Raw genomic sequence first — 57,671 nt, 5'->3', positions numbered from 1 at the left:
GCCTGGGGCAGCCTCGACCTGCGCTGGATCAACGACACCGGCCACGCCGTGTACGTCCGGGCGCAGTCCACCGAGACCTCGCTGACCATCACCCTCCTCGGCACGAAGAAGTACGACGAGGTCCGCGCCACCAAGGGGCCCCGCACGAACGTCACCCCGCCCGCGAAGATCGAGGGCAGCGGCCCCGCCTGCGAGGTGCAGACCCCCCTGGAGGGCTTCGACGTCTCCGTCGGCCGCGTCTTCGTCCAGGGCGGCAAGGAGGTCAGGCGCGAGGAGACCAAGACCCACTACACCCCGCGCGACGAGGTCACCTGCACCCCGCCCGCCTCGCAGACCCCCCAGCCCCCGCAGGCTCCCTCCGCCCCGGCGACCTCACCCGCGACCTCCCCGGCGACCGTGACCGCGGCGGCCGGCCCGAACGCAGGGTGACCTCCGCGGCGCGGAACGCGCCGTTCGGGCGCCACGGGCGGCCGGAAGTGCTACAACTGGGTTCGTGACCATTCTTCGCCGCCACCCGTGCCGGGCACGTCGGTGCGGTCACTGCTAGGCAACCGGTTCAGGAGCGTCGCCGGACAGGTATTCATCCTCCAGGTGGCGATCGTCGTTTTGCTCGCTGCCGGAGCGCTGCTGGCGCTCGTGCTGCAGTCGCGGCACGACATCGACCGGGAAGCGCGCAACCGGTCCGTCTCCGTCGCGCAGACCTTCGCGCACTCCCTCGGCCTCGAAGCGGCGCTGGGTACCTCCAACCCCAGCACCGTCCTGCAACCCCTCGCGGAGAGCACCCGCAAGGCCGCCGGGGTCGATTTCATCGTGGTGATGGACACCAACGGCATCCGGTACACCCACCCCCAGCCCGACCGCATCGGGAAACGGTTCGTCGGCACGATCGAGCCCTCCCTCGCCGGTCAGGTCCACACCGAGAGCGTGCAGGGCCCCCTCGGCAAGGAGATCCAGGCCGTCGTGCCGGTCACCGGCCCCGACGGCAAGGTCGTCGGCCTGGTGTCGGCGGGCCTGACCGTCAAGAACGTCAGCGGCGTAGTCGACCGCCAGCTCCCCGTCATCCTCCTCGCCATCGCGACCGGCCTGGCCCTGGCCACCGGCGGCACGGCCCTGATCAGCCGGCGCCTGCGCCGCCAGACCCACGGGCTCGGCACGCAGGAGATGACCCGCATGTACGAGCACCACGACGCGGTGCTCCACGCCGTCCGCGAGGGCGTCGTCATCACCGACGGCGACGGGCGGCTGCTGCTGGCCAACGACGAGGCCAAACGCCTCCTCGGGCTGCCGGAGGACGCCGAGGGCCGCCACATCGGCGAGGTGCCCGGACTGGACCGGCGGATGGCGGACCTGCTCCTGTCCGCCCGGGTGGCCACCGACGAGGTGATCGAGAGCGGCGACCGGCTGCTCGTCGTCAACCAGCGGCTCACCCACCCCCGGGGCAGGCCCGAGGGCACCGCCGTCACCATCCGGGACTCCACCGAGATGCAGGTCCTGACCAGCCGCGCGGAAACGGCCCGCCGACGCCTCAAGCTGCTCTACGACGCGGGCGGCGACATCGGCACCAGCCTGGACGTCGTACGGACGGCCGAGGAACTCGCCGCCGTCGCCGTGCCCCGCTTCGCGGACTACGTCACCGTCGACCTGGCCGACCCCGTCCTCGTCGGCGACGAGCCCGGCCCGGGCGCCGACATGCGGCGCACCGCCGTCAGCGGCATCCGCTCCGACCACCCCCTGTACCCCCGCGGCCGGCTGATCGACTTCCTGCCGTCCACCCCGCAGGCCCGCGGCTACGGCACCGGCCGGGCCGAGCTGGTCCCCGACCTGGCCGAGGCCCCGGGCTGGCACGCCCAGGACCCGCCGCGCGCCCAGGCCATCGTCGAGTACGGCATCCACTCCCTCATCGCCGCCCCGCTCCGGGCCCGCGGCGTCGTCCTCGGGGTGGTCAACTTCTGGCGCTCGCAGAAGCCCGAGCCCTTCGACGAGGACGAGGTGTCCCTCGCGGAGGAACTCGTCGCGCGGGCGGCCGTCAGCATGGACAACGCCCGCCGCTACACCCGCGAGCACGCCCTCGCCGAAACGCTCCAGCGCAGCCTGCTGCCGCGCGCCCTGCCCGAGCAGAGCGCCGTGGACGTGGCCCACTTCTACCTGCCCGCCCAGTCCGGGGTCGGCGGCGACTGGTTCGACGTGATCCCGCTGCCCGGCAGCCGCGTCGCCCTCGTCGTCGGGGACGTCGTCGGACACGGCCTGCACGCCGCCGCCACCATGGGACGGCTGCGCACGGCGGTGCACAACTTCTCCTCGCTCGACCTGCCGCCCGACGAGATCCTCGCCCGCCTCGACGACCTCGTCCAGCGCATCGACCACGACGGCGACGGCGACGGCGGGGAGGGCGGCGTCCTGGGCGCGACCTGCCTCTACGCCATCTACGACCCGATCTCCCAGCTGTGCACCATGGCCCGCGCCGGGCACCTGCCGCCCCTGCTCGTCGCCCCGGACGGGGCGACGGAGATCCTGGAACTTCCGGCCGGGCCCCCGCTGGGCCTGGGCGGCATGCCGTTCGAGACCGCCGAGGTACGCCTCAAGGAGGGCAGCCAGCTCGTCCTGTACACGGACGGACTCGTCGAGGAACGCACCCGGGACATCGCCGAAGGCCTGGAACTGCTGCGCGGCGCCCTGAGCCACCCCGACCGGGACCCCCACGAGAGCTGCCGGGCGGTGCTCGACCGGCTGCTGCCCGACCGGCCGACCGACGACGTGGCCCTGCTCATCGCCCGGACCCGGATCCTCGGCCCGGACCGGGTCGTGGAGTGGGAGGTGCCCTTCGAGCCGAGCGCGGTCGGCGCCCTGCGCGGAGCGGCGGCCCGCAAGCTCGACGAGTGGGGCCTGGAGGAGCTCGCCTTCGCCACCGAACTGATCCTCAGCGAACTGATCACCAACGCCCTGCGGCACGGCGCCGCCCCCGTGCGGGTGCGGCTGCTGCACGACCAGACCCTGACCTGCGAGGTCTGGGACAGCAGCAACACCGCCCCCCACCTGCGGTACGCGGCCACCACGGACGAGGGCGGACGCGGACTGTTCCTGGTGGCGCAGCTCAGCGAGCACTGGGGCACCCGCTACACCCCCGAGGGCAAGGTCATCTGGGCGGAACAGACCCTCCCCGGCACTCCCGGCACCCCGGGCGCCCCGGAACCGGCCCTGGCCGCGTTCCTGGACGTCGACCCCCTCTGAGTTCCCGGACGTCGACCGCCTCCGACCGGGGGACCGGCCACCGGCCGGCGGGCCGGCGCACACCGTCCGTTCCCGGACACGCCCCCCAGGGTTCAACGGGAAAATCCTTGATGTCGCACTACACTGGCAGGTTGTTCGGCGCCGGACCGGAACAACCCGGGCAGACCCGGGCTCCGCCGGCGACCCGGAACCGTCCGGGGACGAAGACACGAGGGCCGATGGCAGCCACACCTGAGCGCGGTGACATCACTCTGCTCGACGGCGGGGACACCCGGGAAAACCCCGGCGAACCCGGCGAACACGGCAAGTCCGCCCGGTTCACGGCCGGACCCGCCGCCCCGGCGCGCACCCTCGTCGACGTCTTCGAAGCCTCCGTACGGGCCTACCCCGACGAGCTCGCCCTGGACGACGGCACCTCGCGCCTCACCTACCGGGCGCTGGCCGCCGAGGTCGAGCGCCGCAGGCGCGCCCTCGCGGCCGCCGGGGTGGGGCTCGGAGACCGCGTCGGCGTCCGCGTACCGTCCGGCACCAACGAGCTGTACGCGTCCGTCCTCGCCGTCCTCGCCGCCGGCGCCGCCTACGTACCCGTCGACGCCGAGGACCCCGACGAGCGGGCCGAGCTGGTCTTCGGTGAAGCCGCGGTACGGGCCGTCCTGGGCGCCGGACAGCGCGTCGACGTCACCGGGAGCGCCGGGGACCGGGCCCCCGCCGCCCGGCCCGGCCCCGAGCACGACGCGTGGATCATCTTCACCTCCGGCTCCACCGGCAAGCCCAAGGGCGTGGCCGTCAGCCACCGCAGCGCCGCCGCCTTCGTCGACGCCGAGGCCGCCCTGTTCCTCACCGAGGAGCCGATCGGACCCGGCGACCGGGTCATGGCCGGACTGTCCGTCGCCTTCGACGCCTCCTGCGAGGAGATGTGGCTGGCCTGGCGCTACGGCGCCTGCCTCGTGCCCGTCCCGCGCTCCCAGGTCCGCAGCGGCGCCGACCTCGGCCCCTGGCTGATGGAACAGGAGATCACCGTGGTCTCCACCGTGCCGACCCTGGCCGCGCTCTGGGAGCCCGAAACCCTCAACGAGGTCCGGCTGCTGATCTTCGGCGGCGAGGCCTGCCCGCCCGAGCTGACCCAGCGCCTGGTCACCGAGGGCCGCGAGGTCTGGAACACGTACGGGCCCACCGAGGCCACCGTCGTCGCCTGCGCCTCGCTCCTGACCGGCGAGGAACCGATCCGGATCGGCCTGCCGCTGAACGGCTGGGAACTGGCCGTCGTCGACGAGTCCGGCGAGCCGGTGCCCATGGGCGGCAGCGGCCAGCTCGTGATCGGCGGCGTCGGCCTCGCCCGCTACCTCGACCCGGCCAAGGACGCCGAGAAGTACGCCCCGCTGGAATCCCTCGGCTGGGAGCGCGCCTACCGCAGCGGCGACCTCGTCCGCGCCGAACCGGAGGGGCTGGTCTTCCTCGGCCGCGGCGACGAGCAGATCAAGCTCGGCGGCCGCCGCATCGAACTCGGCGAGGTGGACGCCGCGCTCCAGGCCCTGCCCGGCGTCGCCGGAGCGGCCGCCGCCGTCCGCACCGCGCGCGGCGGCAACCAGCTCCTCGTCGGCTACCTCGTCACCCAGGAGGGCTGGGACCACGCCGGGGCCGTGACGCGGCTGCGCGCCGAACTGCCCGCGGCCCTCGTACCGCTCCTCGCGCCCGTCGAGGCGCTGCCGACCCGCACCTCCGGCAAGGTGGACCGCGACGCCCTGCCCTGGCCGCTGCCCGACGCGGAACCGACCGGCCCCGCCGAGCAGCTGTACGGCACCGAGGCCTGGCTCGCCGAGCAGTGGAGCGAAACCCTCGGCGTGGCCGTCACCGGAGCCGCCGACGACTTCTTCGCGATCGGCGGCAACAGCCTCGCCGCCGCCCAGCTCACCACCCGGCTGCGCACCCGCTACCCGAGCGCGGCCGTCCTCGACATCTACCAGCAGCCCACCCTGCGCAAGCTGGCCCGGCGCCTGGAGAAGTCCGTACAGGACGACGGGGCCGCCCGTACCGTCGTCCCGGTCCCGCTCCGCTCCCAGGTGGTCCAGACGCTGCTGCTGCTCCCGCTGTTCACCCTGGTGGGCCTGCGCTGGACCGTGGCGCTGCTGGCCCTGGGCAACGTCCTGCACTGGTTCGGGGCCTACCCGTGGGCACCCACCGCCTCGTGGTGGTCCGTCGCCGCCGGCGCGGCCCTGCTCTACAGCCCGCCGGGCCGGCTCGCCATCGCCGCCGGCGGTGCCCGGCTCCTGCTGCGCGGGGTGAAGCCCGGGCGCCACCCGCGCGGCGGCAGCGTGCACCTGAGGCTGTGGACGGCCGAGCGGCTGGCCGAGTGCGCGGGCGCGACCTCGCTCAGCGGATCCTGGCTGGAACGCTACGCGCGGGCCCTCGGCGCCAAGGTCGGCCCCGACGTGGACCTGCACTCGCTGCCCCCGGTCACCGGCATGCTCAAACTCGGCCGCGGCTGCGCCGTCGAGTCCGAGGTGGACCTCTCCGGCTATTGGCTGGACGGCGACCGGCTGGAGATCGGCCCGGTCAAGGTCGGTGCGGGGGCGGTCGTCGGGACCCGCAGCATGCTCTTCCCCGGCGCACGGGTCGGCAAGCGGGCCGAGGTGGCCCCCGGCTCCGCCGTCGTCGGACAGGTGCCGACCGGCCAGCGCTGGGCCGGGGCCCCCGCCGCCAAGCTCGGCAAGGCCAAGCGGAACTGGCCCGGGCACCGCCCGCCGCGCGGGCTCCACTGGCGTGCCATGTACGGGGCGAGCGGGCTGTGCCTCACCGCCCTGCCCGTGGCCGCCGCCCTGCCGGCCCTGCTGGTGGTGAGCCGGTTCGTGCCCGCCGACGCCGGGCTCGGGCAGGCGCTGAGGGCCGCGCTCATCGCCGTGGTGCCCGGGGCGCTCGCCTTCGGGCTCGCCTACGCGCTGCTCCTGCTGGTCTCCGTACGCCTGCTCAGCCTCGGCCTGCGGACCGGCAACCATCCGACGCACAGCCGGACCGGCTGGCAGGCCTGGACCGTCACCCAGCTCATGGACCTGTCCCGGGAGACCCTCTTCCCGCTGTACGCCGGACTGATCACCCCGGTCTGGCTGCGCCTCCTCGGCATGAAGATCGGCCGGGGCGCGGAGGTGTCCACCGTGCTCGCCCTGCCCAGCCTCACCACCGTCGGCGAGGGCGCGTTCCTCGCCGACGACACGCTGACCGCGCCCTACGAGCTGGGCGGCGGCTGGATGCGGATCGGCCACTCCGAGATCGGCCGCCGGGCGTTCCTCGGCAACTCCGGGATGACCGCGCCGGGCCGCACGGTCCCGGACGACGGGCTGGTCGGCGTGCTGTCCGCCACGCCGAAGAAGGCCAAGAAGGGCAGCTCCTACCTGGGCCTGCCCCCGGTCCGGCTGCCCCGGTCCGCCGCGGCCGCCGACCAGAGCCGGACCTACGACCCGCCCGCCCGCCTGCTCTGGGCGCGCGGCCTGGTGGAGCTGTGCCGCCTCGTCCCGGTGTTCTGCTCGGCCGCGCTGGCGGTCCTGACCGCCGCCGGGCTGTGCGCGCTGATCACCGCCGGACCGGGCCCCTGGGCGGCCGCCCTGCTGTCCGGAGCGGTCCTGCTCGCCGCCGGTGCGGCCGCCTGCCTGACGGCCGTGGCCGCCAAATGGCTGCTCGTGGGACGGCACCGGACGGGGGAGCACCCGCTGTGGAGCGGTTTCGTGTGGCGCAACGAACTCGCCGACACCTTCGTCGAGGTACTGGCCGTGCCGTGGCTGGCCGGATCCGTACCCGGCACGCCCCTGATGACCCTGTGGCTGCGCGGCCTCGGGGCCCGGATCGGCCGGGGCGTATGGTGCGAGAGCTACTGGCTGCCTGAGACGGACCTGGTGACCCTGGGCGACGCGGTCAGCGTGAACCGCGGCTGTGTGTTGCAGACGCACCTCTTCCACGACCGGATCTTGAGGACGGATACTGTGGTCCTCCGCGAGGGCGCCACCCTGGGCCCGGGCGGAATCGTCCTGCCCGGGAGCACGGTCGGAGCCCGCAGCACCCTGGGTCCCGCCTCCCTCGTGATGGCCGGGGAATCCGTCCCCGCCGACTCCCGCTGGCTGGGCAACCCGATCGAGGCGTGGCGGTCCTGACGCCCGTACGGCGGCCCGTGCGCCGGCCGGGTCCGGCGGGCGCCGCCACGGCACACCAGCACGTCGTACGAGCACAGCGCAGGGAGCGGAAGCGGCAGTGAACGGCCAGAAGACAGCGGCAACCGACCCGTACTTTCCGGCCAACGGCGATCCCCGTTACCGCGTGCACCGGTACGAACTCGCTCTGGAGTACCGGCCCGGCCCCAACCGGCTGGCCGGCACCGCCCGGATCAGCGCGATCGCCGGGCGAGCGCCGCTCACCGAGTTCGCCCTGGACCTCGCCGAGTTCAAGGTCGGCCGGGTCCTGGTGAACGGCCGGGCCCCGCAGTACACCCACCGCGGCGGGAAACTCCGCCTGCGGCCCGCCAAGCCGCTGCCCGCCGGCGCCGCGTTCACCGTGGACGTGCACTGGGCGGGCAACCCCAAGCCCGTGCGCAGCCCCTGGGGCGGCCTCGGCTGGGAGGAACTGACCGATGGCGCGCTCGTCGCCAGCCAGCCCGTCGGCGCGCCCTCCTGGTACCCGTGCAACGACCGGCCCGCCGACAAGGCCTCCTACCACATCTCCGTCAACACGCCCTCCGCCTACACGGTCGTGGCCGGCGGCCGGCTGCTGACCCGCACGACCAGGGCCAGCACCACCACCTGGGTGTACGAGCAGTCCGCGCCCACCTCCAGCTACCTCGTCGGCCTGTCCATCGGCCTCTACCAGACGGTGCTCCTCGGCGACCCCGGCCTCGACGGCGTTCCCCAGAGCGCCCACGTGCCGGCGCACCTGCTGCCCCGGTTCTCCCGCGACTTCGCCCGCCAGCCCGCCATGATGCGGCTCTTCGAGGAACTGTTCGGGCCCTATCCCTTCGGGGAGTACGCGGTGGTCGTCGCCGACGAGGAACTGGACGTTCCCGTCGAGGCGCAGGGGCTGTCCCTGTTCGGTGCCAACCACGTGGACGGCGTGCGCGGCTCGGAGCGCCTCATCGCCCACGAACTCGCCCACCAGTGGTTCGGCAACAGCGTGACCGTCGCCGACTGGCGGCACATCTGGCTGAACGAGGGCCTCGCCAAGTACGCCGAATGGCTCTGGTCGGAACGTTCCGGCGGCCACACCGCGCACGAACGGGCGGCCGTCGCCCACCGCGTGCTGGCCTCGCGGGCCCAGGACCTGAAGCTCGCCGACCCGGGCCGCAAGCTGATGTTCGACGACCGGCTCTACGAGCGCGGCGGCCTCACCGTCCACGCGATCCGCTGCGCCCTGGGCGACGGCATGTTCTTCCGCATGCTCCGTGACTGGACCGCGGCGCACCGCCACGGCGTGGTGACCACCGCGGCCTTCACCGCCCACGTCGCCCGCTACGCGGAGGCGCCGGTGGACGAGCTGTTCGCGGCCTGGCTGTACGAGCCGTCGCTGCCGCCGCTGCCCGCCCCGCCCGCCGCCGCGGCGATACCGGCGCGGCCCGTCCACCCGCCGACGAACGGCGGCCCCCCGGCCTGACGGCTCCGCCGCCCGGCCGACATGGGTGCCGGCACGGATGGACAGGCGCCGCCCCGGAGGCCAGGCTGGCCGCAAGGGCGGCTCCCGCCGCAGGTCACAGCCGCTGTGGTGGGGCGCCGGCGGGGACGGCCCGGGTAGCGTCGACGCAGAACGACGGCCGGACCCGGCGCGCGGAACGAGGGGAGAACGCGGTCATGTCGCTGTACTGGCGGATCTTCCTGCTCAACGCCGCCGTCTTCGCGGTGGCCCTCCTGCTGCTCCTCGGCCCGGTCACCGTCTCCACCCCGGTCCTGATGGGCGAGGCGATCGTCCTGGGCGTCGGGCTCGCGGCCATGCTCGTCGCCAACGCCGTCCTGCTGCGCGTCGCCCTCGCCCCGCTGGCCCGGCTGGCCCGCGCCATGGCGGCGGTCGACCTGCTGCGCCCGGGAAGCCGCGCCCCCGTCGAGGGACCCGGCGAGATGGCCGAGCTCACCACCTCGTTCAACGCGATGCTGGCCCGTCTGGAGTCGGAGCGCGCCACCAGCAGCGCCCGTGCGCTCTCCGCGCAGGAGGCCGAGCGCCACCGCATCGCCCAGGAGCTCCACGACGAGGTCGGCCAGACCCTCACCGCGGTCCTCCTCCAGCTCAAGCACACCGCGGACCGGGCACCCGCGGCCCTGCGCGAGGACCTCCGCCAGGTCCAGGAGACCACCCGGACGAGCCTGGACGAGATCCGGCGCATCGCCCGCCGCCTGCGGCCCGGGGTCCTGGAGGAGCTCGGCCTGCACAGCGCCCTGCGGGCCCTCGCCGCCGAGTTCACCACGCCGTCGCTGACCGTCCGGCACCACATCGCGCCGGGCCTGCCCGCCCTGGACGAGGCCCGCGAACTGGTCGTCTACCGGGTCGCCCAGGAAGCGCTGACCAACGCCGCCCGGCACGCGGGCGCGAGCGAGGTCGAGGTACGGCTCTCCCACCGGCCGGCCGGGGCCGTCCGGCTCCTGGTGCGCGACGACGGCACCGGGATCCGCCTCGCCGCCGAAGGGGCCGGGATCCAGGGCATGCGCGAACGGGCCCTGCTCATCGGGGCCGGCCTCGCCCTCGGCCCCGGCCCGCACGGCGGCACCGACGTACGACTGGACGTACCCGCGACCGGCGGGGCGGAGGAGAGCCACCGATGACCGCACCGCGACCGGCCCCGACCCGGGTCCTGCTGGCCGACGACCACGCCCTCGTACGGCGCGGCGTCCGCCTCATCCTCGACTCCGAACCCGACCTGACGGTCGTCGCCGAGGCCGGGGACGGAGCCGAGGCCGTCGCCCTGGCCCGGACGCACGAGGTGGACCTGGCCGTACTGGACGTCGCCATGCCCCGCATGACCGGACTCCAGGCCGCCCGCGAGCTGTCCCGGCTGCGGCCGGGCCTGCGGATCCTCATCCTGACCATGTACGACAACGAGCAGTACTTCTTCGAGGCCCTCAAGGCCGGAGCGGCCGGCTACGTCCCCAAGTCCGTCGCCGACCGCGACCTCGTCGAGGCCTGCCGGGCGGCGATCCGCGACGAGCCGTTCATCTATCCCGGCGCGGAGACGACCCTGATCCGCAACTACCTCGACCGCGCCCGCCAGGGGGACCCGCTGCCCGCCCGGGCGATCACCGAACGGGAAGAGGAGATCCTCAAGCTGGTCGCCGAAGGGCACTCCTCGAAGGAGATCGGCGACCTGCTCGTCATCAGCGCCAAGACGGTGGAACGGCACCGGGCCAACCTGCTCCAGAAGCTCGGCATGCGCGACCGCCTGGAGCTGACCCGGTACGCGATCCGCGTCGGCCTGATCGAGCCCTGATCGAGCCCTGAACGGGCCGCCGCGCCGTCAGGACGCTTCGCCGACGAGTTCCTCCAGTACGTCCTCCATGGTGACGAAGCCGATGACCGCCCCGTCGTCGCCGGTGACGGCGGCGAGGTGGGTTCCGGCGGCGCGCATGGCGTTCATGGTGTCGTCCAGCGGGGTGCCGCTGCCGACCCGGGTGACGGTGTGCAGGGCGGAGCGCGGGAACGGCGCCGTCCGGTCGGCGACGCCGAGGGCGTCCTTGATGTGCAGGAAGCCCATGATCTCGCCGTGGGCGCCGGTGACAACCAGCCGGGAGAAGCCGTGGTCGGCCGCGGTGCGCTCCAGGCCGCGGGGGGTGGTCCCGAACGGGACGGTCACGAACTCCGCGCGGGGGATGGTGATCTCGCCGACGGGCCGCTTGCCGAGCGCGAGGGCGTCGCGCAGCCGTTCGCCGTCCTCGGCGCCGAGGAGTCCGGCGGCGCTGGAGTCCTTGACCAGGCGGGCGAGTTCCTCGTCGGTGAAGACCGCGCCGACCTCGTCCTTCGGTTCGACCTTCAGCAGCCGCAGCAGCGCGTTCGCGAACGCGTTGATGCCGAACACGAACGGCCGCAGCGCCCTGGTGAGGGCGACCAGCGGGGGACCCAGCAGCAGCGCGGTCGGCGCGGGGGCCGCGAGCGCGATGTTCTTCGGGACCATCTCGCCGATCAGCATGTGCAGGTACGTCGCCGCGGTGAGCGCGATGACGAACGCGATCGGGTGGATCAGCGCCTCGGGCACGCCGATGGCCTCGAAGGGGGGTTCGAGCAGGTGGGCGATGGCCGGTTCGGCGACCGCGCCGAGGACCAGGGAGGAGACGGTGATGCCGAGCTGGGCGGTGGCCATCATCGCGGAGATGTGCTCCAGCGCCCACAGGGTCGTCTTCGCGCGCCGGCTGCCCTTGAGGGCGGCCGGTTCGATCTGGCTGCGGCGGACCGAGATCAGGGCGAACTCGGCGCCGACGAAGAAGGCGTTGGTGAGCAGCGTCAGTGCGCCGATCAGCAGCTGGACGGCGGTCATCGGCGCTCCTCCTGGGAGCCGGCGGCCTCGGCGGCGGCGGGCGCGGTGACCGTGACCCGGTCGGCGCGGTGGTGGTCTATGTCGAGGACGGTCAGTTCCCAGCCGTCGACGGCGACGGTGTCGCCCTCGACGGGGATGCGGGCCAGGCGGGTGGCGACCAGGCCGGCCAGCGTCTCGTAGGGGCCTTCGGGAACGGCGAAGCCGATCGCCTCCAGCTCGTCGACGCGGACGCTCCCGTCGGCCTCCCACACCTTGCGGCCGCCGTGCTCGGGGCCCTCGATGAGGTCGGGGACCTCCACCGGGTCGTGCTCGTCGCGGACCTCGCCCACGACCTCCTCCACGATGTCCTCGACCGTGACCACTCCGGCGGTGCCGCCGTACTCGTCGATCACCACGGCCATGGTGCGGGCCTTGCGCAGCCGCCCGAGCAGGACGTCCACGGGCAGCGAGTGCGGCACCAGCAGCGGCGAGGTCATCAGCTCGGACACCGGCGTCAGGGCCCGCTCGTCCTCGTCGAGGTCGAGGACGTCACGGATGTGGACGGTGCCCACGACCTCGTCGAGGCTGTCGCGGTAGACGGGGAACCGGGACAGGCCGGTGGCCAGCGTCAGGTTCGCGGCGTCGGCCGCGGTGGCGCGGAGCTCCAGCGCCTGGACGTCGATGCGCGGGGTCATGACGTTCTCCGAGGTCAGCTCGGCCAGGTGCAGGGTGCGCACGAACAGTTCGGCCGAGTCCGCCTCGATCGCGCCCTCGCGGGCGGAGTGCCGGGCCAGCGCCACCAGCTCCTCCGGCGTCCGCGCGGAGGCGAGCTCCTCGGCGGGCTCCAGCCCGAAGCGGCGTACGAGCCGGTTCGCGGTGTCGTTCAGGTGCCGGATCAGCGGGGCGAAGGCGGCGGTGAACCCGCGCTGCGGGCCCGCGACGACCTTCGCGACGGCCAGCGGGCGGGAGATCGCCCAGTTCTTCGGGACCAGCTCGCCGACGACCATCAGCACCACGGTCGACAGGGCCACGCCCAGCAGGGTCGCGGTGGTCGACACCGCGCCGGCGGGCAGCCCGGCGGCTTCCAGCGGGCCGCGCAGCAGGGCGGAGACGGACGGCTCGGCGAGCATGCCGATCACCAGTGAGGTCACGGTGATGCCCAGCTGGGCGCCGGACAGCTGGAACGTGAGCCGCTTGGCGGCCTTCAGGGCGCTCTCGGCGCCGCGCTCACCGGCCGCGACGGCGCGTTCGAGCTCGCTGCGTTCGACGGTGGTGAGGGAGAACTCGGCGGCGACGAACACCGCGCACGCCAGGGTCAGCGCCAGGGAAAGGAGGAGCAGCAGCACTTCGGTCACCGTGCCACCCCCGCTTCCCGGCTCTGATGCTGCGGGCAGGACGTGGCACGGCGTGGACTGGGAGGTTCACCCATTGCGGGTCTTGCGCTCCGTTCGCTGCTCGGCGGGCCGTGGGCGGCCCGGGCTGGTGGTTACGGACAGTATCCGCGACCCGATGGTAAAGGGCAAGTAAATTGCCGCGGCGCGGGGGCGCGGGGGTGCCGGGGTGTCCCGGGCGCGGAGCCGGCCGCGAGCCCGGGCCCCCGGGGCCCTCCCTAGGCGAGGGCCTTGCGCAGGGTGTCGGCGGCCAGGCCGATGGCGAGTTCGGCGCCCCGGGTCTCGCGGAGGGCGTTCAGCATGACGAAGTCGTGGATGACGCCCTGGACGCGCAGGGCGGTGACCGGGACACCGGCGGCGCGGAGCGCGGCGGCGTACGCCTCGCCCTCGTCGCGCAGGACGTCGGCCTCGGCGGTGATGACGAGGGCCGGGGGCAGTCCGGTGAGCTCCTCGGTGGTGGCGCGCAGCGGGGAGGCGGTGATCCGGGCGCGCTCGGCCCCGTCGGTCGTGTACTGGTCCCAGAACCACTGCATGGCCTCGCGGCGCAGGAAGTAGCCCTCGGCGAACTGGTGGTAGGAGTCGGTGTCGAAGGCGGCGTCGGTGACCGGGTAGAAGAGGACCTGGTGGGCGAAGCGCACGTCGCCGCGCTCCTTGGCCATGAGGGTGAGGGCGGCGCTCATGTTGCCGCCGACCGAGTCGCCGGCGACGGCGAGGCGGGTGCCGTCGAGGTCCGCGTGGTGCCCTTCGCCGACCCACCGGGCGACGGCGTAGTTCTGCTCGACGGCGACGGGGTAGCGCGCCTCGGGCGAGAGGTCGTACTCGGGGAAGACCACGGCCGCGCCGGCGCCGACGGCCAGTTCGCGGACGAGCCGGTCGTGGGTGTGGGCGTTGCCGAAGACCCAGCCGGCGCCGTGGACGTAGAGGACGACGGGCAGGGGGCCCGTCGCGCCGCGCGGGCGGACGATCCGGGCCCGGACCCCGCCGGTGGGCCCGCCCGGGACGGTGACCCATTCCTCGTCGACGTCGGGCAGGGCGACGCCCTCGCCGCCCTGGACCTCGTCGACGGCCTTGCGGCCGTCCGCGACGGGCATCTGGTAGAGGAAGGGGGGCCGGCCGGTGGCGTCGGCGAAGGCCTGGGCGGCGGGTTCGAGTGCGGGCGGCTTCGGCACGGGTGCTCCTTCACGGTCGTACGGGCCGGGTGGCGGCCCGCGTTCAGGATCACACCGGTGGCGGCCCGGATCGGGGAGCCCGGCGCGTCGTGCGACGTGTCCGGCGGCGGGTACCGGCCGGCCCCGGCCTGGGCGGCCGTCGGCGGCGGCCCGCACCGGGGGCGCCCGTGGCCGTCGTCCTGCCCCGCGCCCGGGAGTTGGCGGGCCCGGACATGACGGCGCCGCCGCACGGAACGGGGGTGTCCGTGCGACGGCGGCGACGGCCGGTCTGCCCGGGGCCATGGGCGGGTGACCGGCACGACGAGACGCCGGCGGAGTGCCTCCGCCGGCTTCGGGACGGGGTCAGGGGCGGCTGGTGAGGTACCCGCCCATGGAGGTGAAGTACTCGGTGGCGGGCAGCTCCCGGCCGTCCTCGGTGCGTACGCGCGTGATGGCGAGGCCGTGGTTGCGGCCGGTGCGGGCGTCGGCGCCGGCGACGATCGCCACGCCCTCGCCCTCGCGGTAGAAGATGCGGCCGGGGGTGCCGCCGTAGAGCCCCTCGGAGACGACCGCGGACACGATCTCCAGGCGCTTGCCCTTGTGGAAGGTGAAGGCGCTCGGGTACGGGGCGGACTGGGCGCGCACCAGGCGCTCCAGGACCTCGGCGGGCCAGCTCCAGTCGATCCGGATGTCCTCTTCGGCGCGCTTGTGGAAGAAGCTCGCCTGCGACCGGTCCTGCTTGGTGAACTCGGTCTCCCCGGCGGCGATGCGGTCCAGCGCGCCGACGGTGACCGGGGCGATGAGGTCGACGGTCTTGTGGAAGAGGTCGGTGGCCGTGTCGGTCGGGCCGACGGCGACGGCCTGCTGGAGGACGATGTCGCCGGCGTCGAGCACGTCGTCCATCATGTGCGCGGTGACGCCCACTTCGGTCTCGCCGTTGATCAGGGCCCAGATCAGCGGGGAGAAGCCGGCGTACTTCGGCAGCAGCGAGTCGTGGACGTTGAGCGTGCCGTGGCGGGGCAGGTTGTAGATGCGCGAAGGTATGTACGTACGCCAGTTGTTGGCGACGATGATGTCCGCGTCGGCCTCCTTGAGCCGCGCGAAGAGCTCCTCGTCGTCGGGGCGGTTGCGGATGACCACGGGGACGCCGTGCTCCTCGGCGAGGTCCGCGACCGAGTCGCTCCAGATCTTCTCGTAGGCGTGCTCGCTCTTGGGGTGGGTGACGACCATCACCACATCGTGCTCGGAGTCCAGGAGCGCTTGCAGGGTGCGATGGCCCCAGGTCTGATAACCGAACATGACGACCCGCATGAGGTTCCTCCTCAGAAGAGCGATTGATCCCGAAGGAGTAAAGCAAGCCTTACCTAAGGATGCAACGTGCCTGATTTTAGGCGTCGTTTGGGGCTGCAATCCACTATTTGTCCGCTTTGTCTGGTCGACAGGGTGCCGAGATCAGGTTAGCTTTACCTAAGTTCGCTGGGTTGCCGCTCGTCGGCGTGCCCTGCTCCACCTTCTTTCTTCAACGCCTCACAGGCGGCTGTCCCGCACGATCGGAGTGACATGTCACAGGCTCTTCCTGCTGACGCACCGGTGATCCACGACCTCATAGGCATCGGCTTCGGCCCGTCCAATGTGGCCATGGCGATTGCTCTCACCGAGCACAACGCACGCGTCGGACGGCAGGAGGCGGTCACTGCTCACTTCTTCGAGCAGCAGCCGCGCTTCGGCTGGCACCGCGGCATGCTGTTCGAAGACGCGACCATGCAGGTGTCCTTCATGAAGGACCTGGTGACGCTGCGGAACCCGGCGAGCGAGTACAGCTTCCTCTGCTACCTGCAGAGCCGGGGCCGCCTGATCGACTTCGTCAACCACAAGAACCTGTTCCCGCTGCGCGTCGAGTTCCACGACTACTTCGAGTGGGCCGCCGCCAAGGTCGACGACATGGTGTCCTACGGGCACGAAGTGGTCTCCGTGCGACCGGTCGTGCGCGACGGCGTCATCGAGTACGTGGACGTCACGGCCCGCTCCGGCGACGAGACGGTCACCCACCGGGCCCGCAACCTCGTGATCGGCACCGGCCTGCGGCCGTACATGCCCGAGGGCATCGACCGCACCGACCGCGTCTGGCACAACTCCGACCTGCTGCGCCGCGTCGACGAGCTGGAGGGCACCGACCCGACCCGCTTCGTCGTCGTCGGCGCCGGCCAGAGCGCCGCCGAGAACGTGGCCTTCCTGCACCGGCGCTTCCCCGAGGCCGAGGTCTGCGCCGTCTTCGCCCGCTACGGCTACAGCCCCGCGGACGACAGCAAGTTCGCCAACCGCATCTTCGACCCGGCCGCCGTGGACGAGTACTTCACGGCCCCCGGCGAGGTCAAGAGCAAGCTGATGGACTACCACGGCAACACCAACTACTCCGTGGTGGACATCGACCTCATCGACGACCTGTACCGCCAGTCGTACCAGGAGAAGGTCCTCGGCGAGGAGCGCCTGCGCTTCCTCAACGTCTCCCGCCTCTCGGACGTCGTCGAGACCCCCGACAAGGTCCTCACCACCGTCGAGTCGCTCGTCACCGGCGAGAAGACCCCGCTGGACGCCGACGTCGTGGTCTACGCGACCGGCTACCGGCCCGCGGACGCCTTCGGCCTCCTCGGCGAGGTCGAGGGGTACTGCCACCGCGACGGCGAGGGCCGGGTCAGCGTCGAGCGCGACTACCGCATCACGACCGACCCCGAACTGCGCTGCGGCATCTACCTCCAGGGCGGTACCGAGCACACGCACGGCATCACCTCGTCCCTGCTGTCGAACACCGCGATCCGGGTCGGCGAGATCCTGGACTCGGTGATCGAGCGCACCCCGAAGCCGGCCGTCGGCGAAGCCGAGCGCGTCGTCGACGGGATCGGAACGTCCCGCTAGGGCCACCGCCCGTCCCGTCCCCACCCCTCCTGCCCGGCAACGCCGTCCTGCCGGGCAGGCCTGGGCATGCACCGTGAAAACCCCGTGAAAGGAAAGCCCGTGTCCGTTGGGACCCGCCCCGCGCTGACGAGGATCGTCAGAAACTTCCCCCGCGTGGCCGTTGCAGCCGCCGCCGCCCTCGTCCTGAGCGCCTGCGGCGGTGGCACCGAGAAGACCGAGTCGAAGCCCTCCGGAGAGGCCACCGCGAAGTCCGCGGGATCCTTCCCGGTCACGGTCGACCACAAGTACGGCAGCACGACCATCACGGCCGAGCCGAAGAAGGTCGTCACCCTCGGTCTCTCGGACCAGGACGCCGTGCTCGCGCTCGGCGTGAAGCCGGTCGGCGCCGTCGCCTGGTTCAAGGAAGAGCCGTTCGGCAAGTGGCCGTGGGTGAAGGACCTGTGGGGCTCCACCCCGCCGCAGATCGTCGGCGAGCGCGACGAGTACAACATGGAGAAGATCGCGGCCCTCAAGCCGGACCTGATCATCGCCCAGTACTCGGGCATGAAGAAGGAGCAGTACGACACCCTGTCGAAGATCGCCAAGGTCGTCGCGCAGCCCAAGGGCGCCGAGGACTACCAGGCGTCGTGGCAGGTCATGACGAAGCAGATCGGCAAGGCGCTGGGCAAGGACGCCGAGACCGACAAGCTCATCTCCGGCATCGACGCCCGCTTCAAGGCCGTCCGTGACAAGCACCCGGAGTGGAAGGACAAGACGGTCGCGGTCGGCGAGCCCTACGAGCCCGGCAAGTTCTCCGCGTTCGCCCCGAAGGACCCGAAGGTCGCCTTCCTGACCGAGATGGGCTTCACCACCTCCGAGGCCTACCGCACCGCGCTGGGCAAGGACGTCATCGCCGACCTCAGCTTCGAGCGCTTCGACGTGATGGAGGCCGACCGCACCGTGTGGCTCGGCACCGCCGAGACCGAGGCGTCCCTGAAGTCCGACCCGCTGTACCAGAAGACCAAGGTCAACCAGGAGAAGCGGGACGTCTTCCTGCCCTACGAGGGTCCGGACGTCGGCGCCGCGCTCTCCTTCAACACCGTGCTGAGCATCCCGTACGCCGTCGACCAGGTCGTGCAGAAGCTCGAAGCCATCAAGTAACACCCCAGCACTGACGCACGACCAGGGAAAGGCCTTCTGAACGATGTTTGACGCCGAGTCGGACCGGATTCCTGCCACCGGGACACCCGTCACCGGTGGGCAGTCCGGAATTTGGCTTGCTCAGCAGATCGAGCCGGACAGCTCGGCCTTCAACGTCTCGTTCACCCTGGAACTGCGCGGTGACGTCGACCTCGACCACCTGACCGCCGCCGTGCGGCAGGTGGTCGAGGAAGCGGACTGCCTCCACGTCGTCTTCGAGACGGCCGAGGACGGCAGCCCCCGCCAGCTTCCCCGCCGCCACCCCGCCGACATCACCGTCGTCGACCTGCGCGCCGAAGCCGACCCCGAGGACGCCGCCTGGGAGTGGATGGGCGCCCGCCGCGCCCGCCCCCTGGCCCTCGCGGACGGCCCCCTGTTCTCCCACAGCCTGCTCCGCCTCGCCGACGACCGCGTGCTGTGGCACCAGTGCTACCACCACCTCGTCATCGACGGCCTGAGCATCGGCCTGCTCTCCCGCCGCGCGGGCGAGATCTACACCGGCGCCCGCCCCGTCGCCCCCGTCGCATGGGACGTGACCCGCCTCGCCGCCTCCGAGCAGGCCTACCGCGCCTCCGAGGCGTACGACGCGGACCGCGCGTACTGGCTGGAGCGCTTCGCGGACCGGCCGCAGCCGGTCCGCCTCGTCGAGCCGGGCCAGAAGATCATCACGCACCGCTTCCGGCGCACGACCGAACTCACCGTGGCCGACACCGACCGCCTGAAGGCCGCCGCCCAGGTTTCCGGCGTACGGGTGTCGCGCCTGCTGGTCGCCGCCGTGGCCGCCTACCTGCACCGCACCACCGGCGAACAGGACCTCGTCCTCGGCCTGCCCGTCACCAGCCGGCAGGACCGCTCCCTCCTGGGAGTCCCCGGCATGGTCTCCAACATCGTGCCGCTGCGGCTGTCCGTACGCCCCGGCATGACCGTCGGCGAGCTGCTGACCCAGACCGACGAGCGCATCGCCGAGGCCGTCGCCCACGGCCGCTACCGCTCCGAGGACCTCGCCAAGGAGCTCGGCCTCGTCGAGGGCGTGCCCGAACTCGTCGGCCCCACCGTCAACATCCTGCCCGGCACCGACTGGCTGCGCTTCCGCGACCACTACTCCGACCTGCGCCCCCAGTGGCTCGGCGCGGTCAGCGACCTCGCCGTCACCGTCGGCGAGTCCGTCCGCGGCGCCGTCCGCATCCTCTTCGACGCCGACGCCGACCAGTGCACGGAAGACGGCCTCGTCGCCCACCAGGAGCGCTTCGGCACCCTCCTGGAAGGCTTCGCCGGTGACCCCGCCCGGCCCATCGGCCACCTCGAACTCACCACCGCCTCGGAACGCGCCCTGCTGCTGGTGGACTTCGGGGTCTCCCCGAGCGAGTCCCCCGAACTGTCCTGGCCGGCCGCCTTCGAGGCGCAGGTCCGACGCAGCCCGCAGGCCGTCGCCCTGGTCTGCGAGGACACCGAGCTGACCTACGCGCAGCTCGACGCCGACGCCAACCGGCTCGCCCGCCTGCTCGCCGCCCGCGGCGTCGGCGCCGAGGACGTCGTCGGCGTGGCCCTGCCCCGCTCGCCCGAGCTCGTCACCGCCCTCCTCGCCGTGATGAAGGCGGGTGCCGCCTACCTGCCGCTCGACTCCGACCACCCGCAGGACCGCCTCGCCTACATGCTCGACGACGCGGGCGCCCGTACGGTCGTCACCGCGCGCGAACAGGCCGAGGGCCTGCCGGAGCTCCCGGACCTGACCCTCGTCCGGCTCGACGACGCCGGGACCGCCGCCGCCCTCGCCGCCCAGGACCCGGCCCCCCTCGGCCTGGACATCCCGCTCGACCGGGCCGCGTACGTCATTTACACCTCCGGCTCCACCGGCCGCCCCAAGGGCGTCGTGGTGCCCCACGACGGCGTCGGCAGCCTCATCGCCACCGCCACCGAGCGCATCGGCATCACCGCCGACAGCCGGGTCGTCCAGTTCGCGTCCGTCGGCTTCGACGTGACCGTCTGGGACCTGATCATGTCCCTGTGCGTCGGCGGCCGGATCATCGTCGTCCCCACCGAACGCCGCGTCGCCGGACCCGCCCTCACCGACTACATAGCCGCGCACCGGGCGACCCACATGATCCTGCCGCCCTCCCTGGTGTCGGCGCTGCCGCAGGACTGCGAACTCCCCGAGGGCGCGGTCCTCGTCGTCGGCACCGAGGCCGTGCCGAGCGAACTCATCGCCCGGTGGTCCCACCGCCTCCAGATCGTCGTCGCCTACGGCCTGACCGAGGCGAGCGTCAACTCCACCCTGTGGTCGGCCCGCCCGGACTGGCAGGGGCCCGTCCCGATCGGCGAGCCCGACCCCAACACCCGCGCCTACGTGCTGGACTCCGCGCTGCGGCCCGTCCCCGTCGGAGTCGAGGGCGAGCTGTACGTCGCCGGCCGCGGCCTGGCCCGCGGGTACCTCGGCCGCTTCGGCCTGACCTCCGAGCGGTTCGTCGCCGACCCGTTCGGTGAGCCCGGCACCCGCATGTACCGCACCGGCGACCGCGTCCGCTGGACCATCGAGGGCAACCTCGACTTCCTCGGCCGCGCCGACGGCCAGATCAAGATCCGCGGCCACCGCATCGAGCCCGGCGAGATCGAGAGCGCCTTCATGGCCTGCTCCGGCATCGCCCAGGCGGCCGTCCTCGTCCGCGAGGACCAGCGCGCCGCCAAGCGGCTCGTCGCCTACCTCGTCGCCGACGCCTCCCTGGACGCCGCCGCCGCCGAGGCGGCCGTCACCGCCGCCCGCGCCGAGGCCGCGCAGGGCCTGCCCGACTACATGGTGCCCTCGGCCGTCGTCCGGATGGACGGCCCGCTGCCCCTGACGCCCAACGGCAAGCTCGACGCCCGCGCCCTGCCCGACCCGCAGTGGACCGCCATGACCGGCGACGCGGCCCCCACCACCGAGGCCGAGGCCGCCCTCGCCGCCCTCGTCGCCGACGTCCTCGGACTGCCCTCGGTCGGCGTCCACGACAGCTTCTTCGAGCTCGGCGGCGACAGCATCGTCGCGATCCAGCTCGTCACCCGCGCCCGCGCCGCCGGTCTCGCGATCAGCCCCCGCGAGGTGTTCCGCCTCCGCACCGTCGCCGCCCTCGCCCGCGCCGCCGGGGACGCCCCCGCGGCACCGCAGGCCACCGCCGCGCTGCCCGAGCCGTTCTCCCTGGTCCCGCTCACCCCCGGGGACCGCGCCGAGTTCGCCGACGGGCTCGGCGAACTCCTCGACGTGGTCCCGGCCACCCCGCTCCAGGAAGGATTCTTCTTCCACGCGGCCATGGACCGGGGCGGCGCCGACGGGTACGCCGTCCAGGACACCGTCGAACTCGGCGGCGACGTCGACCCCGAAGCACTCAAGGCCGCCGTCCAGCGCCTCCTGGACCGCCACCCGCTGCTGCGCGCCGCCTTCCGCCAGCACCCCGACGGCCCCGTCGTCCAGGTCATCGGCGCCGACGTGGCCGTGCCCTGGCAGTTCACCGACCTGACCGGCCGGGACGCGGCGCGGCAGGCCGCCGCCGTCGAGGAGATCGCCGCCGCCGAACGCGGCCGCGGCTTCGACCTCGGCGCCCCGCCGCTGATGCGCGCCGCCCTCGTCCGGCTCGACGCGCGGCGCTCCCGGCTGATCCTGACGATGCACCACATCATCGTCGACGGCTGGTCCGTCTCCCTGGTCATGCGGGAACTCCTCGACGGCTACCGCCCCGGCGCCCCCGCCGCGGCGACCGCACCCGACCCCGCCTACCGCGCCTACACCGGCTGGCTGGCCGGCCGCGACCGCGAGCTGGCCCGCGCCGCCTGGCGGGAGGCCCTCGCCGGACTCGACGCGACCGACGGACTCCCGTTCCGGGCCGGCGAGAGCGCCGGAACCGGAACCGGCCGGATCACCCTGGAGCTGAGCGCCGCGGCGACCGAGGCGCTCACCGCCCGGACCCGCCGCCTCGGACTCACCCTCGCCGCCGTCGTGCAGGGCGCGTTCGGCCTCGTCCTCGGTGACGTCGTCGGCGCCCAGGACCTGGTCCTCGGCACCACCGTCTCCGGCCGCCAGGCCCCCGTGGAGAACATCGAGTCCCTCGTCGGGCTGCTCATCAACACCGTGCCCGCCCGCCTGAGCTGGCGCCCCGAGCAGCCCCTCGCCGAGGTCCTGGCCGCCTTCCAGGACGGCCAGGCCGAACTCCTCGACCACCAGCACCTCGGACTCTCCGAGATCCAGCGGGCCGTCGGCCGCGGCGACCTGTTCGACGCGCTCGTCGTGGTGGAGAACCTGCCCGAGGCCGGCGAGGTGTCCGACCCGCAGGGCCTGATCCGGATCCTCGGATCCGAGATCCACGACTCGGTGCACTACCCGCTCGCCCTCACCGTGCTGCCCGGAGAAACGCTCCGGCTCCAGCTCGACCACGACCCCGCCCGCCTGGACGCCCGCGCCGCCGCCCGCTTCGCCGGCCGCCTGCGCGCCCTGCTGGAGCAGGTCACCGCCGACCCGGAGCTCCCCGTCGGCCGGCTCGCCGCACAGTCCGAAGACGAGCGGCGGGCCACCCTCGCCGCCCTCGCCGGAGCCGACCGGCAGCTGCCCGCCGGCACCGTGCACGGCGCGTTCGAGGAACAGGCGCGCCGCACCCCCGACGCCGTCGCCCTGATCGACGAGGACGGCCACACCTCCTACGCCGAACTCGACGCCCGCGCCGGGGCGCTGGCGCTGCGGCTGGCCGCCCTCGGGGTGGCCGCCGAATCGGTCGTGGCCGTCGCCGTGCCCCGATCCGCCGCCTCCCTGACCGCCCTCCTGGCCGTCATGAAGGCCGGCGCCGCCTACCTGCCCGTCGACGTGGACTACCCCGCCGACCGGGTCCGCCACATGCTGTCCGACTCCGGTGCCCGCACCGTCGTCGCCACCGAGCGGTCCCTGGCGAAGCTGCCCGCCCTCGACGGCGTCACCCCGGTCCTGATCGACGGCGCCGACGCCGCCGGGACCGCCCCGGCCGCACTCGCCCCCGTCGACCCGGACGGCGCCGCGTACGTCATCTACACGTCCGGATCCACCGGCCTGCCCAAGGGCGTGGTGGTCCCGCACCAGGCCGTCGTCGGCCAGCTGGCCTGGACCGCCGCCGAGTTCGGCTTCGGGCCCGGCGAGCGGGTGCTGCACCAGTACTCGACCAGCTTCGACCCCTCCGTCCAGGAGATCTTCGTACCGCTGATCACCGGCGGCACCGTCGTCATCGCCAAGCCCGACGGCCACCGCGACCCGGCCTACCTCGCCGAGCTGATCCGCGCCGAACGGGTCACCAACGTCGACCTGGTGCCCTCGCTCTACACCGCCCTCCTCGCCGAAGAAGCCGACGGAGCCCCCTGGTGGGCGAGCCTGCGCCGCGCCTTCAGCGGCGGCGAGGCCCTGCCCGTCCCGCTCGCGCGGCGCTGGCGGGAACGCACCGGCGTGCCCCTGCACAACGTGTACGGGCCCACCGAGGCCGTCATCCAGGTCACCAGCTGGCAGGCCGGCACCGAGTCCGCCGACGCGGCCACCGTGCCCATCGGCCGGCCCGTCTGGAACACCCGGCTGCACGTCCTCGACCGGTACCTGCGCCCGGTCGCCCCGGGCGAACCGGGCGAGCTCTACCTCGCGGGCGCCCAACTCGCCCGCGGCTACCACGGACGCACCGCGCTCACCGCGGAGCGATTCGTCGCCGATCCGTTCGGCACTCCGGGTGCGCGCATGTACCGCACCGGAGACATGGTCCAGTTCAGCGCGGACGGCGTGCTCACCTACCTCGGGCGCACCGACCACCAGGTCAAGATCAGGGGAAACCGAGTGGAACTCGGGGAAATCGAAGCCCGCCTGCGGGACGAGCCGGCCGTCGGGGACGCGGTGGTCGTCGCCCGCGACGACGAGCGCGGAGTCAAGCAGCTGGTGGCCTACCTGGTCCCGGAGCAGGGCGGCCGTGCCGACGCCCTCGACACCGAGGCCGTGCGCGCCGCACTGACCGCGAAGCTGCCCGCGCCGATGGTGCCCAGCCACTTCGTCGCCCTCGACGCGCTGCCGCTCACCCCGGGCGGGAAGACCGACCTGAAGGCCCTGCCGGCCCCCACGGTCCGCCGCAAGGCCGCCGGCCGCACCTCCCGCGAAGGACGCGAGCAGCAGCTCTGCACGATCTTCGCCGAGGTCCTCGGCCTCGACGCGGTCGACGCCGACGAGGACTTCTTCATGCTCGGCGGCGACAGCATCCTGTCCATGTCGGTCGCCAGCCGGGCCCGCAAGGCCGGCCTGTCGGTCAGCCCCCGCGAGGTCTTCGAGCACCGCACCCCGGCCGCCCTCGCGGCCGCCACCGGCGCCGCCGACACCGCGGCCGCCCCGGCCGCCGACACCGACGGCGTCGGCGACATCACCCTGCTGCCGATCGTCCACCAGCTCCGCGAAGACGGCGGGCCCATCGGCCGGTTCAACCTGTCGATGCTGCTCCAGTCGCCCGCGGCCGCCGACGCCGACACCCTGGCCCGCGTCCTCCAGGCCGTACTCGACCACCACGACGGCCTGCGCACCCGCCTCACCCGGATGGACCTCGGCCCGGCCATCCCGGCCCTGTGGTCCGCCGTCACCACCCCCGCCGGCAGCGTGGACGCCGCCGGCCTGCTGCACCGCGTCGACGCCGCCGGCCTCGACGAGGGCGCCCTGCGCGCCCTGATCACCACCGAGTCCGACGCGGCCGCCGGCCGCCTCGACCCCGACACCGGCGCGATGGTCCAGGCCGTCTGGTTCGACGCCGGCCCCGGCGTGCCCGGCCGCCTGCTGCTCGTCGTCCACCACCTGGTGGTCGACGGCGTGTCCTGGCGCGTCCTGCTCGGCGACCTCGCCGCCGCCTGGGAGGCCGCCGCCCGGGGACAGCGGCCCGAGCTGGAACCCGTACCCTCCTCGCTGCGCCGCTTCGCCCGGGAGATCGCCGAACAGGCCACCTCCCCGCAGCGTCAGGCCGAACTCCCGTACTGGGCCAAGACCCTGGCTCCCGGCGCCGAGCTGGTCCCGGGCGCCGACCGCAGCGGCACCGCCGGCTCCGCGCAGGACCACACCGTCACCCTCTCCACCGAGGAGACCCGCGCCCTGCTGACGGCCGTCCCCGCCACCGCGGGCGCCGACGTCACCGAGGTGCTCCTCGCCGCCCTGCGCCTGGCGGTCTCCCGCTGGCACGCCGACCGCGGCGCCGTCGCCTCCGGGGACCTCCTCGTCGACCTGGAACGCCACGGCCGCGACGGCACCGGCCTGGACCTGTCCCGCACCGTCGGCTGGTTCACCGGACTCCACCCGGTGCGCCTGCCCGCCGCCGACGGCGCCCTGGACACCCTCAAGGCCGTCAAGGAGTCGGTCCGCTCGGCCCCCGACTCCGGCGCCGGATACGGCATGCTGCGCTACCTCAACCCGCAGCTCGCCCCCGTGTTCGCCCAGCTGGCCACCGCCCAGGTCCTGTTCAACTACTTCGGCCGGCTCCCCGCCGACCAGGCCGTCGACTGGGCCCCCGCCGCCGAGTCCGACGCCCTGTCCGTGGAACCGGACGCGGGCCTGGCCATGCCGTACCCGCTCCAGATCAACGCGGTCTGCGCCGAAACCCCGCACGGCCCCGAACTGCGCGCCACCTGGACCTGGCCGGCCGGCCGCGCCCTCGGCGAGGACGACGTCCGGGCCCTCGGCCTGGCCTGGGCCGAAGCCCTGCGCGAACTCATCGCCCAGGCCGCCGGCTCCGGCCCCGCCACCGGCACCCTGACCCCCTCCGACCTGCCGCTCGTCCAGCTCACCCAGACCGAGATCGACCGGGTCGCGCAGGTCAGCCCGGTCCCCGTCGCCGACATCTGGCCGCTCTCCCCCCTCCAGGAGGGCATCCACTTCCACGCCAGCTACGACACCGACGGCCTGGACGTCTACACCGCCCAGGACTGCTTCGACTTCGGCCACCGCCTGGACCTGGACCGGCTGCGCGCCGCCTGCGCCACCCTGCTCGCCCGCCACCCCAGCCTGTGCGCCGGCATCACCTCCGACGGGCTGCCCGCCCCGGTGCAGTTCGTCGGCCCGGCCGCCGAGGTCCCCGTACCGCTCACCGAGACCGACCTGACCCACCTCACCGAGGAGCAGCGCCAGGCCCGCCTCACCGAGATCGCCGACGCCGACCGCCTGCGCCGCTTCGACCTGGCCGCGCCCCCGCTGTTCCGCCTCCAGCTGATCCGGCTCACGGAGAACGCCGACCGGCTGATGCTCAGCCACCACCTGGTGGCCTGGGACGGCTGGTCCCAGTCCCTGTTCCTCGACGAACTGCTCGCCCTCTACGCGGCCGCCGGCGACGACACCGGCCTGCGCACCCCCGGCAGCTACCGCGACTACCTGACCTGGCTCGCGGAGCAGGACTTCGACGCCGCCCGCGCCACCTGGCGCACCGCGCTCGCCGGACTCGACGAGCCGACCCTGGTGGCCCGCGGCCGCGGCGGCGACCCGACCATCCCGCGCCGCCACGCCCTCGACCTCGGCGCCGACCTCAGCGACCGGCTGCGCGGCTCCGCCCGCGAACACGGCCTCACCATCAACGCGGTCCTCTCCGCGGCCTGGGCCCTGGTGCTGTCCGCCGCCGTGGGCAGCGACGACGTGGTGTTCGGCGCCACCGTCGCCGGCCGCCCGGCCGAAGTGCCCGGCGCCGACACCACCATCGGCATGTTCCTCAACACCGTCCCGCTGCGGATCTCCCTGCGCCCCGAGGAGACCGTCGCACAGCTGCTGCGCCGGGTGCAGTCCGAGCGCATGGCGCTCATGGACCACGAGTACCTGGGCCTGGCCGAACTCCAGCGGGCCGGCGGCCACCCCGTCCTCTTCGACACCCTGTACGTGCTCCAGAACTTCGCCGACGAGGGCGCCTTCCGCGAACTCACCGACCGGCACGGCATCACCGGGGTGGGCAGCGTCGACGCCACCCACTACCCGATGACCCTCATCGTCAACCCGGCCGAGCGGGTCCAGGTCAAGCTGGAGTACCGCCCCGACCTGATCGACGACGAGCAGGCCGCCGCCACCCTCAACCGCTACCGGACCCTGGTCGAGCGTCTCCTCGGCGACCTCGCCGCCCCCGTCGGCACCCTGGACCTGCTGCTCCCCGACGAGCACGCCGCCCTCACCGGCGCCTGGGCGGCCAGCAACGAGCCCGTCCCGAACGAGACCGTCGCCGACATGCTCGCCACCCAGGTGGCCCGCACCCCGGACGCCGTCGCCCTCGTCTTCGGCGACACCGCCCTCACCTACGCCGAACTCGACGCCCGGATCAACCGCACGGCCCGGCTGCTGCTGGCCCGCGGAGCCGGCCCGGAGCGGACCGTCGCCCTGGCACTGCCCCGCTCCATCGAGATGGTCGTCGCCCTGTTCGCGGTCCTGCGCACCGGCGCCGCCTACCTGCCGCTCGACCTGGACCACCCGGCCGACCGGCTCCGCCTGATGGTCGAGGACACCGGCCCGCTGTGCCTGCTCACCACCCTCGCCGTCGCGCCGACCCTGCGCGGCGAGTCCGGCCCGCTCGCCCCCGAGGTCGCCCTGGACGACCCGGCCGTCACCGCCGAACTGAGCGCCCTCCCGGGCGACGAGGTCACCGACGCCGAACGCCCCGCGTTCGCGCACTCGGTCGAGGGCCGCCTGGAGCACCCGGCCTACGTCATCTACACCTCCGGCTCCACCGGCAAGCCCAAGGGCGTCGTCACCCCCTACCGGGGTCTGACGAACATGCAGCTCAACCACCAGGTCGAGGTGTTCGACCCGGCGATCGCCTCGGCCGGCGGACGCCGCCTGCGCATCGCGCACACCGTCTCCTTCGCCTTCGACATGTCGTGGGAGGAGCTGCTCTGGCTCGTCGAGGGCCACGAGGTCCACGTCTGTGACGAGGAACTGCGCCGCGACGCCGAGGCCCTGGTCGCCTACTGCGACGGCAACCGCATCGACGTCGTCAACGTCACTCCCACCTACGCCCAGCTGCTGATCGAGGAAGGCCTCCTCGACCAGGACGAGAGCACCGGCAAGCACCGGCCCGCGCTGGTCCTGCTCGGCGGCGAGGCCGTCTCCGACACCGTGTGGACCCGCCTCGCCGACACCGAGAACACCTACGGCTACAACCTGTACGGCCCCACCGAGTACACGATCAACACCCTCGGCGGGTCCACCGCGGACAGCCCGACCCCCACCGTCGGCCGGCCCATCCGCAACACCCGCGGCTACGTCCTCGACGCCATGCTGCGCCCCGTCCCGCCCGGCTGCCCCGGCGAGCTGTACATCGCCGGCACCGGCCTGGCCCGCGGCTACCACGACCGGCCCGGCCTCACCGCCGAGCGGTTCGTCGCCGACCCGTTCGGCGCGCCCGGCGAGCGCATGTACCGTACGGGCGACCTCGTACGGCAGCGCCCCGACGGCCTGATCGACTTCCTCGGCCGCACCGACGACCAGGTCAAGATCCGCGGCTACCGCATCGAGCTCGGCGAGATCTCCACCGCCCTGTCCGCGCACCCCGAGGTGGCCCACGCCGCCGTCGTCGTGAACGAGCAGGCGGCGGGCAAGCGCCTGGTCGGCTACGTGGTCCCCGAGGAGGGCGCCGAACGCGGCGAGGCCCTCGTCCAGAGCCTGCGGGAGCACCTCAAGGCCTCCCTGCCCGACTACATGGTCCCGGCCGCCCTGGTGGCCGTGGACACCCTGCCGCTGACCGTCAACGGCAAGCTCGACACCAAGGCCCTGCCCGCCCCCGAGTTCGCGGGCGCCGGCACCGGCCGCTCCGCGCGGACCCCGCAGGAGGAGACCCTCTGCGCGCTGTTCGCGGAGGTCCTCGGCCTCGCCGAGGGCAGCGTCGGCATCGACAGCAACTTCTTCGAGCTCGGCGGGCACTCGCTGCTCGCCACCCGCCTGGTCGCCCGGGCCCGTACCGCGCTCTCCGCGGAGCTGGCCATCCGGGACCTCTTCGAGGCCCCGACCGTCGCCGAACTCGTGGAGCGCGCGGCCGGCTCGCAGGGCGACGCACGCCCCGCCCTGGTGGCCGGCGAACGCCCCGACGAGCTGCCGCTGTCCCACGCCCAGCAGCGCCTGTGGGTCATCCAGCAGATGGAGGAGACCTCCGCCGCGTACAACTTCCCGCTGGTCATGCGGCTGCGCGGAGACCTCGACCTCGACGCCTGGCGGGCCGCCCTCGCCGACGTCACCGACCGCCACGAGGCCCTGCGCACCCTGTTCGCCGAGCGCGACGGCCGGGCCTACCAGAGCGTCCTGCCCGCCGGCCAGGCCCAGCCGCCCGTCGAGCACCTGCGCGCCACCGAGGACGAGGCCCGCGCCCTGGTCGACGCGGCCATCAACCGGCCCTTCGACCTCGCGACCGAGCTGCCGCTGCGCGCCACGGTCATCGAGGTGGCGCCCGGCGAACACGTCGTCGTGATCCTCCTGCACCACATCACCACCGACGAGTGGTCGGACCGGCCCTTCCTCGGCGACCTGGCCGCCGCCTACGCCGCCCGCCGCTCCGGCGCCGCACCCGCCTGGGAGCCGCTGCCCGTCCAGTACGCCGACTACGCGCTGTGGCAGCAGAAGCTGCTCGGCGACCCGGCCGACGCGCAGAGCCTGGCCGCCCGCCAGCTCGACCACTGGCACCGCACCCTGGACGGCGCCCCCGAGGAACTGGACCTGCCCACCGACCGGCCGCGCCCGGCCCGCCCCGCCTTCACCGGCGCCGAACTCGACGTCGAGTTCGACGGCCCGGCCTACCAGGGCCTGAAGCGGCTGGCCAAGGACAACGGCGTCAGCATGTTCATGGTGGTCCACGCGGCCGTCGCGACCCTGCTGCACCGGCTCGGCGCCGGTACCGACATCCCGCTCGGCTCGCCCATCGCCGGCCGCGGCGACGAAGCCCTCGACGACCTCGTCGGGTTCTTCGTCAACACCCTGGTCCTGCGCACCGACCTCGGCGGCGACCCGACCTTCACCGAGCTGCTCGCCCGGGTCCGCGACACCGACCTGGCCGCGTTCTCGCACGCCGACGTGCCCTTCGAATCCGTCGTGGAGAAGCTCAACCCGACCCGCTCGCTGGCCCGCAACCCGCTGTTCCAGGTGATGGTCGGCTACCACGCCCGCACCGAGGGCGAACTGGACCTGGCCGGCCTGGGCGTGGAGTACGTGCCCTTCCGGATCCGCTCCGCCAAGTTCGACCTGGTGTTCAGCTTCACCGAGCAGACCGCCGCCGACGGCGAGACGGGTTCCCTCGTCTGCCGTCTGGAGTTCGCCACCGAGCTCTTCGACCAGGAGACCGCCGAGCGGATCGGCGAACGGCTGGCCGTCCTCACCGGCGCCCTCGCCGCCGCCCCCGACCTTCCCGTGTCCGCCGCCCCGCTCCTCGTGGGCGACGAGCGGAGCCTCGTCCTGGAAGGCTTCAACGGCGGCCCCCGCGAGGTCGACGAGCTGTCCCTGCCCGAGCTGTTCGCCCGGCACGTCGCCGAGCGGCCGGACGCGGTCGCCGTCGTCGACCGCGGCACCCGCCTCGACTACGCCGCGCTGGACGCCCGGTCCAACCGGATCGCCCACCTGCTGGCGGCCCAGGGCGTCGGCACCGAGAGCGTCGTCGGCGTGGCCGTGCCCCGCTCGGCCGACATGATCGCCACCGTGCTGGCGGCCCTGAAGCTGGGCGCCGCCTTCCTGCCGCTCGACCTGGTCCACCCCGCGGACCGGCTCGGCTACATGATCGAGGACTCCCGGACGACCCTGGTCGTCGGCACCGAGCCCGTGGCCGGGAAGATCCCCGCCACGGACGTCCCGGTCCTGCTGCTCGACGAGCCCGGCACCGCCGCCGCACTGGAACTGCAGCCCGAGACCGCCGTCCCCGCCCCGCGGGTGGCCCTCGACCAGGCCGCGTACGTCATCTACACCTCCGGCTCCACCGGCCGCCCCAAGGGCGTCGTCGTCCCCCACGAGGGCATCGCCAGCCTGGTCGCCACCGCGGTCGACCGGATGGGCCTCGAAGCCGACAGCAGCGTCCTGCAGTTCGCCTCCATCGGCTTCGACGTGTTCGTCTTCGAACTCGCCATGGCGCTGTGCCACGGCGGACGGCTCGTGCTCATCACCGACGAGGCACGGGTCGCCGGACCGGCGCTCACCGACTTCCTCGCCGAGCACCGCATCAGCCACATGATCCTGCCGCCGTCGCTGGTGTCCGCCCTGCCCGCCGGCTGCGCACTCCCCGAAGGATCGACCGTCCTGGTCGGCACCGAGACCGTGCCGCCGGACCTCTTCGAGCGGTTCGGCGCCACCGCGAACCTGATCTGCGCCTACGGCCTCACCGAAGCCACCGTCAACTCCACCCTGTGGGAGTCCCGCGACGCCCACCTGAGGCCCGGAGCCCGCGTGCCGATCGGCATCCCGGACCCCAACACTCTCGCCTACGTCCTGGACGACCGGCTCCAGCCCGTCCCGCCCGGCGTGGTCGGCGAGCTGTACGTGTCCGGACGCGGCCTCGCCCGCGGCTACCTCGGCCGGTTCGGGCTGACCGCCGAGCGGTTCGTCGCCGACCCGTTCGGCGCCCCCGGCAGCCGCATGTACCGCACCGGCGACCGCGCCCGCTGGCGCCGCGACGGGAACCTCGACTTCCTCGGCCGCGTCGACACCCAGGTCAAGATCCGCGGCTTCCGCATCGAACTCGGCGAGATCGAGGCCGCGCTCGCCGGACACCCGGCCGTCAGCCAGGCCACCGTCGTCCCCGACCGGGCCGGAGACATCGTCCGCCTCGTCGGCTACGTCGTCCCCGAGAACGGGGCCCTCGACCCGCTGGACGTACGGGCGCACGTCGCCGGCCGGCTGCCCGAGTACATGGTGCCCGCGCTCGTCGTCGCCCTCGACGGGCCGCTGCCGCTGACCCCCAACGGCAAGCTCGACCACAAGGCGCTGCCCGCGCCCGACTGGTCCGGCATGACCGGCGGGGCCCGCCCGGTGGGCGCCACCCAGGCGAGGCTGGCCGGACTGTTCGGCGAGATCCTCCAGCTGGAGGAAGTCGGCGTCCACGACAACTTCTTCGCCCTGGGCGGCCACTCCATGGCCTCCATGCGCCTGCTCGGCCGCATCCGCGCCGAGTTCGGCGTCGAGCTCAGCATCCGTGACGTCTTCGACGCCCTGACCGTCGCCGGCCTCGCCGCCAAGCTCGACGGCGCGGCCGCCGCCCGCCCGGCCCTGCGCCCGGCCGGCACCCGCCCCGCCGGCGAAGCGGCCGCCCCGGCGCCCGTACAGCGCTGGCAGTGGAACGCGTACCGGCGCTGGGACGGTTTCGACCACGGCCTGGTGCTCCGCTCTCCCGGCGTCCTGGACCCGGCCGCCCTGGCCGCCGCCCTCGACGACGTGGTCACCCGCCACGAGCCGCTGCGCACCCGCTTCACCGAGCAGGACGGCGCCGTGCGCCGCGAACCCGCCGGGCACCCGGTGCTGGAGGCGGAGCACTGCGCCGACCTCGACACCCGCCTCGCCGAACTCGCCGCGCAGCACCCCGACCTGACCCGCGAGGCACCGCTGCGGGCCCGGCTGCTCACCGCCGCCTCGGGCGAACAGGCCCTGCTGATCACCGCGCACTACCTCGCCGTCGACGAATGGTCCGTGGTCCCGCTGTTCCGCGACCTCACCGCCGCCTACGAGGCGCGCGAGCAGGGCCGGACCCCGGCCTGGGAGCCGCTGCCCGTCAGCTACTCCGACTACGCGGCCTGGGCCGAGGAGGTGCTCGGCGACCTCGCCGAACCCACCAGCCCCGGCGGCCGCCAGCTCGCCTGGTGGCGGCAGAACCTGGACGGCATCCCCGGGCAGCTCGCGCTGCCCGCGGACCGGCCGCGCCCGCAGGCCCCGGACGTCCGCGGACCGGGCGGCGACTACGTCTCCTTCGTCCTGGACGAGCAGCTCCACGCCGACGTGGACACCCTCGCCCAGTCCACCGGCACCAGCATGTTCATGGTGCTGCACTCGGCCCTGTCGGCCCTGCTCACCGCCCACGGTGCGGGCACCGACCTGCCGATCGGTACGATGGTCGCCGGCCGGGGCGAAGAGCAGCTCGCCGACCTCGTCGGCTGCTTCTTCAACACCGTGGTGCTGCGCACCGACACGGCGGGGGACCCCACCTTCGCCGAACTGCTGGGCCGGGTGCGGGAGACCACGCTCAGCGCCCTGGACCGGCAGGACGTCCCGTTCGACGCGGTCGTCCGTGCCACCGCGCTGCCCGCCGAGGGCCCGCAGGTCATGGTGATCCACCACGAGCAGGCGGACCTCGGGCAGCTGGAGGGCGGCGTGGGCTCCTTCCACGCCGTGCCGACGGGCTCGGCGAAGGCGGAGCTGACGCTCAGCTTCTACGAGCCGCGCGGCGACGGACCGGTGCACTGCGAACTGATCCACGCCACCGACCTGCTCGGCCGGGCCAAGGCCCGCCAGCTCGCCGAAGAACTTCACCGGCTGCTGCGCCATGTGGTCGCCGAACCCGGACAGCCGCTCTCGGAGCTGTTCACCGTTATGTCCATGAGGAGTGAGAACGCATGACCACCAACCCGTTCGAGGACCCGCAGGGCCGCTTCCTGGTCCTCGTCAACGACGAGAACCAGCACTCGGTGTGGCCGTCCTTCGCCCAGGTGCCGGCGGGCTGGCGGACCGTGTTCGGCGAGGACACCCGGGACGCGTGCCTGACGTACGTCGAGACCAACTGGACCGACCTGCGCCCCGCGAGCCTGGTCGCCCAGCAGGCCTGACCCGCCGGCGCCACGAAGCCGCCCGCGATGAGGAACCCCTCACCGCGGGCGGCTTCCGCGTGTTCCGGGCCGGGACCGGTACCCCCGTACGCCCGTACGCCCCGCTCGGGGGCGGGCCGTTCACGGCGCGCGGTGCCCGGGGGAGCGGGGCGGGGCAGCGGTGCCCGGGGCCGTGCGCACCTCGCGGTGCACCGCGGCGCGGTGAACCCGCCGCCGGGGCGGCGCGGCCGGCCCCCGGAGCCCGCCGCCCGCCGCCCGCCGCCCGCCGGGGAAGGGGACGGGGTGCCGTGCCCGGTCGGGGCACGCGAAAACGCCGTGTGGCCCTCCCCCGAGGGGGAGGGCCACACGGCGTTCGGGCGGTGCTCAGGCGGCCCGTGGGCCCCGGTGCCTCAACGGGCCTGCGCGGAGGGCGGTACGGGCTTCCTCGGAGCGGGCAGCGCGGCGGCGTCCCCCGGCTCCCGGCGGCTCGCCGACCAGGCGGCCCACAGGCCCGCGTAGCGCCCGCCCGCCGCCACCAGCTCGTCGTGCGTGCCGGTCTCGACGACCTGCCCCTGGTCGAGGACCACGATCCGGTCGGCGGTCGCGGCCTGCGGCAGCCGGTGGGCCACCATCAGCCCCGTACGTCCCTCCAGGGCCTGGAGCGCGGCCGTCTCCAGGACGCGGGCGCCGGCGCTGCCCGCGTCGGCGGTGGCCTCGTCCAGGATCGCGATCGGCGGATCCGCGAGGACGAGCCGGGCCAGGGCCAGGTGCTGGGCCTGGGTCACCGTCAGCCGGTGCCCGCCCTCACCGACGACCGTGGCGAGCCCCTCGGGCAGCGCCTGCGCCCACTCCAGTGCCCCCACCCGGGCGAGGGCCGCGTGCAGCTCCTCGTCGGTGGCCTCCGGCCGGGCCAGCCGCATGTCCTCGGCGAGCGGACCGGCGAACACGTGGACTTCCTGGCTGATCAGCGTCACCGCCTGCCGGACCCCGACGGGACCCAGTTCCCGCACGTCGACGCCACCGAGGGCGATCGTGCCGCCCGACGGCTCGTGGACACCGGCGATCAGCTTCGCCAGCGTCGTCTTCCCGGCCCCGCTCGCACCGACGAGGGCCACCCGCTCGCCGCTGCTCACCTCCAGCTCGACCTCGCGCAGGACGGGGTGTCCCGACACGTACGCGTGGCTCAGCCCGTGGACCTTGACCGACCCGTCCGCGGCCACGGCCCGCTCCTCGGGCTCCCGTTCGGCCGGCAGGGTCGACACGCCCACCAGGCGGGCCAGGCTCGCGCCCGCGGACTGCGCCTCGTCGATGAGGAAGAGCGCGGCGTTGACCGGGTTGAAGAGGCTGTGGAAGTAGAGCGCGGCCGCGGTCGCCGTGCCGATGCTCACCGACCCGTTGTCGACCAGGAAGAAGCCGGTGAACAGGACGGCCGCCAGGCCGATGAACTCGGCGAGGTTCAGCCGCGAGAAGAACCCGGACACGAGGCGGATGCCGCGCAGCGCGAGGTCGACGGCCTCCCGGGAGCGCTGCTCCAACAGCTCGGCGTGCCGTCCGCCGAGGCGGAACGCCCGTACGGTGCGGACGCCGCCGATGCTGTCGAGGAGCTGGTGCTGGAGCGCGCCCGTCGCCACGCGGTGCCCGGCGTACACGGACGAGGCGCGGGGGATGTACCAGCGCACGGACAGGACGTGGACCGGTACGGCGATCAGGACGGCGACCAGGAACCGCCAGTCCAGTACGGCCAGTCCGGCCAGGGTCAGCACGATGGTGAGCAGGGCGCCGGCGAACTCGGGGAGGGCCTGGCGCACCGCCCGGGCGATGACGGTGACGTCCCCGGTCACCCGGGAGGTGAGGTCGCCGGAACCGGCCCGCTCGACGCGTTCGAGGGGCAGGCGCAGCGCCCGCGCGATGAACTTCTCGCGCAGGTCCGCGAGGATCGTTTCGCCGAGCCGGGCGACGAGGGAGCTGCCGATGGCGGTGGCGACGCCGCGGGCGACCGCCACGACGAGGAGGAGGACCATCGGCACGGTCAGCGATCCGGAGCCGCGCTGTTCGACGACGAGGTCGACGATGCGTCCCAGGAGCGGGGCGGTCAGCAGGCCGATGCCCGTCCCCAGGACGAGTACGGTCAGCGCGCCGACCGCCAGCAGGCGGTGACCGCGCATCAGGGTCCCGAGGACACCGAGGGTCTGGGCGCCGGTGGCCGTGGGCAGCAGCTCGCGATCCCGTGTGCTGGATCCGCTCATCGTCCGTCCTTCGTTGTCCGCGTCGTGGTGGTGCGCGCCCGCGTGGTCCGCGCCGCCCGGTCCGTCGGCGGGCGTGTCCTTCAGGTCCGTCATGCCAGCACCGTCGTGCGGTAGGCCGTGTCGGCGGAGACCAGTTCCTGGTGGCGGCCGTCGGCGGAGACCGCGCCCCCGTCGAGGACGACCACCCGGTCGGTCTCGGCGAGCAGGGCGGGGCTGGTGGTGACCAGGACGGTGGTGCGGCCGGGCCGGAGCTGCCTCAGGCGGGCCGCGATGTGCGATTCGGTGACCGTGTCGACGGCCGTCGTCGGGTCGTGGACGACCAGCACCGGCGGGTCGGCGGCCAGCGCCCGGGCGAGGGCGACGCGCTGGCGCTGTCCGCCGGACAGGGAGCGTCCGCGTTCGGTGAGCGGCGTGTCCCCGCCCTGGGGCAGGTCCCGTGCGACGTCGTCGGCCGTGGCGGCGGCCAGGGCCGCTCCGGCGTCCCGTCCGTCGTCGGGCATGGCGGCCCGTACGTTGTCCAGCAGGCTGCCTTCGAACAGGTCGGCGTCGTGGTGGGCGACCAGGACGGCCCGGCGGGCGTCGTCCGGGTCCAGGTCGGTCAGCGCCACCCCGTCGAGTTCGATCACGCCCGCGTCGGGGTCCGACTCGCGGCCCAGGCACAGCAGCAGGTCGTTGGCGGCGGCCGGGTCCTTGGCGACGACGCCGATCAGGCTGCCGGGGGCGACGTCGAGGTCCAGACCGCGCAGCGCCCCGTACGTGACGCCGCTCAGCCGGACCCGCCCGGCGACGGGCCGGGGGAGCACGGCCGTTCCGGCGGTGACGGCGGGCGGCGCGGCGAGCACTTCGGCGATGCGGTCCGCGGAGGCGCGGCCCTGGGCGAACTCGCCGTTGACGTAGGTGAGGAGCTGGAACGGTCCCAGCAGGTACTGGGCGAGTCCGACGGCCGCGACGAGCTCGCCGACGCTGATCGAGCCGTTCATCGCCAGGTGCGCGCCGACCAGTCCGATGACGGCGATGAAGACGCCGGTCAGGGCGAGGATCGCGCCGTCGTGCCAGGCGCGGCTGCGCGCGGCGCGCAGGGCCGCGGCCAGCGAGTCCTGGCTGGTGCGCCGGTACCGGGACACGGCGGCGGCCTCGGCGCCGATGCCCTTGAGCACCCGCAGTCCCGCGACGAGGTCGGCGGCGACGCCCGAGGCGTGCGCGGCGCGGTCCTGCTCGACCTCGCTGCGCTGTTCCAGCGGCCGGCTGATGAGGTGGCCCAGCCACAGCAGCGGCGGGACGCCGAGCAGGATCAGCAGGCCCAGCGGCACCGAGATGCGCAGCAGCGCGACCGCGCTGATGGTGAGGCCGGCGGCCGCGGAGACCGCGTACGTGACCGCGGCGGCGGTCGCGCCCACGCGGGTCGCGTCGCCGGTCGCGATGGCGGTCAGCGCGCCGGGCAGCCGGCCCCGGTCGGCGCCGCCGCGGGGGTCGAGCACCTTGGCGGCCAGGGTGAGGCGCAGGCCGTGGGAGGCGTGTTCGGAGGACCCGTCGGTGATCCGCGCGGAGATCCGGTAGCAGGTCGACAGGACGAAGAAGAGGGCGGCGAGGACGAGCAGCCAGCGCAGCAGGGCCCCGGAGGATCCCGTCGCGACGGCCTGGTCGATGATGACACCGATGACGACGGGCACCAGCGCCTCGCAGCCCTGGTGCGCCATGCCGAGGGCCGAGGCCGTGACGATGCGGCGCCGTTGCCCCCCGATCGCCTTCCGGAGGACATGGCTCCCCGTGGGTCCTCCGTCGAGCATGCGTGCCTCCGAGAGATAGCTGGATGATCTAATAGTTAGGTAAGGCTACTCTAAATAAGCCACCCCTCGGGGTGGCGGGTGCGGCTGCCCCGTATGTCCCGCTTGCGGCGCGCGTCCGCGCGTTGACCTTGTGCGGAACCTTCGCTTAGGCTCACCTAAGTATCATTCTGTTGTCGGTGCATCACATTTCATACATCGCCGGCGAACTGCCGCCAGGGGGAGCGTTGTTGCAGATCGAAGCCCGGGCGGTGTCCGGAAGCACGGCCGAAGGCCCGGTCGCCCCCTCGAAATCCCGATCCGTGGCCGCGGTGCGGGGAGCGGGCCTCCTCGTCGGGCTCGCCGCGCTGGTCCTCATCTCGCTCCTCAGCGTGTGGGTCGGCACCAAGGGCATCCCGTTCTCCGCCACGTGGAACGCGCTGTGGCACCCCGACGGGTCGCAGACCTCCGTCATCATCCACGAGTACCGCATCCCCCGCACCCTCCTCGGCCTCGTCGTCGGCGTGGCCCTGGGGCTGTCCGGCGCGCTCATGCAGGCACTGACCCGCAACCCGCTCGCCGACCCCGGTCTGCTCGGCGTCAGCCTCGGCGCGTCGAGCGGCGTGGTCATCGCGATCGGGTTCTTCGGCGTGGGCACGGCCCTCGGCTACGTGTGGTTCGCCTTCATCGGCGCCGCGCTCGCCTCGGTGCTGGTGTACGCGCTCGGCTCGTCCGGCCGGTCCCTGGCCACCCCCGACCGGCTCGTGGTCGCGGGAGCGGCCGTCACGGCGGTGCTGACCGCCTTCAACACGGCCGTCCTGCTCCTCGACCCCCAGGCCTTCAACCAGTTCAGGTTCTGGACGGTCGGCGCCCTCGCGGGCCGCGGCCTCGACCTCGTGTACGTGGTCCTGCCGTTCGTCGTCGTCGGCCTCGTCCTCGCCCTCGGGATCGCCCCGTCGCTCAACGCCCTCGGCATGGGCGAGGACGTCGGACGCGCCCTCGGCGTGAACGTCGGCCGGACCCGCGCGCTGGGCGCCGTCGCGGTGATGCTCCTGTGCGGAGCCGCGACCGCCGCCGCCGGACCGATCGGCTTCGTCGGCCTGGCCGTTCCGCACCTCGCCCGGTTCGTCGTGGGCGCCGACCAGCGCTGGGTCCTCGCGTACTCGATGCTGATCGCGCCCGTCCTGCTGATCGGATCGGACGTACTGGGCCGGGTGCTCGGAGCACCCGGTGAGATCCAGGTCGGCATCGTCACCGCGTTCCTCGGCGCACCGCTGTTCATCGCGCTGTGCCGCCGCCGAAAGTTGGTCATGCTGTGAGCGCCGCACCCGAGGGCGGAACCTCCGTCACCCACGCGTCCCCGCCCGCGGGCGGGGCACCCGCCGCCCGGCCGCCCCGCATCGTCAGCGGCAGGGTCCTGCGCAGCCCGCGCGGACACCTCTCCCTGCGCGTCCAGGGCCGCACGATGGCCGTCACCACGATCCTGCTGGCCCTCCTCCTGACGGTCATGACGATCAGTCTGACGACGGGAGACTTCGAACTGTCCGTCGGCGACGTCGTCAAGGCGCTCCTCGGCACCGGGGACGGCGCGTCCGACTTCATCGTCAACACCCTGCGCATGCCCCGCCTGCTGACCGCCCTGTGCGTCGGCGCCGCCCTGGCCGTCAGCGGCGCCATCCTGCAGAGCCTCACCGCCAACCCGCTGGGCAGCCCCGACATCATCGGCTTCACCAACGGGTCGGCGACCGGTGCCCTCGTCGTCATCGTCACGCTGCACGGCAGCATGACCGAGATCGCCATCGGAGCGCTGATCGGCGGGCTCGGCACGGCCGCCGTCATGTACCTGCTCCTCCTCGGCAGCGGCATGCAGGGCTTCCGGCTCGTCGTCATCGGCATCGGCGTCAGCTCCCTGCTGCTCGCCCTCAACTCGTACCTGATCACCCGGGCGAGCTGGCAGGAGGCCCTGGAGGCCCAGGCGTGGCTCATCGGCAGCCTGGGCAACCGGGGCTGGGAACACGCCACCGCGGTCGGCCTCGCCGTCGTCGTACTCCTCCCGCTCGCCCTGCTGTTCGCCCGCCGGCTGTCCATGGTGGAGATGGGCGACGACACGGCCACCGCGCTGGGCGTCAACGTCGGCGCGAGCCGGACGGCCCTGCTCGTCATCAGCGTCGCCCTGGCGGCGTTCGCCACCGCGGTGACCGGGCCCATCTGGTTCGTCGCGCTCGCGGCCCCCCAGCTCGCCCGCAAGCTCACCCGGTCATCCGGCCCCGCGCTGGTGCCTTCCGCCGCCATGGGCGCCGTCCTGCTGACCGCGAGCGACCTCGCGATGCAGCGCATCTTCTCCCCCGCCCTCCTGCCGGTGGGCACGGCGACCGGCACCATCGGCGGGCTGTACCTCATCTGGCTGCTGGTCACGGAGTCACGAAAGAGCCGCGCATGACTGCAACGATCCCCCCGACCGCCCGCCTGAGGGCGGAGGGCCTGACGCTCTCCTACGACCAGCGGACGGTGGCCACCTCCCTGGACGTGGTCATCCCCGACCACTCCTTCACGGTGATCATCGGCCCCAACGCCTGCGGGAAGTCCACGCTCCTCAAGGCGCTGGCGCGGATGATCAAGCCCCGGGCGGGCGAGGTCTACCTCGACGGAGCCGCGATCGCGTCCTACCGCTCCCGCGAGGTCGCGCGCCGGCTCGGCCTGCTCCCGCAGACCTCGACCGCGCCCGGCGGCATCACCGTCGGCGACCTGGTCGCCCGCGGCCGCTACCCGCACCAGAAGATGCTCAAGCAGTGGTCCGCCGAGGACGAGGCCGCGGTCGCCGAGGCCATGCGCCAGACCGGTGTCCTCGAACTCGCCGAGCGGCCCGTCGACGACCTCTCCGGCGGCCAGCGCCAGCGCGTGTGGCTGTCCATGGTGCTGGCCCAGCAGACGTCGATCCTGCTGCTCGACGAGCCGACCACCTACCTCGACATCTCCCACCAGGTCGAGGTGCTCGACCTCTGCGCCGACCTGCACGAGCAGCGGGGACAGACGATCGTCGCGGTCCTCCACGACCTCAACCAGGCGTGCCGCTACGCCACCCACCTCATCGTGATGAAGCCGGGCGGCATCGTCGCCGCGGAGGGCGACCCCGCGACGATCATGACGGCCGAGCTCATCCAGGACGTGTTCGGCCTGCCCTGCCGGATCATCGAGGACCCGGAAACCGGTACTCCGCTGATGGTGCCCGCGGCGCGCAAGCGACCGGGCGCGGAGACCGTGGGGGCCGTCGCGGCCGTGGCGGAAAAGACCCACTAGTGCCGGGCCCTTTCCGGTCACGGCACTAGGCACTAGGCACTCAGGGACGGGGACTCCATGCTCTGCACGAGGCTGACCAACGCGAACGTCGTCACGATGGACCCGGACCACCCCGTCGCCCACGACGTGGGCATCTGGCAGGGCCGGATCGTGGGCCTGGACGAGGCGGTGACCTCGCTCCCCGCCCGCGAGGTGATCGACCTCCACGGGGCCACCGTGCTCCCCGGCTTCATCGACAGCCACGTGCACCTCGCCTGGACCGGGCTGAAGGCGGCCACCCCGAGCGTCGCCGGCCGCGGCCGGATCGAGGACGTCCTCGCCGTCGTCGAGGAGGCCGCCTCCCGGCAGGCCGCGCCCGGCTCCTGGGTGGACATCGCCGGGTACGACCAGCGGGTGCTGGGACGGCACCTCACCGCCGCCGAACTGGACCGCGTCAGCCACGGGCACCAGGTGTTCCTGATGCACGACTCCGGACACGCCTGCGTGGTCAACTCCGCCGTGCTGGACCGGCTCCCCGCCGGCGTTCCGCACGAGGACGGCTTCCTCGCGGAGGGCGCCATGAGCGCCGCCCGGGCCCTGCGGCCGCCCTACTCCCAGCAGGAACTCGCCGACGCCATCGAGCGCGCCGCCCGTACCTGTCTCGCCGAGGGCGTCACCGCCTGCGCCGAAGCGGGCATCGGGGGCGGCCTGCTCGGCCACAGCCCGGTCGAGCTCGGCGCCTACCAACTCCTGCGCGACCAGGGCCGACTGCCCCTGCGCGTACAACTCATGGCGGCCGCCGACACCCTGAAGCCCGTCACCACGCCGCCCGCCGACGGCATCCCCCGCGCCCTCGCCCTCGGCATGCGCACCGGCTTCGGCGACGACTGGCTCTCCCTGGGCGCCCTCAAGGTCTACACCGACGGCGGCATGATGGCCCGGACGGCCGCCCTCACCAGCCCGTACGAGGGCACGCAGCACCTCGGACAGCTCCAGGACGACCCGGAACGCCTCGCGGACACCATCGTCGACGGCCACCTCGCGGGCTGGCAGCTCGCCGTCCACGCCATCGGCGACCGCGCCGCCGACCTCGCCCTGGACGCGATCGAGCGCGCGCAGCGCATCCGGCCGCGCCCCGGGGCACGGCACCGCGTCGAACACGCCGGACTGATCCGGCCCGACCAGCTGCCGCGCTTCGCCCGGCTCGGGGTGAGCGCGGTCGTCCAGCCCACCTTCCTGTACTCCTTCGGGGACGACTACGCCGCCATCATGGGTGCGGAACGGGCGCCCTGGATGTACCGGGGGAAGGGGTTCCTGGACCACGGCATCACCCTGGTCGGCAGCTCCGACCGGCCCGTCACTGACGGATCGCCGCTGCGGGCCGTGCAGTTCATGGTCGAACGCGCCTCCTCGACCGGGCGGCCGATCGGCCCGGACGAGGGCATCACGGTGGACCAGGCGCTGCACGCGTACACCGTCGCCGGGGCCTACGCCTGCCACTGGGACGACCGGGCGGGCAGCCTCACGCCCGGCAAGCGCGCCGACCTGGTGGTGCTGGGCGACGACCCGCGGCGCGTCGACACCTCGCGGATCGGTGACATCGAGGTGGTGGCCACGTTCGTGGACGGCGTCAGGACGCGGGAGCAGAAGGCGCCGTGAGGCGCGACCGCCCGGACCGCCCTGTGCGCAAGGGCGTTGCGGGTACCTGGACACGGGGGTGCGGGGATGCAGGAGCAGGAGCAGGGGCGACGGCGAGCGCGGCAGGACGAGTGGGCCGACGAGGTCCTGTCCCGCATGGGCTCCCAGGAAATGATGGAACGGGCGCTGCGCGAGGCGCTGCGGCGTACGCCCAGTCAGCGTGAAGAAACGATTGCTCAGATGGCTGACGCCTTGCGCGGGGCCGCCCAGGGCCTTTCCGTTGCCGGGTGCGCGGCCGCCGCCGGGGTGCCGGAGCGCATCCTGCGCGAGTGGCTGGAGATCGACGCCAGCTTCGCCGAGGCGCTCCGCGCCGGGCACGCGCTGGCCGAGGCCCACGGTCTCCGGCCGGGCGCGGAGCCGACCCCCGCCGCGCTGCACCTGATGCTGAACGCGATCCGCAAGGGAGCGGCCTGGCCGGCCGCGGCGACGCTCGTCGGGATCTCCGTCCGCGGGTTCAACCGCCTGCGGGCCGAGGCCCCACAGGTCGGCGCCCTGATCGCCGCGGCCCAGCGGGCCCGGCCGACGAAGACGGGGCCCGGCGGGCGTCGCCGCGTCCCCCAGGCCGGGAGCGGCGGGGCGGGCTACCGGATCGTCAGGCTGGACGACCCCGTCCTGTCCCCGGGCGGGCGTCCGGAGCCCGGGCCGGGCGGAGCGGGCGGTCCGGCGGGGCCGAACGGGGCGGGCCGGGCGTAGCCCTCGGGCGCCCTCGCCCGCGACCCGAGCCGGGGAGCCCACAGTGTTGAGCGCAGGGCCCTGAGTGTCGGGCCCTGGGCTTCGCCCCTGGGGGTCGGGCCTTGGCGTCGGGCACCGGTCGTCGGGCCCGGGCTTCGCCCTGAGCGTCGGGCCCCGATCGTCGTGCCCCGAGCGCTGCCCCCGCGGCCGGAACGCCGGGCTCGGGGGCGGTGTGCCGTGGTCCTGCCGGGCGTGAGGGGCCCCTGTACGCGGCCTCGTTGGCCCGGGTGGGGGAGCGGGGCCCAGGGTTTTGCCTCCCACTTAAGTAAGGCTAACCTTGGTTGCGTGGTTCCGGGTGGTGCGGCGTTCGAGTCGCCTTCCGCTCGCGCCGCAGCCGTACGGAAAGGTAACCCTTGATCACGCTCGCTTCGCGGACCGCCCCCCGGTCCGCCCGTGCCACTCTGCCCGACGCCCTCCCCGTACGCTCCGCGCACTCCGGGGACGCCGCCGCCCTCGCGGCCCTGTCCCAGCCGTTCGTGCGGTCCGGGGCGCTGCGTGCGCGCTCCCTCTCCCTGTACGCGGCGGACGCCGCCGACTTCCTCGTGGCGGACGCCCCCGACGGCACGCTCCTCGGCGCCCTGGCCCTGCGCGTCCACCCCGCCGACGCGGCGAACGGCCGCGGTGCCGCGGGCGTCCTGTACAACTTCTGCGTCGCACCGCGCAGCCAGGGCCGCGGACTCGGTGCGGCGCTCCTGAACGCCGCACTGGCGCGGGCCAACTCCCGCTCGCTGACCGCCCTGTTCACGGCCACGACGGGCAGCGGGGAACTGTTCCTGCGGCACGGCTTCGCCCCGGCCCACGTGAGCCTCGCGCCCCCCGCCTGGGCGAACTCCCTCTCCCCGCACCGCAATTCGCAGGTCCTCGCCCGGGCCCTGTAGGAGCGGAATCCGAAAAGTGGCCGGCACCCCCTCGGGGTGCCGGCCACATCCGTGTTCTCAGGCGCCGAGGACGCCCGGCAGGGCCGCCAGGAGGGCGTCCACCTGCGACTCGGGCACGTTCAGGGCCGGAGCGAGCCGTACGGTCGCGGGCCCGGCGGCGTTCACGAGGAAGCCCGCCTCCTGCGCGGCCCCCTGCACGCGCGGGGCGACCGGTTCGGTGAGGGCGATGCCCAGCAGCAGCCCCGCGCCCCGCACCTCGGCCACCCGGGGGTGCCCCAGTGCCCGGATGCCGCGCCGCAGCCGCTCGCCCTGCCGCGTGACGTGCGCGAGCAGGCCCTCGGACTCGATGGTCTCCAGGACCGCGAGCCCGGCCGCGCAGGACAGGGGGCTGCCGCCGAAGGTCGAGCCGTGCTGACCCGGCGTCAACAGGTCGGCGGCCGCGCCGAAGCCCACCACCGCACCGATCGGCAGACCACCGCCCAGCCCCTTGGCCAGGACCACCACGTCGGGCTCCAGGCCGTCTTCGGCCTGGTGGGCGAACCAGTGGCCGGTACGGCCGATCCCGGTCTGCACCTCGTCCAGCACCAGCAGCGTCCCCGTGGCCCGGGTGATCTCGCGCGCCGCCCGCAGGTAGCCCTCCGGCGGCACGATCACACCGGCCTCGCCCTGCACCGGCTCCAGGAACACCGCCGCCGTTTCCTGCGTGACCGCCGCCCGCAGGGCCTCCACGTCACCGAACGGTACGTGGGACACCCCGCCCGGCAGCGGCAGGAACGGCTCGCGCTTCGACGGCTGACCGGTGAGGGCCAGCGCGCCCATGGTGCGGCCGTGGAAACCGCCGTCGGCGGCGACCACGTGGGTCCGGCCGGTCCGGCGGGCGATCTTGAAGGCGGCTTCGACGGCCTCCGCACCGGAGTTGGCGAAGAACGCCCGGCCGGGCCTGCCCAGCAGCCGCACCAGCCGCTCCGCGAGCGCGACCGCGGGCTCGGACACGTACAGGTTGGAGACGTGCCCCAGCGTCGACAGCTGCCCGGTGACGGCCGAGATCACGGCGGGGTGGGCGTGGCCGAGGGTGTTCACGGCGATCCCGCCGGTGAAGTCGGCGTAGGCGCGCCCGGCCTCGTCCCACACGGTGCTGCCCTCGCCGCGGACCAGGGCCAGCGGCGGGGTGCCGTAGTTGTCCATCATGACCGCGCGCCAGCGGTCCGTCAGTCCCCGGCGGTCCGGGTCCGTGGCGGACGGCGGCCGGACCGGGCCGGTTGCGAGGGTCGCGTTGCCGAGGGTCATGCCGTTCTCTCTTCCAGGTCCGGGACCACGGTGGTGCCGGAGACGTCGCCGGACAGGACGCTGCGGAGCACGGAGTGCGGCACACGGCCGTCCAGCACGTGCGCCCTGCGCACGCCCGCCCGGACGGCCCGCAGGCAGCCCTCCATCTTGGGGAGCATTCCGCTCGCCAGCTCCGGCATCAGCTTCTCCACGCCTTCGGCCGTCAGGCACCCGATGACCTCGGTGCTGTGGGGCCAGTTCGCGTAGACCCCCTCGACGTCGGTCAGCATGACCAGCTTCTCCGCGCCGAGGGCGACGGCCAGCGCCGACGCCGCGAGGTCGGCGTTGATGTTGTAGACCTGCCCGTCCGTCCCGCGGGCCACGGGGGAGACAACCGGGATGCGGCCCTGCTCCAGGAGCGCCCGGATGGTGTCCGCGTTCACGTCGACGATGTCGCCGACCAGCCCGATGTCCACGGGTTCGCCGTCGACCCACGCCGCCCGCCGTACGGCGGTCATGGTGTGCGCGTCCTCGCCGGACATCCCGACCGCGAGCGGCCCGTGGGCGTTGATCAGGCCCACCAGCTCCCGCTGGACCCGGCCCGTCAGCACCATCCGTACGACGTCCATGACGTCCGGGGTCGTCACGCGCAGGCCCGCCTCGAAGCGGACCTCCAGGTCGAGCCGGTCGAGCATGCCGCTGATCTGCGGACCGCCGCCGTGCACGACGACCGGGTACAGGCCGGCGCGCCGCAGCTCCACGACGTCCTGGGCGAACGTCCGCTTGAGCTCCTCGTCCACCATGGCGTTGCCGCCGAACTTGATGACGACGGTGCGGCCCCGGAGCTGCTCCAGCCGGTCCGGGTCCAGGTGGTCCAGTTCCAGGAGGTCGAGCTCCGGCCGGCCGGGCTCCGGGCGGTCCGGATGCGGCAGTTCGGGCTCCGGGGCGGTCGCGGCCGCGTCCGCGCCCACCGTCGCGCCCACCGCCGTGCCCCCCGTCCTGCCCACTTCCGCGACCGTCCCGGTGGCCTGGGACGCGGGCGGGGTGGCGGCGATGCGTGGCTTCATCCGTGTGCCTGTTCCGCTCATGAGCTGTACGCGCTGTTCTCGTGGACGTACTCGGCGGTGAGGTCGTTGGTCCACACCGTCGCGGAGGCCGTGCCGGCGCGCAGATCGACCGTGATCACGATCTCGCGCGCGGACATGTCGACCTTGTCGCGGGGCTCGCCGGCCGCTCCGTCCCGGCACACCCAGACGCCGTTGATCGCGACGTCCAGGAGGTCCGGGTCGAAGGCCGCGGAGGTCGTGCCGATCGCCGACAGGACCCGGCCCCAGTTGGGGTCCTCTCCGTGCAGGGCGCACTTGAGCAGGTTGTTCCGCGCGACGGACCGGGCCACCGTCACGGCGTCCGCCTCCGAGGCCGCGCCGACGACGGCCACCTCGATCTCCTTCGAGGCGCCCTCCGCGTCCGCGACCAGCTGCCGGGCCAGGTCCAGGCACACGGAGTGGACCGCGGCGGCGAACTCGGCGCGGTCGGGGGTCACTTCGGAGGCGCCGGAGGCGAGCAGCAGCACGGTGTCGTTCGTGGACATGCAGCCGTCCGAGTCCACCCGGTCGAAGGTGGTGCGCACGCCGTCCCGCAGGGCGGAGTCGAGCACGTCCGCGGTCACGTCGGCGTCCGTGGTGAGGACCACGAGCATGGTGGCCAGGCCGGGTGCGAGCATGCCCGCGCCCTTCGCCATGCCGCCCACGGTCCAGCCCGGACCCCGCGCCACCGCGGTCTTGTGGACGGAGTCCGTCGTCTTGATCGCGACGGCCGCGTCCTCGCCCCCCTCGGGCGACAACCGCCCGGCGGCGGAGCCGATCCCGTCCGTGATGCGGTCCATGGGCAGCCGGACGCCGATGAGCCCGGTGGAGCACACCGCCACCTCCCGCGCGTCCACGCCCAGCGCTCCGGCCGTCCGTTCGGCCATCACCCGCGTGTCCTCGGCGCCCGCGGGCCCCGTACACGCGTTCGCCCCGCCGGAGTTCAGCACGACGGCGGATATCCGGCCGTCGGCCAGCACCTCCCGCGACCAGCGGACGGGCGCCGCCTGGACCCGGTTGGAGGTGAACACGCCGGCGGCCGCCCGCGACGGGCCGCGGTTCACCACCAGGGCCAGGTCGGGAGCACCGGATTCCTTGATCCCGGCGGCCACGCCGCTCGCGAGGAATCCCTGTGCAGCGGTCACGGTCACGGAGCGACTCCATTCGTCGGCAGGCCCAGCCCTTCCGGCAGACCCAGGGCGACATTCATGCTCTGCACCGCGCCACCCGCGGTGCCCTTCGTGAGGTTGTCGATGGCGCTCACGGCGATGAGGCGGCCGGCGTGTTCGTCCACCGCCACCTGCACCTGAACGCTGTTGGACCCGAGGACGGCCGCGGTCTGCGGCCACTGACCGGCCGGCAGCAGCCGGACGAACGGCTCACCGGCGTACGCGTCCTCGTACGCGGCCCGCGCCTCCCGCGGCCCCACGCCAGCTCCGGGCCGCAGGCGCGCCGAGCAGGTGGCGAGGATGCCCCGGGGCATGGGCGCGAGCGTCGGGGTGAACGACACCGTGACGCGCTCGCCCGCCACGCGGGACAGGTTCTGGGTCAGCTCCGGCGTGTGCCGGTGGCCGCCGCCGACTCCGTACGGGCTCATCGAGCCCATCAGCTCCGAGCCGAGCAGGTGCGCCTTCGCCGCGCGGCCCGCGCCCGAGGCCCCGCTCGCCGCGACGACCACGGCCTCCGGCTCCACCAGGCCCGCGGCGAACGCGGGGTACAGGGCCAGGGTCACCGCCGTCGGGTAGCAGCCGGGTACGGCGATCCGGCGCGCACCCTTCAACCCGTCCCGGGCTCCCGGGAGTTCGGGGAGCCCGTACGGCCAGGTGCCGGCGTGGGCCGAACCGTAGAACCGCTGCCACTCGGCGGCGTCCTCCAGCCGGAAGTCCGCGCCGCAGTCCACGACCAGGACGCCCGGCTCCAACTGCTCCGCGATCGCGGCCGATTCGCCGTGCGGCAGGGCCAGGAACACCACGTCGTGCCCGCGCAGCGACTGCGCCGAGGTCTCCGCCAGCACCCGGTCCGCGAGCGAGGGCAGGTGCGGCTGCACCTCCCCGAGGAGGCGGCCCGCACTGCTGTGCGCGGCCACCGCGCCGATCTCGACGCCGGGGTGCGCCGCGAGCAGCCGCAGGATCTCCCCTCCGGCATATCCACTGGCCCCGGCCACCGCGACCCGTACCGTCATGTTCTTCGTCCCTCTTCGCGCCTGCTCGGTGCCGAGTCGAACCCGACAGCAGCCCGGCTCCACCCCGCGGCTGAACTTTAGCTAAGCCTAACCTAACCTACGCCCTCCCACCCCGACCCCAGCCGAGCAGAGTCACCCCATATGCCGGATTCCTGACGTTCTGAATCCTTCTGGCGGGGCCGCCGCCGGGTCGCCGTGGGGCCCCTCGCGTTTCACGTCAGGGCCGCTGGACCGTCTCTTACATACCCCCATGGGTATGCTACGTTGCTGCGCGAAGGTACCCCCTAGGGGTATAGGGCAGAGGAGGGTCAGGGCAATGTCAACCGTCAATCCCCGGCGCTGGTGGGCACTTGGCGTGCTTGCCACCGCGCAGTTCATGGTGATCATGGACACCTCGATCATCGGAGTCGCGCTCCCCGAGATGCAGAAGGACCTGGGCTTCTCGCAGGGCGAGTTGCAGTGGGTCTTCAACGCCTACGTCATCGTCTTCGGCGGGTTACTCCTGCTCGGCGGGCGGCTCTCCGACCTGTTCGGGGCCCGCAAGGTCTTCGCCGCCGGCTGGGCCACGATGATCGTCGGATCGGTGCTCGCCGCCGCCGCGCAGAGCGCGGCGGTCGAGATCGCCGGCCGGGCCGTGCAGGGCGTCGGCGGTGCGCTGATCGCGCCGTCCGCCATGACCCTGCTGATGATCCTCTTCGGGCACAACCCGAAGGAACTCGGCAAGGCGATGGCCCTCTACGGCGCCGCCGCGCCCGCCGGAGGTACGGCCGGCGTGTTCCTCGGCGGGGTGTTCACCGAGTGGATGAGCTGGCCGTGGGTGTTCATCATCTACGTCCCGATCGGCCTCGCGACGCTCGCCGCCACCAAGCTGCTGCCCGCCGTCCAGGCCCGCCGCGGTTCCGTGGACGTCCTCGGCGCCGTCGCCGTCACCGCCGGGCTCGCGCTCGCCGTCTTCGCGGTCGTCCGCGCACCCGAGGTCGGGTGGGGCGCCACCGCCACCGTGCTGGAGCTGGTCGCGGCCGCCGTCCTGCTCGTGCTGTTCTTCGTGATCCAGCGGACCGTACGCGAGCCGCTCATGCCGCTCGGCGTGTGGCGGATCCCGCGCCTGGGCTCGGCCAACCTCGCGATGACGCTGCTCGGCGCCGCCTGGATCCCGATGTGGTACTTCCTCAACCTGTACCTCCAGCAGGTCCTCGACTACGGGGCCTTCGCCTCCGGCGCGGCCCTGCTCCCCATGACGATCCTGCTGATGATCTTCATGACGGCGATCACCGCGCGCCTCATGGGCCGGTTCGGAGCGAAGCCGCTGATCGCCGGCGGACTGCTGCTCCTGGCCGCCGGACTGGTCTGGCTGTCGGCGGTCGAGCCGACCGGGACCTTCCTGGTGGACGTCCTCCCCGCCTCGCTCGTCGCCGCGCTCGGCATGGCGCTCGCGTACATCCCGGCGATGATCGCCGCGATGTCCGGCGCCCCGCAGGAGCAGGCCGGCCTGGCCTCGGGCATCGTCAACACGACCTACAACGTGGGCTCGGCCCTCGGCCTGGCCGCGTTGACCGCCCTCGCCACCACCCAGGGCGCCGGCGAACTGGGCGACCTGCCCGCACTCACCGACGGATTCAGCGCCGCGTTCCTCGGCGCCGCCGTGATCGCCGCCGTCGGTGCGGTGGTCACCCTCCTCGTCATGAAGGGCGACCGGCCGGCGGCCGCCGCCGCTCCCGCCGCCGACGCCCCGGCGTCGCGCGGCGAGGCGGCGAAGGTGTGACCGTGACGGTGAAGGTGAAGGCGTGACGCGCGGGGCCGCCCCCGCTCACCCAAGGGGCCGCCCGACGTCCTCCCCGGACGTCGGGCGGCCCCTTTCCGTATCCGCAACTCCGACAGCCCGACAGCCCGCAATTCCGACAGCCCGACAGCCCGAGCACCCGAAGACCAGAGGAGTTCCCGATGCAGGACATCCGCACCCGCGCCGTGCACGTCGTCAACGAGCCCCCCGGCGGCGGCAGCAGCCGGCCGCTGTCCGTGCCGCTCGTCCAGTCGTCCGCCTTCGCCTTCGGCTCCGCCGACGAGCTGGCGCGGGCCATGGGCGGCCCGGACGGGGAGTACGTCTACAGCCGCCGCGGCAATCCGACGGTACGCGCCCTGGAGCGGACCCTCGCCGGGCTGGAGGGCGGGGCCTCGGCCATCGCCTTCGCCTCCGGCATGGGCGCCATCAGCGGCGTGCTGCTCGCGCTGCTGCGCCCCGGTGACCAGGTGATCGCGCAGCGATGCCTGTACGGGGGGACGTACGCGGCGCTGAACGACCTGTCGGAGCGGTACGGGGTCGAGGTCGCCCACATCAGCGGCGACGGGCCGGAGGAGTTCGAGGCGCTCGCCGGTCCCCGCACCCGGCTGCTGGTCCTGGAGACCATCGCCAACCCGACGGGCCAGGTCCCCGACCTGCCGGGCCTGCTGGCGGCGGCCCGGCGGCGCGGGGTCACCAGCGCCGTCGACAACTCCCTCGCCTCGCCCGTCCTGTGCCGCCCGATCGAGCTCGGCGCCGACATCGTGCTCCACTCCACGACGAAGTACCTCGCCGGGCACTCCGACGTCCTCGGCGGCGCGGCCGTCTTCGCGGACGACGCCCTGCGCCGCGAGGTGTGGCCCCGCACGGTCGAACTCGGGGCCTGCGCCGACCCGTTCGCCGCCTGGCTGACGCTCCGCGGCATCGCCACGCTGCCCCTGCGGATGCGCGAGCACTGCGCCAACGCGGGGCTGCTCGCGGAGCGGCTGGCCGGCCACCCCGCCGTGTCGGCCGTCCACTGGCCGTGGCTGGGAACCCACCCCTCGTACGCACGGGCCCGCAGCGTCCTCTCCGGCGGCGGCGGGCTGCTCTCGTTCGAGCTGGAGGGCGGCCGGGAGGCGGGGCGGGCCTTCGTGGAGGCGGTCCGCGTGGCGCGGCTCGCGCTGTCCCTGGGCGGGGTGGAGACGCTGGTGACGCACCCCGCCAGTACGTCCCACCGGGAGCTGGACGAAGGGGCGTTGGCGCGGGCCGGCATCGGTGCGGGCCTGGTGCGGATGTCGGTGGGCATCGAGGACCCCGAAGACCTGTGGCAGGACACAGAACAGGCACTCCGGTCTTCTTTTGGGTTGACAAAATAAAAGGCTGATTCGTAGATTGGTTCACGCCAGAGAAACCACTCCTCTACGTCAAGGGGGGCGCGTGATGCGCTACTTCGAGGACTTCCGGACCGGTGACGTCCACGAGCTGGGCACCATCACCGTCACCGCGGAGGAGGTGCTGGAGTTCGGGAAGCGCTTCGACCCGCAGCCCTTCCACACGGACCCCGGGCTCGCCGCGCGGACACCGTTCGGCGGCCTGATCGCCAGCGGCTGGCACAGCGCCTCGATGTTCATGCGGCGCTACGTCGACGGGCTGCTCGCCTACAGCGCCTGTACCGGCTCGCCCGGGGTCGACGAGATCCGCTACCTGAGGCCCGTGCGCCCCGGGGACGTGCTCACGGCACGCGTCGAGATCCTCGGCTCCCGCCCCTCGCCGTTCAATCCGGCCACCGGGGTGGTCCAGCCCAAGTGCACGCTCGTGGACCCCGAGGGCCGGGTCGTGTTCAGCATGATCCTGCACAGCATCTTCCAGCGGCGGCCCGCCGAGACCGACGCCGCGCACCCCGCGTCGTCGTGCGCGGCCGAGGACCCGGTCGCCTGCGTGCGCTCCCTGGCCTGACCCGGCCGGCGCGGGGACACCGCCACCCGCGAGGCACCGCCCCTCGGACGTCCCGCCCCCCGCCCGCCCCCACCCTGTCCGCCGAAGTGAAGGGAGACCTCCCGTGGAGGCCGTATCCCGCACCGCCCAGTGGACCGCCGCAGCGCGGGCCCTGGAGACCGACCGCGAGGACCGGCTGTTCGCCGATCCGTACGCGCGCACCGTCGCCGACACCATCGGCTTCGAACTGCTGGAGCGCTACGCGGGGGCCGGTACCGTGCCGTTCCTCGCGATCCGCACCACCTACCTGGACCGGGCGATCGTCCGCGCCGTCGAGGAACACGGCATCCGCCAGGTCGTGTTCCTCGCCGCGGGCATGGACACCCGCTTCTACCGGCTCCCGTGGCCCGACGGCGTCACCGTCTACGAACTCGACCGCCCCGCCCTCCTGGACGCCAAGGCGGACATGCTGGCGGGCGAACCGGCCCCGGCCGGCCGCACCCGCGTCACCGTCCCCGTCGACCTCACCCAGGACTGGACGGGCCCCCTCGCCGACGCCGGCTGGCGCGCCGGCGAACCGGTGCTGTGGATCGTCGAGGGACTGCTCTTCTTCCTCCCCGAACACGCCGTGCGCAACCTGATCTCCACGCTCGCCGGAACGTCCGCGCCCGGCTCCGTCCTCCTCGGCGACGTCATCAGCAAGTCCGCACTGGACAACCCGCTGTCCCGGCCCTTCCTCAACTCCCTCGCGCAGGACGGGAACCCGTGGCTGTTCGGCACGGAAACCCCCGAGCAGCTCCTCACCGAATGCGGCTGGGCCGTCCGCGAGGTCCGCCAGCCCGGCGAAACCGGCGCCGACTTCGGCCGCTGGCCCTACCCCGTCCCCGCGCGCGCCGTCCCGCGCGTCCCCCGTTCCTTCCTGTTCACCTGCGACCTCCCGACCCCCGAGGTGAGAGCGGCATGACCGGTACCCACGACTTCCACCAGCGCGTCATCAGCGACGCCGGCGCCGCCGTGCGCGGCCTGACCGTCGCCCTCGGCGAACGCCTCGGCCTCTACCGGGCCCTGGCCGAGGCCGGCCCGCTGACCCCGGCCGCACTCGCCGAGCACACGGGCATCGACCCGCGGTACGCCGAGGAGTGGCTGCACGCCCAGCTCAGCGCCGGGTACGTCGAACGCCACCCGAGCGCCGACACGTACACCCTGCCCGCCGACCACGCCCCGGTGCTGGCCGATCCGAACGCCGTCACCTACGCCGCCGGGTTCTTCACCGCGCTCAAGGCCCTCTACGGCACCGAGGACCTGCTCGTCGACGCCTACCGCAGCGGCGACGGCGTCGGCTGGGCGGAACACGACCCGGCCCTCGACACCGGCATGGGCAGCTTCTTCCAGCCCACCTACGAGCACCGGCTCGTCCCCGACTGGCTGCCCGCCCTCGAAGGGGTCACCGGCAAGCTCGCCGCCGGCGGCACCGTCGCCGACGTCGGCTGCGGCGTCGGCCACACCACCCTGCTGATCGCGAAGGCCTTCCCGCAGGCGACCGTCCACGGCTTCGACTACTCCGAAGAGGCCATCTCCCTCGCCCGCCAGCTCGCCGAGGAAGCCGGCCTGTCCGACCGGGTCGTCTTCGAGGTCGCCTCCGCCGACGACTACCCGGGCAACGGCTACGACCTGGTCACCTTCTTCAACGCCCTGCACGACATGGGCGACCCCGTCTCCGCCGCCCAGCACGTCCACAAGTCGCTGGACGCGGACGGGACCTGGATGCTCGTCGAGTCCAACGTGTCGCCCGCCGACATCGACACGCAGACCCCCGCCGCCCGCATGTTCATGGCCCTGTCCGCCGTCATGTGCCTGCCCGTGGCCGTCGCGCAGCGCGGCCCCCACGCCCTCGGCAACCACTCCGGCGAGAAGGCCTTCCGCGCCATCGCCGAAGAAGCCGGCTTCACCCGCTGGCGCCGGGCCACGGAAACCCCCGTCAACGCCGTGTACGAGGTCCGCCCGTAGGCGACCGCCCACCCGGGGCCCGAGCCCAGGGGCATGACGCCCCCCGCCACCACACCGAGGAGACACACCATGGGCGTCAGCGCCCCCCTGCCGGTCACCGACCGGTTCCTGGAAGTCCTGGACCGGCTGAGCTCCCGCTCCATCGAGGAGTACTACAACCCGTACCAGCAGTTCGACTGGCCCGAGAAGCTCGAAGAGGGCCGGATGTGGATGACCCCCGAGCTGCTGACCGTCTACGGAACCCCGTTCTACGACGAGCTCGACGAGCAGACCATCCAGCGCCTCTCGAAGTGGGAGAGCATCAACTTCTACAGCCTCAACGTGCACGGCATCCGCGAACTGCTCATCGAGGTCGTCGGCCGGATCCACATGCCCGGCTTCGAGGTGCCCTCCGACTTCTTCCACCACTTCATCGGTGAGGAGAACGAACACATGTGGTTCTTCGCCGAGTTCTGCCGCCGGTACGGCGACAAGATCTACGGCTCCACCGCCCTGCGCGCCGACTCCGCCTGGGAGCCGGAGGTGGAGAACTTCCTCGTCTTCGCCCGCATCCTGTTTTTCGAGGAGCTCGTCGACCACTACAACACGCGGATGGCACGCGACGAATCGCTGTGCCACACCATCCGCGAGGTCAACCGCATCCACCACCAGGACGAGTCCCGGCACATCGCCTTCGGCCGCGAACTGGTCTCCCTGCTCTTCGCCCGGATGCGCGAGGCCGTCCCCGCCGCCCGGCTCGCCGAGGTCGAGGCCTACCTCAAGCGGTACGTGGTCTACAGCGTCAACTCCCTCTACAACCCCCACGTCTACCGCGACGCCGGCATCGCCGACCCGATCGCCCTGCGCAACGCGCTGGTCGCCGACGAACGGCGCCGCCCCTTCGAACGCAAGACCATCCGCAAGCCCCTCGGCTTCTTCCTGAAGACCGGGATCTTCACGGACGACGTACTGCCCGTCGTCTGAGAGGGCCGACCGCCGCCCGAGAGGTGACTCCCCATGACCGTCACGACCACCGAGAGCGCCACGCCCACCGCGACCGCCGCGACCGCCACGGACATGCACGGCCTGCCGTCGCTCGGCCCCGAGGGCACCGCCCTGCTGCGCCTCCTCGACGACACCTTCGAAGGCTGGGGCGTACGGGCGGGTGCCCGTGCCATGACCATGCCCCCGCTGCTCCCGGCCGCAGACCTGGCCCGGCTCGACTACTACGACAACTTCCCCCACCAGGCCGTCGTCGCCGCGCCGCTCAACCTGGACGTCCGGGAGACCAGCGAGTTCTGTACCGACACCGGCTGCTTCCCCTGCGACGCCCTCCAGCCGGCCGCACTCGGCCTCCCGTCCGCCTCCTGCTACGCCGTGTACATCGACCACCAGGGCCGGCCGGCCGCCGACGACGAACTCGTCACCGTGGTCGGCTGGTGCTTCCGCAAGGAACAGCACTACGAGGGACTGCGCCGCCAACTCGGCTTCCGCATGCGGGAGATCGTCGCCATCGGCACCCGCGAGCACGCCGAGGCCCACCTGGCCGCCTTCACCGCCCGGATCAACGCCTTCGCCGCGGCCCTGGACCTGCCGCTGCGCCGCGAGGCGGCCTGCGACCCGTTCTTCGACAAGGGCAGCTCCAAGGCGGTCCTCCAGCGCCTGACCCCGGTCAAGCACGAGTTCCTGTACGAGGACCTCGCCATCGCCTCGGTGAACACCCACCGCAACTTCTTCGGCGACCGCTGCGACATCCCCCTCGCCTCCGGCGGCGGACCGGCCTTCACCAGCTGCGTCGCCTTCGGCCTGGAGCGCTGGCTGTCCGCGCTCACCCGCCGCCACGGCAGCTGGGAGGCGGCGACCGCCGCGGTCCTCGGCGCGAACGCGGCCGGGCCGGCGATCTGACGTGCCGACCCGACCCGTCGCCGCCCCGCCGGCGGGCGGCCTGGGCTGGGCGAACCTCGGCATGGACATCGTGTCCGTCACCCGTGTCCGCCGGCTGCTCGCCACCCACGGCGAGGACTTCTTCCAGCGCATGCTCACCCCGGGCGAACTCGCCGACTGCCGCACCTCCGCCAGGCTCGACGTACTGGGCCTGTGCGGACGGATCGCCGCCAAGGAGGCGGCGTTCAAGGCACTCCGGGTCCGGGCGGCCGTGTTCCTGCCCTGGCTGGACATCATCGTGCGGCGCTCCGAGGGCGGCTGGCCGCTCGTGGAACTCCACGGTGCCGCCGCCGGGATGGCCGCCGCGTCCGGCATCGCCGGGATCTCCGTCTCCATCAGCCACGACGTGGACTACGCGGTGGCCATCGCCGCCCCCGTCCTCGAAGCCGGCCCGCCGACGCACCCCGGCCCGCCCGCACTGCCCGACCCGCTCGGCCCGTCACGTACCGCATCCACATCCACATCCACATCCGCGTCCCCGTCCTCATCCGACGACGCATCCGTGCACCGCACTTCAAGGAGAGACACCATGTCCGAAGGCCTGCTGTTCATGAAGAACTGGCTCCTCGCCCGCCACGAGGACCTCGACGACATCGCTTCCGACCTGGACCTCATCGAGCACCGGCTGATCGACTCGCTGTCCTTCGTCGAGTTCGTCTTCCTGCTGGAGCAGCACAGCGGACGCCCGATCCAGCTGGAGACCCTGGAGGTCGACTCGATCCGCACCCTCGACGCCATCGAGGCCCACTTCTTCTCCGTCGAGGTGGGGCAGGCATGAGCACGCGCCTGTTCACCTCGGAGTCCGTGACCGAGGGTCACCCCGACAAGATCGCTGACCAGATCAGCGACACGATCCTCGACGCGCTCCTCACCGAGGA

General features: G+C 73.5%; 35 protein-coding genes (1 of these 35 running past the window's edge). 25 read left to right on the top strand and 10 right to left on the bottom strand.

Translation table 11 applies throughout. The features are described from left to right. The 6 genes from ABZZ17_RS28300 to ABZZ17_RS28275 all read left to right on the top strand — a co-directional run. Positions 1–429 carry the end of a VanW family protein gene (locus tag ABZZ17_RS28300; RefSeq protein ID WP_356879928.1) on the top strand. 1,395 nt of this gene lie to the left of the window's left edge, so only the last 429 of its 1,824 coding nucleotides appear in the window; its start codon lies beyond the left edge, outside the window; its stop codon occupies positions 427–429. 153 nt (positions 430–582) lie between these two features. After that, positions 583–3,228 carry a SpoIIE family protein phosphatase gene (locus ABZZ17_RS28295; RefSeq protein ID WP_356879946.1) on the top strand — a complete coding sequence of 882 codons (2,646 nt, stop codon included), beginning with the start codon at positions 583–585 and terminating at the stop codon, positions 3,226–3,228. A 218-nt stretch (positions 3,229–3,446) separates the two neighbouring features. Then, on the top strand, positions 3,447–7,367 hold the full coding sequence (locus tag ABZZ17_RS28290) for a Pls/PosA family non-ribosomal peptide synthetase (protein ID WP_356879926.1): 3,921 nt from the start codon (positions 3,447–3,449) through the stop codon (positions 7,365–7,367). Between the two features lie 97 nt (positions 7,368–7,464). After that, the gene (locus tag ABZZ17_RS28285; RefSeq protein ID WP_356879924.1) at positions 7,465–8,853 is read left to right on the top strand and encodes a M1 family metallopeptidase; all 1,389 of its coding nucleotides are present in this window, start codon (positions 7,465–7,467) and stop codon (positions 8,851–8,853) included. 194 nt (positions 8,854–9,047) lie between these two features. After that, on the top strand, positions 9,048–10,010 hold the full coding sequence (locus tag ABZZ17_RS28280) for a sensor histidine kinase (protein ID WP_356879922.1): 963 nt from the start codon (positions 9,048–9,050) through the stop codon (positions 10,008–10,010). Further along, on the top strand, positions 10,007–10,672 hold the full coding sequence (locus ABZZ17_RS28275; protein WP_356879920.1) for a response regulator transcription factor: 666 nt from the start codon (positions 10,007–10,009) through the stop codon (positions 10,670–10,672). Before ABZZ17_RS28280 ends, ABZZ17_RS28275 begins: the two co-directional genes overlap by 4 nt. A 27-nt stretch (positions 10,673–10,699) precedes the next feature. Here the strand turns inward: ABZZ17_RS28275 and ABZZ17_RS28270 are convergent, their stop codons facing one another. The 4 genes from ABZZ17_RS28270 to ABZZ17_RS28255 all read right to left on the bottom strand — a co-directional run bounded on the left by ABZZ17_RS28270 (position 10,700) and on the right by ABZZ17_RS28255 (position 15,542). After that, positions 10,700–11,713 carry a hemolysin family protein gene (locus tag ABZZ17_RS28270; RefSeq protein WP_356879918.1) on the bottom strand — a complete coding sequence of 338 codons (1,014 nt, stop codon included), beginning with the start codon at positions 11,711–11,713 and terminating at the stop codon, positions 10,700–10,702. Then, positions 11,710–13,047, bottom strand: coding sequence for a hemolysin family protein (locus ABZZ17_RS28265; protein WP_356879916.1), 1,338 nt, complete (start codon positions 13,045–13,047; stop codon positions 11,710–11,712). The genes ABZZ17_RS28270 and ABZZ17_RS28265 overlap by 4 nt, the downstream gene beginning before the upstream one ends. 254 nt (positions 13,048–13,301) lie before the next feature. Next, a complete protein-coding gene (locus tag ABZZ17_RS28260; RefSeq protein ID WP_356879914.1) occupies positions 13,302–14,252 on the bottom strand; it encodes an alpha/beta hydrolase in 951 nt (316 codons plus the stop codon). Between the two features lie 342 nt (positions 14,253–14,594). Further along, positions 14,595–15,542 (bottom strand): methionyl-tRNA formyltransferase, encoded by a 948-nt coding sequence (locus tag ABZZ17_RS28255; protein WP_356879912.1) that lies wholly within the window; start codon positions 15,540–15,542, stop codon positions 14,595–14,597. Between the two features lie 249 nt (positions 15,543–15,791). Between ABZZ17_RS28255 and ABZZ17_RS28250 the strand changes: the two genes are divergently transcribed. From ABZZ17_RS28250 to ABZZ17_RS28235, 4 genes are all read left to right on the top strand, one after another. Beyond that, positions 15,792–17,144, top strand: a complete 1,353-nt coding sequence (locus tag ABZZ17_RS28250) for a lysine N(6)-hydroxylase/L-ornithine N(5)-oxygenase family protein (RefSeq protein ID WP_356879910.1) — start codon at positions 15,792–15,794, stop codon at positions 17,142–17,144. Between the two features lie 153 nt (positions 17,145–17,297). Continuing rightward, positions 17,298–18,284: an iron-siderophore ABC transporter substrate-binding protein gene (locus ABZZ17_RS28245; RefSeq protein WP_356879908.1), complete on the top strand. Its 987-nt coding sequence runs from the start codon at positions 17,298–17,300 to the stop codon at positions 18,282–18,284. 43 nt (positions 18,285–18,327) lie between these two features. Further along, entirely contained in the window at positions 18,328–33,858 is a 15,531-nt protein-coding gene (locus ABZZ17_RS28240; RefSeq protein WP_356879906.1) for an amino acid adenylation domain-containing protein, read from the top strand. Beyond that, complete coding sequence (locus ABZZ17_RS28235; RefSeq protein WP_356879904.1) at positions 33,855–34,064, top strand: MbtH family protein; 210 nt, start codon at positions 33,855–33,857, stop codon at positions 34,062–34,064. Before ABZZ17_RS28240 ends, ABZZ17_RS28235 begins: the two co-directional genes overlap by 4 nt. Positions 34,065–34,453: 389 nt before the next feature. On the opposite strand, the gene ABZZ17_RS28230 is transcribed toward ABZZ17_RS28235, so the two are convergent. Together ABZZ17_RS28230 and ABZZ17_RS28225 are read right to left on the bottom strand one after the other, a co-directional pair. Next, entirely contained in the window at positions 34,454–36,289 is a 1,836-nt protein-coding gene (locus ABZZ17_RS28230; RefSeq protein WP_356879944.1) for an ABC transporter ATP-binding protein, read from the bottom strand. A gap of 89 nt (positions 36,290–36,378) precedes the next feature. Beyond that, positions 36,379–38,076, bottom strand: a complete 1,698-nt coding sequence (locus ABZZ17_RS28225; protein WP_356879902.1) for an ABC transporter ATP-binding protein — start codon at positions 38,074–38,076, stop codon at positions 36,379–36,381. A 176-nt stretch (positions 38,077–38,252) separates the two neighbouring features. On the opposite strand from ABZZ17_RS28225, the gene ABZZ17_RS28220 reads away from it, so the two are divergent. From ABZZ17_RS28220 to ABZZ17_RS28195, 6 genes are all read left to right on the top strand, one after another. Next, positions 38,253–39,371, top strand: coding sequence for an iron chelate uptake ABC transporter family permease subunit (locus ABZZ17_RS28220; protein WP_356879900.1), 1,119 nt, complete (start codon positions 38,253–38,255; stop codon positions 39,369–39,371). Beyond that, positions 39,368–40,492, top strand: a complete 1,125-nt coding sequence (locus tag ABZZ17_RS28215; RefSeq protein ID WP_356879898.1) for an iron chelate uptake ABC transporter family permease subunit — start codon at positions 39,368–39,370, stop codon at positions 40,490–40,492. Before ABZZ17_RS28220 ends, ABZZ17_RS28215 begins: the two co-directional genes overlap by 4 nt. After that, positions 40,489–41,349, top strand: coding sequence for an ABC transporter ATP-binding protein (locus ABZZ17_RS28210; RefSeq protein ID WP_356879896.1), 861 nt, complete (start codon positions 40,489–40,491; stop codon positions 41,347–41,349). Before ABZZ17_RS28215 ends, ABZZ17_RS28210 begins: the two co-directional genes overlap by 4 nt. Before the next feature lie 57 nt (positions 41,350–41,406). Further along, the gene (locus ABZZ17_RS28205; RefSeq protein ID WP_356879894.1) at positions 41,407–42,987 is read left to right on the top strand and encodes an amidohydrolase; all 1,581 of its coding nucleotides are present in this window, start codon (positions 41,407–41,409) and stop codon (positions 42,985–42,987) included. A gap of 219 nt (positions 42,988–43,206) precedes the next feature. Further along, positions 43,207–43,719 (top strand): hypothetical protein, encoded by a 513-nt coding sequence (locus ABZZ17_RS28200; RefSeq protein WP_356879892.1) that lies wholly within the window; start codon positions 43,207–43,209, stop codon positions 43,717–43,719. Positions 43,720–44,159: 440 nt separating this feature from the next. Further along, positions 44,160–44,636 carry a GNAT family N-acetyltransferase gene (locus ABZZ17_RS28195; RefSeq protein ID WP_356879942.1) on the top strand — a complete coding sequence of 159 codons (477 nt, stop codon included), beginning with the start codon at positions 44,160–44,162 and terminating at the stop codon, positions 44,634–44,636. 57 nt (positions 44,637–44,693) lie between these two features. Here ABZZ17_RS28195 and ABZZ17_RS28190 read toward each other — a convergent pair whose 3' ends face one another. The 4 genes from ABZZ17_RS28190 to argC all read right to left on the bottom strand — a co-directional run bounded on the left by ABZZ17_RS28190 (position 44,694) and on the right by argC (position 49,169). Further along, positions 44,694–45,923: an acetylornithine transaminase gene (locus tag ABZZ17_RS28190; protein WP_356879890.1), complete on the bottom strand. Its 1,230-nt coding sequence runs from the start codon at positions 45,921–45,923 to the stop codon at positions 44,694–44,696. After that, on the bottom strand, positions 45,920–46,756 hold the full coding sequence (argB, locus tag ABZZ17_RS28185) for an acetylglutamate kinase (RefSeq protein ID WP_356879940.1): 837 nt from the start codon (positions 46,754–46,756) through the stop codon (positions 45,920–45,922). Before argB ends, ABZZ17_RS28190 begins: the two co-directional genes overlap by 4 nt. A gap of 230 nt (positions 46,757–46,986) precedes the next feature. Beyond that, positions 46,987–48,138 (bottom strand): bifunctional glutamate N-acetyltransferase/amino-acid acetyltransferase ArgJ, encoded by a 1,152-nt coding sequence (gene argJ / locus ABZZ17_RS28180; protein WP_356879888.1) that lies wholly within the window; start codon positions 48,136–48,138, stop codon positions 46,987–46,989. Continuing rightward, positions 48,135–49,169: an N-acetyl-gamma-glutamyl-phosphate reductase gene (gene argC, locus ABZZ17_RS28175; RefSeq protein WP_356879886.1), complete on the bottom strand. Its 1,035-nt coding sequence runs from the start codon at positions 49,167–49,169 to the stop codon at positions 48,135–48,137. Before argC ends, argJ begins: the two co-directional genes overlap by 4 nt. A gap of 316 nt (positions 49,170–49,485) precedes the next feature. On the opposite strand from argC, the gene ABZZ17_RS28170 reads away from it, so the two are divergent. The 9 genes from ABZZ17_RS28170 to ABZZ17_RS28130 form a co-directional block, all read left to right on the top strand. Further along, positions 49,486–50,931: an MFS transporter gene (locus tag ABZZ17_RS28170; RefSeq protein ID WP_356879884.1), complete on the top strand. Its 1,446-nt coding sequence runs from the start codon at positions 49,486–49,488 to the stop codon at positions 50,929–50,931. Between the two features lie 179 nt (positions 50,932–51,110). Continuing rightward, complete coding sequence (locus ABZZ17_RS28165) at positions 51,111–52,304, top strand: aminotransferase class I/II-fold pyridoxal phosphate-dependent enzyme (protein WP_356879882.1); 1,194 nt, start codon at positions 51,111–51,113, stop codon at positions 52,302–52,304. Between the two features lie 64 nt (positions 52,305–52,368). Then, a complete protein-coding gene (locus ABZZ17_RS28160) occupies positions 52,369–52,884 on the top strand; it encodes a MaoC family dehydratase (protein WP_356879880.1) in 516 nt (171 codons plus the stop codon). A gap of 103 nt (positions 52,885–52,987) precedes the next feature. Beyond that, positions 52,988–53,827, top strand: a complete 840-nt coding sequence (locus ABZZ17_RS28155) for an SAM-dependent methyltransferase (RefSeq protein ID WP_356879878.1) — start codon at positions 52,988–52,990, stop codon at positions 53,825–53,827. After that, positions 53,824–54,870, top strand: coding sequence for a class I SAM-dependent methyltransferase (locus tag ABZZ17_RS28150; protein ID WP_356879876.1), 1,047 nt, complete (start codon positions 53,824–53,826; stop codon positions 54,868–54,870). Before ABZZ17_RS28155 ends, ABZZ17_RS28150 begins: the two co-directional genes overlap by 4 nt. 69 nt (positions 54,871–54,939) lie before the next feature. Next, a complete protein-coding gene (locus tag ABZZ17_RS28145) occupies positions 54,940–55,833 on the top strand; it encodes a diiron oxygenase (protein ID WP_356879874.1) in 894 nt (297 codons plus the stop codon). 33 nt (positions 55,834–55,866) lie between these two features. Further along, positions 55,867–56,754, top strand: coding sequence for a hypothetical protein (locus ABZZ17_RS28140; protein WP_356879872.1), 888 nt, complete (start codon positions 55,867–55,869; stop codon positions 56,752–56,754). Between the two features lies 1 nt (position 56,755). Then, positions 56,756–57,571, top strand: a complete 816-nt coding sequence (acpS, locus tag ABZZ17_RS28135; RefSeq protein ID WP_356879870.1) for a holo-ACP synthase — start codon at positions 56,756–56,758, stop codon at positions 57,569–57,571. Next, positions 57,568–57,671, top strand: a 104-nt coding sequence (locus ABZZ17_RS28130; protein WP_356879938.1) for an S-adenosylmethionine synthetase N-terminal domain-containing protein, incomplete at its 3' end; no start/stop codon positions are given. The genes acpS and ABZZ17_RS28130, both read left to right, overlap by 4 nt.

The organism is Streptomyces sp. NPDC006512, assembly GCF_040611935.1.
Classification (GTDB): Bacteria; Actinomycetota; Actinomycetes; order Streptomycetales; family Streptomycetaceae; genus Streptomyces.
Note: the sequence above shows the minus strand (reverse complement) of the source record. Positions and strands in the feature narration are given on the sequence as shown.

What these genes read in the sequence shown, in the direction of transcription:
- ABZZ17_RS28290 (WP_356879926.1), top strand. Translation starts at nt 3,447, where the DNA reads ATGGCAGCCACACCTGAGCGCGGTGACATCACTCTGCTCGACGGCGGG.
- ABZZ17_RS28280 (WP_356879922.1), top strand. Translation starts at nt 9,048, where the DNA reads ATGTCGCTGTACTGGCGGATCTTCCTGCTCAACGCCGCCGTCTTCGCG.
- ABZZ17_RS28275 (WP_356879920.1), top strand. Translation starts at nt 10,007, where the DNA reads ATGACCGCACCGCGACCGGCCCCGACCCGGGTCCTGCTGGCCGACGAC.
- ABZZ17_RS28270 (WP_356879918.1), bottom strand. Translation starts at nt 11,713, where the DNA reads ATGACCGCCGTCCAGCTGCTGATCGGCGCACTGACGCTGCTCACCAAC.
- ABZZ17_RS28255 (WP_356879912.1), bottom strand. Translation starts at nt 15,542, where the DNA reads ATGCGGGTCGTCATGTTCGGTTATCAGACCTGGGGCCATCGCACCCTG.
- ABZZ17_RS28250 (WP_356879910.1), top strand. Translation starts at nt 15,792, where the DNA reads ATGTCACAGGCTCTTCCTGCTGACGCACCGGTGATCCACGACCTCATA.
- ABZZ17_RS28240 (WP_356879906.1), top strand. Translation starts at nt 18,328, where the DNA reads ATGTTTGACGCCGAGTCGGACCGGATTCCTGCCACCGGGACACCCGTC.
- ABZZ17_RS28235 (WP_356879904.1), top strand. Translation starts at nt 33,855, where the DNA reads ATGACCACCAACCCGTTCGAGGACCCGCAGGGCCGCTTCCTGGTCCTC.
- ABZZ17_RS28230 (WP_356879944.1), bottom strand. Translation starts at nt 36,289, where the DNA reads ATGAGCGGATCCAGCACACGGGATCGCGAGCTGCTGCCCACGGCCACC.
- ABZZ17_RS28225 (WP_356879902.1), bottom strand. Translation starts at nt 38,076, where the DNA reads ATGCTCGACGGAGGACCCACGGGGAGCCATGTCCTCCGGAAGGCGATC.
- ABZZ17_RS28210 (WP_356879896.1), top strand. Translation starts at nt 40,489, where the DNA reads ATGACTGCAACGATCCCCCCGACCGCCCGCCTGAGGGCGGAGGGCCTG.
- ABZZ17_RS28205 (WP_356879894.1), top strand. Translation starts at nt 41,407, where the DNA reads ATGCTCTGCACGAGGCTGACCAACGCGAACGTCGTCACGATGGACCCG.
- ABZZ17_RS28200 (WP_356879892.1), top strand. Translation starts at nt 43,207, where the DNA reads ATGGCTGACGCCTTGCGCGGGGCCGCCCAGGGCCTTTCCGTTGCCGGG.
- ABZZ17_RS28190 (WP_356879890.1), bottom strand. Translation starts at nt 45,923, where the DNA reads ATGACCCTCGGCAACGCGACCCTCGCAACCGGCCCGGTCCGGCCGCCG.
- argC (WP_356879886.1), bottom strand. Translation starts at nt 49,169, where the DNA reads ATGACGGTACGGGTCGCGGTGGCCGGGGCCAGTGGATATGCCGGAGGG.
- ABZZ17_RS28170 (WP_356879884.1), top strand. Translation starts at nt 49,486, where the DNA reads ATGTCAACCGTCAATCCCCGGCGCTGGTGGGCACTTGGCGTGCTTGCC.
- ABZZ17_RS28165 (WP_356879882.1), top strand. Translation starts at nt 51,111, where the DNA reads ATGCAGGACATCCGCACCCGCGCCGTGCACGTCGTCAACGAGCCCCCC.
- ABZZ17_RS28160 (WP_356879880.1), top strand. Translation starts at nt 52,369, where the DNA reads ATGCGCTACTTCGAGGACTTCCGGACCGGTGACGTCCACGAGCTGGGC.
- ABZZ17_RS28150 (WP_356879876.1), top strand. Translation starts at nt 53,824, where the DNA reads ATGACCGGTACCCACGACTTCCACCAGCGCGTCATCAGCGACGCCGGC.
- ABZZ17_RS28145 (WP_356879874.1), top strand. Translation starts at nt 54,940, where the DNA reads ATGGGCGTCAGCGCCCCCCTGCCGGTCACCGACCGGTTCCTGGAAGTC.
- ABZZ17_RS28140 (WP_356879872.1), top strand. Translation starts at nt 55,867, where the DNA reads ATGACCGTCACGACCACCGAGAGCGCCACGCCCACCGCGACCGCCGCG.